The organism is Pseudodesulfovibrio halophilus DSM 5663 (assembly GCF_059568665.1).
Window position 1 is genome coordinate 5,001 of the sequence record NZ_JCANTV010000011.1, and the last position, 57,671, is coordinate 62,671.

Here is a 57,671-nt window from a genome sequence, read left to right on the forward strand (position 1 = left end):
CGAACCTCTGGTGTTCCTGTTGTCACGCCAGTGGCACTGCAGGGTAGCTATGTTCGGCACGGATAACCGCTGAAGGCATCTAAGCGGGAAGCCATCCTCAAGATTAGTTCTCCCTGGACTTCGGTCCCTGAAGATCCCTTGTAGACTACGAGGTTGATAGGCCGGATGTGTAAGCGCAGCGATGTGTTCAGCAGACCGGTACTAATAGATCGTGCGGCTTATCTAACTTACTTAATATCCTCTCTCCCCCTATTGAACTATATATTTTCCTGGTGGCCAGGGAGGAGGGGTTATACCCGATCCCATTCCGAACTCGGAAGTCAAGCCCTCCATCGCCGATGATACTGCGGTCTTAGTCGTGGGAAAGTAGGTCGCTGCCAGGATATTCTTCCTGAAAGGCCCGGTCAAAATGACCGGGCCTTTTTGCGTGGAATACACGCTGAACAAATGCAAAACTCCAGCTAGCAAATAACACGGCAAAAAACGGGACTCGGGCGGTTGCGCCAAGGTGTCAAAAGCAGCTATGAAATTATCCGATGTGAAAAGAGCATATCTTGCTCCGGTCCATTACCTGGACATGCTTCTGAGTGAACTCGGGACAGTCCATGATGTCGTTTGCCGGGATCGCCTTGTTCTGGATAGCGTGTCCACGCGTACTCCTGTATGGGCTGTGAACACCTGGCTGTCCCCGCAGGTGATCAGTATTGATTCGATCAAGGACGGCGCACGGAAGCTAAAGAATATTCAGCGGAATTGGGCACTGTATTCGGTGGGAAACCATCGGCGGGCAAAATTGATTCAGGAGCAGTTGCCGTATGTCTCTGCCAAGCCATTGAATTTCGGCGATCTACTTCCCCAAAGTCCTCTTGGGTCGTGGACTTTGTGGGACAAGAACACCATTTTGGCCTCTGCGCAGTGTAGTAGCGCTGTTCCCAACGGGGTTTTTCGCTTTGTGGAGAATAAGGTCGACCCGCCCAATCGAGCTTATTTGAAGCTGTGGGAGGCTTTCACCAGACTCGGCAAGTACCCTCAAGACGGGGAATTGTGTCTTGACCTTGGCAGTTCTCCAGGTGGATGGAGCTGGGTCGCCGCTGAGTCCGGCGCCAATGTTTTCAGCATCGACAAGGCTTCGCTGGAGCCGCATGTCAGCAAGCATCCCAATGTCGAGCACTGTATCGGAAGCGGGTTCGCACTGGATCCGAGGCACTGCGGGCATGTCGACTGGTTTTTTTCTGATATGGCATGCTATCCGGAACGCCTTTTCAAACTTGTCACGCGTTGGCTTGAACAAGGTGAATGCAAGAACTTCATTTGTACCATAAAATTGCAGGGTGAGGATGATTGGAAGACGCTGCAGGATTTTCAGCGAATTCCTGGCTCACGCATCGTTCATTTGACGCATAACAAGCATGAGTTGACTTGGATGCTCACGGAAGAAGGGTAGGCCACTGTGCAGTCCATGCTTGCGGTCCGTTGGGAATACCGCTATCCAACAGCTGACAGCTTGGAATAATGGAATTCGGGGTGCGACGTGCTGAACAGTGATTTCAATGGATACATTTCTGCCTACCTTCCTGCCGAGGTGGCCGCAGGCGATGAACTGCAGGATCAGATTCGATCCATCCGTGACTCCGGAGCCTTTGAAGTCGCGCAGTTGGTCCCATTCGGGCTGATGGTCCTCAATTCGCACAGGCAGGCCGTATTCGTGAACAACAGCGTTCTCGAAATGGCCTCCTCTGACGCGGATTCCGCACTGGGACGCCGGCCCGGCGAAATCTTTCAGTGTATTCACCTCAAGGACGGAAAGAGTCTTTGTGGCACAACGGAATTCTGCCGGGAGTGCGGCGCCGCCAAGGCGGTTGTCGACGGGCTGAGCGGTCTTGAGGCCGACGCTGTGTGCCGGATGCTTTGTGATCTTGGCAACGGTCCGGAAGCGATGGATCTCCGTGTTACAGCTGCTCCTTATTCCGACGCAGCAGGCAGAAAATACACTGTTTTCACTCTGCTCGACGTTTCCAGCGAAAAGCGACGCAGAAGCCTTGAGCGAATCTTTTTCCACGATATCCTCAACCTTGCCGGCGGGCTTCGCGGTTTCATGCAGCATGTTTGCTCGAACCCGAACAGCCTCGATACCGACTCCGCACGTGTGCTCTCCCTGTCCTTCGAACGTCTTCTGGAAGAGATATGCGCTCAACGTGATCTCGCTGCCGCAGAGAGCGGTGAGCTCAGGGTCAAGCCGCAACGGTTGGACTCCATGAAGCAACTCGAGAACGTTGTCAAAGTATACCGCAAGCACGGGGCCGCCGAAGAGAAGCAAGTAATGATTCTTGACGATGCCGAAGCCGTCCCGTTCCATGCTGATCCCGTTGTCCTCGGTCGGGTTCTCGGCAACATGGTCAAGAACGCTTTGGAAGCCAGCAGAGCCCACGAAAGCGTGGCGGTGGGCTGCTCGGCAACGCCCGGAGGTGTCCGCTTTACGGTATACAACGATGGCTACATGCCTCGTAGTGTGAAGAACCAGATATTCAAGCGCTCCTTCTCGACCAAGGGGGAGGGGCGCGGTCTTGGTACCTACAGCATTCTGCTGCTGACGGAACGATACCTCGACGGCAAGGCCGGTTTTCATTCTACCAAAGAAGACGGCACTCAATTCTGGATCGATCTTCCAGCCTAACCCTCATAATCCCTCTTCGATCCCTTCTCCCCCCATCCTTCTGGTCCCCTGCTTCGATAAGTCATTAGGCCACCTGTGGCGTAAGTTGGTCACCTTTGCATGAAAATCATGAGCATGTGACTGCGTTTTTTGTATTGGACAGCTGTTGTTTTTTTGCTGTTCGTTGCTGCAAGGGGTGCCTCACTCTAGTTCCCCCTGATTTTCTTAGAAGGCTCTCTTTTTGGGGTTTGTGCTTCTTGACATTTGCATTTCTTTGTGAGTAATGATCAACAAATGACTAGTGAGCTTGATCGATGAACGATGTCGAAGAATATATCAGCCTCAGAGAGGTAGGGCGTCGGCTGGGGATACCTCCGTCGACGGTCGTGTATTATAAAGATAAGTTTGAGAGGTTTATTCCGGCGGATGACGGTGGTGGTCGGCGCCGGAAGTATCCGGTTGAAGTGGTGGAAATATTCGGGAGGATCAGGGAAATGTTTAGCAAGAACTACTCGGTTGAACAGATCGAGCGTGAGTTGGCGCTGAAATTTGGGTCAATGATCAACGTTGAACAGCAGGGCGAGAGTGTGTCTGCCGATTTCGGCCGGGTGCTCGACAAAATGTCCGATGCTTTGCAGGACCAGTCTCTTTTTCGCAGTGAGATTCGGTCGCTGAGAGATGAAGTTGCGGAGCTTCGGCGGGAGCATCGTGACCTTGTGCGCGGATATCAGGAGCGCATGGAGGTCCTTGAGGAGGGATTCAAGGTCCTCAAGGATAAGAACATCGAGCTGGAGCGTAAGGTTGCTGCCGGTCCGGGAGGCGGGATCGACTTTCCTCCGGAAATTTACCTTGGGAGACCTCTGGTGATCCGATCCGAAGGAGAATTTCTCGGCGTTCAGGGGCGGGACAAGAAGCACTTTTCGCTCAAGGACTTTGTGGTGCTGATCGAGCGGCGGATGTCCGAGTCCATGAAGGTCGAGACCTCCTGGAGCAGGAAGGACGGGGCATGGGTTCTGCTTGTTCGTACCGAGTCCAATGGCGGAATGTCCGACCAGAACATTGTTCTGGTGACTCGCGAGACCGTCACTCCGAGCGGCAATACCGTCGTGGAGATAATTCGTCTGAACATCAACGGCGAGGATGCTCCGGACGCGTTGCTTCTGAGTCTGTTCAGGCAGGTGCGGTCTGTTTTCGGAGGGTAGCTTTTTTTTAATGAAATCAAGTCTAGAAAATGTCTTGATCTGTGGACGGTTTTTGACTATAGAGATGGAGTCGTGATTTGATGGACATCTATCGGAGCCGCAGGAGGGAGTCTCATGCCCCAGGTCGCAGCCAGGATTACCCATGATCAGGAGAAATGGCTCAAGGAGTTTTTCAAAACGAAAAGCGCCGGGGCAGAATTCATTCTCCCGTGGGCGGTCGACGTTTTTTTCAAGTCCATCCGCAATGTGTCGTGCGAGTTTTCCGTGGCAGAGCTCAAGACCATTCTCGAAGCGCACAAGGATGTAAAGCTTCTTCCCAACCAGTCCAAGCAGGCCTATCTCATGCTTCGTGTTCAGGAGGCGTGCGATGAGAAGAACGTTCACATTCAACACGGTACGAGCAAGAGCAATCTTGAAGTCAAGCTCCGTCGCCTCACAGACCTTCAGGCCACATCCCTCATGATCTGGGCCTGCGCGTTCTGGGTCAGCAAGACTTGGAACGGGGTCGCAATCGACGACTACGTCAAGCTTTCCTGCGGCTAGACGTCCTTGCCAGTTCTGAATATTTCCAGTATTGATCCCTGAGTCCGATGAAGTGAATGCGGAGGGTGCCCCAGCATCCTCCGTTCTCGTATATTCCTGCAAAGGAGCAAACCATGCAACCTATCCCCTGCATTCTCACCATTGCCGGCTCAGACTCCGGCGGCGGCGCAGGGATTCAGGCTGACCTGAAAACCATCTCCATGCTCGGAGGGTACGGCGCCAGCGTCATCACCGCGCTGACCGCCCAGAATACCACTGCCGTGACCGGCATTCATGCCCCGGACCCCGCGTTCGTGGCCCAGCAGCTCACGGCGGTGACCTCGGATATTCCGGTTAAGGCCGCCAAAACCGGGATGCTCTTTTCCGCGCCCATCATCAAAGCCCTTGGACCGCACTTCGCTGCCAAGGATTACCCGCTTGTCGTCGACCCTGTCTGCGTGGCGCAGAGCGGGGGGAAGCTGCTTGAGGATGACGCGGTGGAGGCCATGGTGGAGCATGTTTTTCCGCATGCGGATCTGCTCACCCCGAACATTCCTGAGGCGGAACTGTTCACGGGAATAGCGATTCATACTTCCGACGATATGGTTGCGGCAGCCGAAAAGCTGCTGACCATGGGACCCAGGGCTGTGCTCATCAAAGGCGGCCACATGGACTCCGTCACCGCCACCGACTGGCTCGCCCAGCCCGGAGTGAAACCGATGCCGCTGATCATGCGTCGCGTGGATACCGCGAACAACCATGGCACCGGGTGCACCCTTTCAGCGGCGATCGCCACCGGGCTCGGTTTCGGGCTCGACCTGTGTACTGCCGTTCGCAACGCTCAGCAGTATCTCAACCTGGCGCTTCGGGCCTCCTTCTCCCTCGGAGCAGGAAGCGGCCCGCCCAATCATCTTGCTCCGTGGCTTCGCGAACTTGCGCGCCCCGAGCTTCTCTCGGAGCTCGATGGAATCGGCAGGCGCGTGACAACCATGTCCGGGTTCGGGGATCTCATCCCGGAATGTCGCATGAACGTGACCTGCGCGGTGCCCCATGCTGACTGCGCTCAGGACGTGGCCGGATTCACCGGCGGTGTGGTCGCCTCGAGGCAGGGAGCGGTGATGGTTGCCGGATACCCTTCCTTCGGTGCGTCTGTTCGTGTCTCGTCCGCGCTTTGCGAAGCCAGGCGACGGGATGGAACCCTGCACTGGGCCATGAATCTGCGCGGCGGCCCGGATGTTCTCGCTGCCTTGCAGAAAGCGGGCGTTCGCTGCCTCTGCGCTCGCGCGGACGCTGCATGGTTCGACGGCCGTCCCGGCGATCTTGAGGCCCGCGTGGTCGAGGCGGCATGGCCGGAAGAGGGCGTAGCCGAAGGTGGTGGAGTGGGTGCCGTGGCCTGCGAGAGCGGTGCGGGACACCCGCCGATGGTTTGGCTGTTCGCCCCGGATTCCTCGACGTTTTTGAGTCGTGTTTGCGGGGTCATTGACTGTTTGAAAAGTGCCGAGAGCCTTTGATAGAGGGGCGGTTGCGGTCCGGAAAGGTTGACAGCACTTCAAATGCTTGCTTAATAAGCACGTCTTTTGCGGGCGTGGCGGAATTGGTAAACGCGCCAGATTTAGGTTCTGGTGCCTCGCGGCTTGGGGGTTCGAGTCCCTCCGCCCGCACCAGCTTTTGCAAATTATTGCGCATTATTGCGCTTCCAGGAGGATACGATGGAGTACAAGGTAGAAGAAATTTCCCCGGTGGAACGGAAGGTCAGCGTCACCGTTCCCGCCGAAGAGGCTAACGCGGCCATCTCCGCTGCCACCGCCCTCTACAAGATGCGCACCGACATCCCGGGCTTCCGTAAGGGCAAGGCTCCGGCCACCGTGATCGAAGGCCGCTTCGGCAAGCAGATCTACGGCGAAGCCACCACCGACCTGATCAACTACCATATCAACCAGATCATGGGCGAGCTCGGCCTGCAGCCGCTCTCCCGCATCGACGTTGACCACGAGCTGATCAAGCGCGATCAGGATTACGAATACACCCTGACTTTCGAAGTCGCTCCCAAGGTCGAACTGCCCGAGTACAAGGGCCTCGCGGTCGAAGAGGAAAAGGCCGAGGTCAAGGCCGAGGAACTGGAACAGGTCGAGAAGCGAATCCTCGACAACGCCGCCGAAGTCAAGGTCCTCGAGGATGTCCGCAATCCCAAGGACGGCGAGATCGCCAGCGTGAGTTTTGGCGCCTACCGCGACGGCAAGCCCGTCGACGGCATCAAGGCCGAGAACTTCGACCTTCCGTTGGGCGAAGCTCAGGCCCTCCCCGAATTCGAGGAGCTGGTCAAGACCCTGACCGTGGGCGAAGACGGCGAGAAGGATGTTACCTTCCCCGAAGATTTCATCAACGAAGAACTTGCCGGCCAGACCGTCACCATGAAAGTCAAGCTGCACGCCCTCAAGGAGCGCGTCCAGCCGGAAATGAGCGACGAGGTTGCCAAGAAGGCCGGTTTCGAGTCCGTGGAAAAGATGCGCGAAGTCATCGAGAAGTCCTACCTCGACAGCCGCAAGCAGCTTTCCCGCTCCAACGCTCAGCAGGATCTGTTGGCTCAGATCATGGAAAAGGTGGACTTCCCGCTGCCGCCTTCCATGGTTGAAGACCGCATCGACCGTCTGGTCAAGGACACCGAGTACAAGCTGGACCGTCAGGGACGCAGCCTGTCTTCCCTCGGCAAGACCATGGAGCAGATCCGCGCGGACCTGCGCCCCGAGGCCGAGAAGACCGTTCGCAGCGAGATCCTGCTGCTGGCCGTGGCAGCCGAGGAAGGCCTCGAGGCCACCCGCGAGGAAGTGGAATCCACTCTCGGCCAGCTTGCCATGCAGAACCAGATGCCGCTGCACGAGCTCAAGAAGTACTATGAGGACAACAACCTCATTCATCCGCTCAAGGACCGCATCCTTTGCGACAAGGCCATGGAAGTGATCTACGACAACGCCGAGGTCACCGAAGTCGAGCCCAAGGCCGAAGGCGAGGAAGAAAAGCCCGCCAAAAAGGCACCGGCGAAGAAGACCGCAGCCAAGAAGCCCGCCGCCAAGAAGTCCGAAGAGGGCGAGGAAGGCGAAAAGAAGAAGGCCCCGGCCAAGAAGCCCGCGGCCAAGAAGACTGCCGCCAAGAAGTCTGAAGAAGGCGAGGAAGGCGAAGCGAAGAAGGCGCCTGCCAAGAAGCCCGCAGCCAAGAAGACGGCCACCAAGAAGGCCGCCACCAAGAAGGCTGACGAGAAGAAGGAAGGCGAAGAGTAGTCTTCTCCCAGACCATTCAAGCGGCGGTCCGTGTATCGGATCGCCGCTTTTTCTTTATCCGCTGTTGACTTGCTGCGGATCGTGAATAGTTTGTGAAATCAAGCCTCTCCTCCCGGCTCTTGTTTTGCGGGAGGAAATGCTCCATAATGAACGGAAAGCGAAGGTCGACGGAGGCCTCTGCACGTACACCGGCCCGGCGGGCCGGACAACCGGGACAATAAGGAGAGTGGAATGACCGCCATACCGATGGTCATCGAAACCACGGGCCGCACCGAACGGGCCTATGACATTTATTCCCGCCTGCTCAAGGATCGCATTGTTCTTCTGAGCAGCACCATCGACGACCACGTGGCCAGCCTGATCTGCGCCCAGCTGCTTTTCCTGGAGTCCGAGGACCCGGAAAAGGATATCTACATGTATATCAATTCTCCCGGCGGTATGGTCACCGCGGGACTGGCCATCTATGATACCATGCAGTTCATCTCGGCCCCCGTGGCCACGCTCTGCATGGGACAGGCGGCCAGCATGGGCGCGGTCCTTCTGGCCGCGGGAGCCGAAGGCAAGCGTTACGCCCTGCCGCACAGCCGCATCATGATGCATCAGCCGCTGGGGGGAGCACAGGGACAGGCCACCGACATCAACATTCACGCCCGCGAGATTCTGCGTCTGCGCGAGGGCCTCAACAATATACTGGTCCGGCACACGGGACAGAATGTAGAGACTATAGAAAAGGACACCGAACGGGACTTCTTCATGTCCGCGGGCGAAGCCGCCGAATACGGCGTCATCGACAAGGTCATGTCCTCCCGCGAAGACATCGTGGAGTCCGAGGAAGGATAGCGAATCAATATGTCCGATACCATGAATGAAACCGAACTCACGTGTTCGTTCTGCGGCAAGCGCCAGAGCGAAGTGCAGCGTCTCATCGCGGGGCCCGACGTATATATCTGCGACGAGTGCGTGCAGCTGTGCAACGACATCATGGCGCAGGAAACCGTGCACGAGGAGTTCGAGCAGGGGAGACTGCTTCCCCCGCAGGAAATCAAGGAACTGCTCGACGAGTATGTCATCGGCCAGGAGCATCCCAAGAAAATCCTGTCCGTGGCGGTGCACAACCACTACAAGCGCGTGCACTACTCGCAGGGCCGGGGCAACGAGGACATCGAGCTGGACAAGAGCAACATCCTGCTGATCGGCCCCACCGGGTCCGGCAAGACGCTGCTCGCCCAGACGCTGGCCCGTATCCTGCGCGTGCCGTTCGCCATTGCCGACGCCACCACGCTGACCGAAGCCGGTTACGTGGGCGAGGACGTGGAGAACATTCTCGTGCAGCTGCTGCAGAACGCCGACTACGACATCGACGCTGCCAGCCGCGGCATCATCTATATCGACGAGATCGACAAGGTGGCGCGCAAGGGCGACAGCCCGTCCATCACCCGCGACGTGTCGGGCGAGGGCGTGCAGCAGGCGCTTCTCAAGATCATCGAGGGCACTGAGGCAAACATCCCGCCCAAGGGCGGCCGCAAGCATCCGCAGCAGGAATACATTCGCATGGATACGTCCAATGTGCTGTTCATCCTCGGCGGAGCCTTCATCGGCCTTGAGGCCATCGTCCAGCAGCGCATGCAGGGTTCCGGCATGGGCTTCGGCGCCAAGGTGGAGGCCAAGCGGGAGCGTCCCATCGGGGAAGTGTTCTCCGAAGCCGAGCCCAACGACCTGATCAAGTTCGGCCTGATTCCGGAATTCATTGGCCGTATCCCGGTCATGACCGCGCTTCAGGAACTCTCCGAAGACGATCTCGTCAAGATTCTCACCGAGCCCAAGAACGCCCTGGTCAAGCAGTATCACACTCTGTTCGACCTCGACGGCGTCACGCTCACCTTTACCCCCAACGCGCTCAAGGCCATCGCCAAGAAGGCTGTCGAGCGCAAAACCGGCGCGCGCGGACTCCGTAACGTGCTGGAATCCGTGATGCTCGACATCATGTACAAACTCCCCGGCCTGACCGGCGTCAAAGAATGCGTGGTCAACAAGGCCGTGGTGGAAAAGGGCATAGAGCCGCTTCTTTTCTACAGACAGGAAAAGAAGAGCGCATAAGCCTTCACCGGCCCGTTCCGAACGGTGGAGCGGGCCCTTTTTCCATCCAGTGGGTTTGACATTCCCCTCAGCGGTATTAGGTTGAGAGCATCCCCGCGTTTCGCGACCGCGAAGCGTAACATTGTCAACTGGAGGAGCACATGCCGACTTTTTCCTTTGACGGCAGGAAATCCCCTGAAGATACCCGTCTTCCCATGATGTCCCTTAGGGAAGTGGTGATGTTTCCGAGATCCATCGCGCCCCTGTTCGTGGGACGCGAGGCTTCCATAAAGGCCATCGAGACGGCCATCGCCGACTATGAAAAGAAGATTTTCCTCGTCACCCAGAAAAACCCCGAGAAGGAGCGCCCCGAGCAGGACGATCTCTACGAGATCGGCACGGTCAGCAAGATCCTGCAGATGCTCAGGCTGCCCGACGGCACCATCAAGGTGCTGTTCGAGGGACTCTACCGTGCGCGCTGGAATCGCGAGACCGGCAACTTCAGCCACGATCTCGGAGAAGACGAGTACCCATGGACCACGGTGGACCGCGTCGAAGAGATGACGGTGGAAGACCCCGAGGCCACCGCGCTCGTGCGCTCCGTTCAGGAAACGCTGGACGAGTACGCCAAGGTCAACAAGAAGCTCGCTCCCGAGGCCGTGTCCGCCATGACCTCCCTGCGCGAGCCGGGACAGCTCGCGGACTCCGTCATGCCCCATCTGAAGCTGGACTTCGCCCGCAAGCAGGAAGTGCTTGAGGAGTTCGATCCGCTCAAGCGACTGGAAACCGTTTACGAGATGCTGCTCGGCGAAGTCGAGATCGCCAGCATCGAGAAGCGCGTCAAGGGTCGCGTCAAGGACCAGATGGAGAAGAACCAGCGCGAGTACTATCTCAACGAGCAGATCAAGGCCATCAACAAGGAGATGGGCCGCGAAGACGATCCCGCCTCCGAGGCCGCCGAGCTGGAAAAACAGCTCGAAGCCAAGGAGATGCCCGAAGAGAACAAGGAGCGCGTCCGCAAGGAACTCAAGAAGATGCGCCAGACTCCGCCCAGCAGTGCGGAGTATACGGTCGTGCGCAACTACATCGACTGGATTCTGGACCTGCCCTGGGGCGCCCAGAAGGAGACGGACACCAGCATCGACAAGGCACGCACCATCCTTGATGAGGACCACTACGGGCTGGAAAAGCCCAAGGAGCGCATCCTCGAATACATGGCCGTCCAGAACCTCGTGGACAAGCTGCGCGGCCCGATTCTCTGCCTCGTGGGCCCTCCGGGAGTGGGTAAGACCTCCATCGCCAAATCCATCGCCAGAGCCATGGACCGCGAATTCGTCCGCCTGAGCCTCGGCGGCGTGCGCGACGAAGCGGAAATCCGCGGCCACCGTCGCACCTACGTCGGCGCCATGCCGGGCAAGATCATCCAGTCGCTCAAGCGCTGCGATTACAACAACCCGGTCATGTGTCTGGACGAAGTGGACAAGATGAGCGCCGACTTCCGCGGCGACCCGTCTTCCGCGCTGCTCGAAGTGTTGGACCCGGAGCAGAACTACGCGTTCGCCGACCACTATCTGGATCTGGATTACGACCTGTCCAAGATATTCTTCATCACCACGGCCAACACGCTGGACTCCATTCCTCTGCCGCTGCAGGACCGCATGGAAATCATCCGGCTGCCCGGCTACCTCGAAAACGAGAAGGTGGAGATCGCCGGCAAGTTCCTGCTGCCCAAGCAGCTCGACATGCACGGCCTCGACGAGAAAAACCTCAACCTCTCGGACAACGCCACCCTTGAAGTGGTGCGGCGTTACACCCGTGAGGCCGGTGTGCGAAATCTCGAAAGGGAGCTCGCCAATATCTGCCGCAAGGCCGCCATGCAGATCGTGGAGGCCGGAGATCGCGAGAAGGCCGTGAACGTCACGGTGCAGAACATCTCCAAATTCCTTGGCGTGCCCAAGCACCGCTACGGCGAGCGCGAGGACGAAGCGAGAGTCGGCCTCAGCACCGGTCTGGCCTACACCCAGATGGGCGGCGAGCTGCTCATGGTGGAGGTGGCGCTCATGCCGGGTAAGGGCAAGGTGGAGATCACCGGCAAGCTCGGTGACGTGATGCAGGAGTCCGCCAGAGCCGCGGTTTCCTACCTGCGCTCGCGTTCCGACCTGTTCGGACTCAAGTCCGACTTCTACAAGGAAGTGGACATGCACGTTCACGTCCCTGACGGGGCAACTCCCAAGGACGGCCCGAGCGCGGGCATCACGCTGGCGACCGCCATCATCTCCGCGCTGATCAACGTCCCCGTGCGTCATGATCTGGCCATGACCGGCGAGATCACCCTGCGCGGACGGGTGCTGCCCATCGGCGGCCTGCGCGAGAAGCTCCTCGCCGCCCACCGCGGACTGGTCAAGACCGTGCTCATCCCCGAGGACAACGAAAAGGACCTCAAGGAAGTCCCGGCCGCCATCCTCAAGGAGCTGGAGATCATCCCGGTCAAGAATATGGATCAGGTGCTGGAGCAGGCGCTGATCTGCCCTGATGAAGCTCCGCTGTTTCGCAAGGCCGACGAAGTCGTGCCGCTGACCAGCAGGCTCATGAAGGATGAATCCCGCGAGCCCGCTCACTAGACCGACCTAATGAAAGTCAAAAGGCCCGGAACTTCGGTTCCGGGCCTTTTTATTTGGAATGTGCCTTCGCTGAATGCTCAGTCTTCGGGCAGTTCCTCGTAATCCTTGGTCTCCGGATTATAGCAGTAATAGCAGCGGTTTTTGCGCTGGAAGAATCGGATGAGCACCATCCCGGCGAAGAATCCGCCGATGTGCGCCCACCACGCAACGCTCTGGGTCTTGCCTGTCGCCTCCACAACACCGGAGACGAGCTGCACCAACAGCCACGCGGCCAGAAAGAGAATGGCCGGAAAGCGGAAGAAGAGGGGGATGATGAAGACCGGAATAAGCGTCAATACCTGACCATGAGGATAGAGGACCATGTAGGCTCCCATGACTCCCGCCACCGCGCCCGATGCGCCGATGATGGGCGTGGTGGAGCCCGGTTCCGTGAGAATCTGGACCGAAACGGCGGTGAGTCCGCAGACGACGTAGAAGGCCAGCAGGCCTACATGTCCGGTCACGTCCTCGATGTTGTCCCCGAAAATCCAGAGCATCCACATATTCATGATGACGTGCAGCCAGCCACTGTGCAGGAACATGTACGAAAGCATGGGCAGCGTGCTGTCCGGATAGCCCGCCCACGTGGCCCACTCCGGAGAAAGAAAGCGCGCCGGGACCACCCCGAAGAGGTGCATGAAGTTGAAAAAATCGCTTCCCTGCAGGCTGCGCGTGTAAAGAAAGGCGATGGCGTTCAGCGCGATGATCAGCAGTACGCTGATTGGCGGATGCACCCTCGGCACGTTGTCCCTGATGGGGATCATCGGTCCTCCTCGTCAAACCGGCGGGCCAGCTCGGGCCAAAGGGAAGCCAGTCGTTCGACAACGGCATCGCGCGCGGTCTGGCGGCGTCGGGTCAGGTCGTTCAGAAACGATTCCACGCTCCGTCGCATACCGTCCGGGGTCCCGGGGTTGTCCACTACCATGTCGCAGGCCTCGAGCTTTTCCTTTTCCGGCCACTGCCACGAATCGAAGGTGGCGAGCATCTCGGGTGAAAGCCCTCGCTCCTTGCGAAATCGTCCCGTGCGGATGGCTTCATCGCAATGAACGCACACGCTCAGGTCCACAAGGCCGTTGCGGTGCCAGCCGGATTCCAGCAGAAGCGGTATTTCCGCAAAGACAAAGGGCGCTTCCGAGTGCTTTCGGAAAAACTCGCGGCAGTCGTGGCGGACCATGGGGTGTACCATTTCCATTATTTCCCGGCGCAGGGCATCGGACTCGAGCATGGCGTGAAACAGCCTCTGCTTGTCCACGGAACCATCCGGAGCGGTGTAGCGTCCCCCGAAGCGACCGCGGATCATTTCCGCGCCGTCGCCGCCGGATTCATACAGCTTCGCCACGCTCTCGTCGGCGGAGAATACCGGATGTCCGGCCTCGCGCAGCAGACGTGAGAAATACGACTTGCCGCTGCCGGGCATCCCGGTGATGCCCACCTTGGTGGCGCGGTCGTTCAAAGCGGTGAGCAGGGTGATGCAATCCTCGTGCGGCGGAATGGAAAAGCGCATTCGCTCGCCGGTGCCGGGGTGGTCGAGGCAGAGGTGGAAGGCGTGGAGCATCTGGCGTCCTGCTTCGGGGAGGCCCCGCGCGTCCCAGTCGGCCTGATGGCGGGAGCCGTAAGTGCGGTCCCCCACCAGCGGATGCCCGATGTGGGCCATGTGAACGCGAATCTGATGCGTGCGTCCGGTGTGGATGCGCACCAACACCAGCGAAGCAGCCCCGTCCGGGCCTGTTTCCAGAATCTCATAGTCGCTTCTGGCGTCGCGGCCGCCCTTGTCCACCACGGCCATCTTCGTCTTTTGCGACGGGTGGCGGCCCATGGGCGCGTCGATTTCGCCGGAAGCAGGGGACGGGACTCCGTGCACTATCGCCAGATAATGCTTCGCGGTGCGGCGTTCGGCAAAGTCCTCGGCCAGCTTCAGGCGTGCGGCTTCATTGCGGGCCACCGCCATGACGCCCGAGGTGTCTTTGTCCAGCCGGTGCACGATGCCCGGACGCAGGCCGTCCATGCCCGAGGTGGCCGGGGCCATGTCCGGAAAACGGGCGAGCAGTCGGTTGACCAGCGTGCCGTCCGGTTCTCCGGGGGCGGGGTGCACGGTCAGCCCGGCGGGCTTGTCCACCACCACAAGGTGGGCGTCTTCATGAATTATCTGGAGCGGTCCCTCCTGCGGTTCGGCGCGCTCGGCGTTCTCGGAGGCTTCCGGCGGAGTGAGGGCGAGGTGCTCGTTTCCTTCGAGCTTGAGTTTGCCCTTGGTGGCGCTGCGCCCATCCACCGTTGCACATCCCGATTCGATCCAGTCGCGAACACGACCGCGGGAAACGCCCTGATCTGCAAGTTCCCGGGCCCAGAACCGGTCCAGCCGGGTGCCTTTGTCGGCAGCAGTGGCGCGTCGTTGGTGACTGTTTTCGTTCTTTTCCATTATTCCGGATATATACGTTTGCGTCCGTGAAGTAAACGGACTTTGTTCTTGACATGTCCGGGGGGAATCACTAACCCCTTGACCCGGCCGTTTTCTTCCGCTTACAACAAGACAATTTGGTCGATGACGAGCCCTTCTTTTTTATCAACCCAAAGCCTCAAGGAGGAGGACCTTGGCGGTACATGTCGTCGAGCATCCGCTCATCAAGCACAAGATCGGCCTGCTTCGCAAGGATGATATCAGCACCAGCCGCTTCCGCGCGCTGGCCACCGAGATTTCCCGTCTGCTGACCTACGAAGCCACCAAGGACCTTGAGACGGAGAAGATCACCGTTCAGGGCTGGGCCGGAGACGTCGAGGTTGATTCCATCAAGGGCAAGAAGGTCACCGTCGTTCCCATCCTGCGCGCAGGGCTGGGCATGATGGACGGCGTTCTGGACATGGTCCCCGGAGCCAAGGTTTCCGTCGTCGGTTTCTACCGGAACGAGGAGACCCTGCAGCCGGTGGAGTACTACGTCAAGCTCGCCAACAAGATGGAAGAGCGCATCGCGCTGATCCTTGATCCGATGCTCGCCACCGGCGGCACGCTCGAGGCCACCATTCAGACCCTCAAGGACAAGGGATGCACCCGCATCCGCGGACTGTTCCTTGTCTGCGCGCCCGAGGGCATCAAGCGCATCGAGGAGAAACACCCGGACGTGGACATTTACACGGCGGCGATCGATGACCGGCTCAACGACGTCGGTTACATCCTTCCCGGACTCGGCGATGCCGGGGACAAGATATTCGGCACAAAATAGCCAATTCAAGGGTTCGCAACCGCGGGCCCTTTTTTTTGGGGGAGTGTTTAACCGTTTTTCCATTCTGAGGAGGAAATCCAACAATGAGTGTTCATTCCACGCAGTACAAATTCAGGCTCAAAGACGCGCTCCTGGGGGCGCAGATGCTCTTTGTTGCCTTCGGCGCGCTGGTTCTCGTGCCGCTGCTCACCGGCCTGAATCCCAACGTGGCCCTGTTCACGGCCGGGCTGGGAACTCTGGCCTTCCAGATTATTACCAGAGGCCGCATCCCGGTGTTTCTGGCCTCGTCCTTCGCGTTCATCGCGCCCATCATCTACGGCGTGGAGACCTGGGGCATCCCCGCGACCCTGTCCGGCCTCGCCGCGGCGGGCGTGTTCTACATCATCCTGAGTTTTCTCATCCGCATCTTCGGCGTTGAAGCGCTGCGCCGCGTGCTGCCGCCCGTGGTCACCGGCCCGGTGATCATGGTCATCGGCCTCGTGCTGGCCCCGGTGGCCGTGTCCATGGCGCTTGGCAAGACCGGTGACGGCTCCGCCGTGCTCGTGGTCGAGTGGAAGGCCCTCATCATCTCCCTCAGTGCGCTGTGCACCACCATCCTCGTCTCCCTTCTCGGGCGAGGCTGGTTCAAGCTCGTACCCATCCTCTGCGGCATCACCGTCGGTTATCTGGCCTCCCTCTTCCTCGGCGTCGTCGATTTCTCCCCCATCTCCGAAGCCGCGTGGTTGGCGGTTCCCGACTTCGTGATGCCCGAGTTCAGCTGGAAGGCCATCATGTTCATCGTGCCCGTTGCCATCGCGCCCGCCATCGAGCACTTCGGCGACGTGCTCGCCATCGGGTGCGTCACCGGACGCGACTACGTGAAGGACCCCGGAGTGCACCGCACCATGCTCGGCGACGGTGTGGCCACCTCCATTGCTTCCGTACTGGGCGGCCCCCCGAACACCACATACTCCGAGGTCTCCGGCGCGGTGGCCCTGACCAAGGTGTTCAACCCCGGCATAATGACCTGGGCCTCCATCGCAGCCATCCTGCTGGCATTCGTGTCCAAACTCGGCGCGTTCCTGTCCACCATCCCGGTGCCCGTCATGGGCGGCATCATGGTGCTGCTGTTCGGCGCCATCATGGTCGTGGGCATGAACACGCTGGTCAAGGCCGGACACGACCTGCTCGAGCCGCGCAACCTCGCCATCGTGGCGGTCATCGTCATCTTTGGCGTGGGCGGCATGTCCCTGCCGTTCGGCGGGGAATTCCGTCTGGGCGGCATCGGCCTCGCCGGTGTGGTCGGCGTGATCCTCAACCTTGTACTGCCCTGTAGGGACTGCAGCGAACCGCTTCCGGCCGAAAAGCAGGAGTGCAAGACCGAATAGGTCCAGTCCGCTTCCATCAACTTGCATACCGCCGGAGCGTGCTCTCCGGCGGTATTTTTATTGGTTTGTCCAAAAGCCTCTGATATGGAGGCCATTGGAGAGAGATTCGGGGGCCGTGTCCCCGAAACGGAATATAATCGCTCGTAATGGCGAGTGAAACGAAAAGTATACAAGATACCTTTACGGAGGAGTCATGCCCCAGGGTTCTGCAAACGCAACCGGAGAAAATATGGAGGTGGTCGGCGACTTCACTCGCTGGCTCATAGACGTCTGGCACAACGGATTCGAAGGGCTCTCGGCGCAGGATTCGCTGATGGCGCTGGGCATATTCCTATTCGCGGTGCTGTTTCGCGGCCCGCTCTCAAGGCTGCTGCTCGGCAGGGTTCAGAATATTCTGGCGCGCCTGTTCAAGGCCAACCCGGAAACCGTCAACCGCGGACTCAGCGGTCCCATGTCGCTGCTGCCGGTCATTCTCGGTTTTTTCATCGCGGTGCAGATCGTCGACTTCAGCGACAGGGCCATGTTTTTTCTGGACAAGCTGACGCGGACGCTGCTGGTCGTATTCGTGTTTTCCTCGCTCTCCGGCATGTCCTCGCAGTTTCCGAGGCTGCTGACCCGTCGAAAGGGGACGCAGGTTTCCGAACTGGTTTCCGAGTGGGGAACCAAGGGGCTGCGCGTTTCCATCTGGATCGTGGCCGGGGCGGCCATCATGCAGATGTGGGGCATCGCCGTGGGGCCGGTCATCGCCGGTCTCGGTCTGTTCTCCGTGGCCGTGGGGCTCGGTGCGCAGGATCTGTTCAAGAATCTCATCGCCGGCATGACCGTCGTCACCGAGCGCCGCTACAACATCGGCGACTGGGTCAAGGTGGAAGGCGTGGTCGAGGGGACAGTGGAGCAGATGGGATTTCGTTCCACCATGGTCCGGCGGTTCGACCTCTGTCCGGTGCACGTGCCCAATACGTATTTTTCCGAAAAGCCCATGATCAACTTTTCCAAGATGAAGTACCGCCGCATCTACTGGGTCATCGGCGTCACTTACGACACCACCGTGGACCAGCTTCGGCAGGTGCGAAAGGGCATCGAGGACTACATCCTCGGCAGCGAGGATTTCGCCAGTCCGTCCGATGCGTCCACGTTCGTGCGCATCAACGAATTCTCCGATTCTTCCATAGATATCCTCGTTTACTGCTTCACCCGCACCACCAACTGGGGCGAATGGCTTCGGATCAAGGAAGAGCTGGCCTGTCACGTCAAGAAGATGGTTGAGGAAGCGGGAACCTCGTTCGCTTTCCCGAGCACCTCGGTCTATCTCGAGAGCGTCCCGGACGGGCAGCCGGAGCGGTTCGTGCAGCCTGCCGGTGAAGAGTCGGCCTGATTGCAAGATGTTGCCGGTGCGCCTGTCGACGTGGTTGGAGAAGGGGATGGCGGACGCGCGGGCAAAAACTGAATGCTTTCTGACGGGTAACCGTTGACAAGTTTTCTGCGGTGCTTAGTTGTCCTTCTGATGCCGTCCGAAGCGGCGGGTATTGAAATCACATTGAGGAACTCACTGATATGGCGAAAAAGGATAACGGACACGACATCCCCGTGAACGGTCACGAAGCCGAAGAGGCGGAAGAGGCCGTGAAAAATGTGGAAGCGACCGAGGAACAGGGCGAGGCTCAGGAGCTTTCCCTTTCCGAGGAAGAGCTCAAGCAGCTGTGTCGCGAGCACGTCTGCTCGTGCTGCGACGTGATGAAGGAGGCAGAGGGCGAGCGTCTTCGCGCTCTGGCCGACACCGAAAACGTCAAGAAGCGTCTGCAGCGCGAAGCCGAGGACATGAAGCGCTACGCCGCGGATTCCGTGCTGGGCGACATGCTCCCCGTGCTGGACAATCTCGATCTGGCGCTGGCCCACACCGACGGGCTGGACGACGCCTGCAAGAACTTCGTCATGGGCGTGGACATGACGCGCAAGAGTTTTCTGGACGCCCTGAAGAACCACGGCGTCGAGCGTCTCGAAGCCGCGCCGGGACAGGAGTTCGACCCCGAATTCATGGAAGCCGTCGGCATGGCCGAAAACCCCGAACTGCCCGACGGCGGCGTGGTTCAGGTGGTGCAGGCCGGGTATCGCCTCAAGGGTCGCCTGCTGCGCCCCGTCAAGGTGATGGTCAACAAGCTGTAGGCAAAAAATAAGCACCGGGGACTTTACAAGCTCTTCGGCGTGCTTAGATGTACGTCAACGTCTCGTACAAGACACTTAGCGAAATTAAAAATAGATTTTTGAGGAGGACACGCGATGGGTAAGATCATCGGAATCGACTTGGGTACCACCAACTCCTGCGTCTACGTCATGGAAGGCAAGGACCCGAAATGCATCAGCAACCCCGAAGGCGGACGGACCACCCCGTCCATCGTGGCCTTCACCGACAAGGAACGTCTGGTGGGCGAAATCGCCAAGCGACAGGCCGTTACCAACCCCGAAAAGACCGTCTACGCCATCAAGCGCCTGATGGGCCGCGACATGGAAGCCGGTGAGGTTGCCAAGTGGAAGGACCACTGCCCCTACGCCATTGTACCGGGCAACAACAACGACGCCTGGGTGGAAGTCGGCGGCAAGAAGTACTCTCCGCCGGAAGTCTCCGCCATGATCCTTCAGAAGCTCAAGAAGGACGCCGAGTCCTACCTCGGTGAAGAAGTGACCGAAGCGGTTATTACCGTTCCTGCATATTTCAACGACTCGCAGCGTCAGGCCACCAAGGACGCGGGCAAGATCGCCGGACTCGAAGTCAAGCGCATCATCAACGAGCCCACCGCAGCGTCTCTGGCCTACGGCTTCGACAAGAAGGCCAACGAAAAGATCGCGGTCTTCGACCTCGGCGGCGGTACCTTCGACGTTTCCATCCTCGAAGTCGGCGACAACGTCGTGGAAGTGCGCTCCACCAACGGCGACACCTTCCTCGGCGGCGAGGACTTCGACCAGCGCGTCATCGAGTACCTCGTCGAAGAGTTCAAGAAGGAAAACGGCATCGACCTTTCTCAGGACCGCATGGCCCTGCAGCGTCTCAAGGAAGCCGCCGAGAAGGCCAAGAAGGAACTGAGTTCCTCCATGGAGACCGAGGTCAACCTGCCGTTCATCACCGCCGACCAGAACGGTCCGAAGCACATGATGATCAAGATCGGTCGCGGCAAGCTCGAAGCGCTGGTCTCCGACCTCGTGGATCGCACCGTGGCACCGTGCAAGAAGGCTCTTGAAGACGCCGAACTCAAATCTTCCGAAATCGACGAAGTCATCCTCGTCGGCGGCATGACGCGTATGCCTCTCGTGCAGGAAAAGGTGAAGGAGTTCTTCGGCAAGGAGCCCAACCGCTCCGTGAACCCGGACGAAGTCGTCGCCATGGGCGCAGCCATTCAGGGCGGCATCTTCGCGGGCGACGTCAAGGACGTGCTCCTGCTCGACGTCACCCCGCTGTCTCTCGGCATCGAAACCATGGGTGGCGTGATGACCAAGCTCATCGAGCGCAACACCACCATCCCGGCCAAGAAGTCGCAGGTGTTCACCACCGCGGCCGATAACCAGCCGTCCGTGTCCATCCGCGTCTTCCAGGGCGAGCGCCCCATGACGCAGGACAACATGCTGCTGGGCAACTTCGAGCTGACCGGACTGCCCCCGGCGCCGCGCGGCGTGCCCCAGATCGAGGTCGCCTTCGACATCGACGCCAACGGCATCGTGAACGTGTCCGCCAAGGACATGGGCACCGGCAAGGAACAGTCCATCCAGATCACTGCCTCCTCCGGACTGAGCGAGGACGAGATCGATCGTATGGTCAAGGATGCCGAGTCCCACGCCGAAGACGACAAGAAGAAGCAGGAGCTGATCGAGACCCGCAACCAGGCGGATACGCTGATCTACACCACCGAGAAGTCCCTGCGCGACCTCGGCGACAAGGTTGACGCCGAGCTCAAGGCCGACATCGAAACCAAGGTCGAGGCCCTGAAGAAGGCCGTGGAAGGCGACGATGTGGAAGCCATCAAGTCCGCCACCGAAGACCTGTCCGCCTCTTCCCACAAGCTCGCCGAGCAGCTGTACGCTCACCAGAACGAACAGCAGGCCGGTGACGCTGGAGCGGCCGGAGCTGCCGCCGGTGCGGCCGGTGCCGATGCCGAAGCGTCTTCCTCCAACGATGACGACGACGTGGTTGACGCCGACTACACCGAAGTGAAGTAGGGCACCTCTTGCCTTACGGCTTCAAGCACAGTATGACATTACCCGGCCCGCATCAGCGGGCCGGGTTTTTTCTTTGCAAGAATCAAACGGGAAGTCCGTCATGATACGTCTACGTGCTACATGTTTTTCTAGACTCGCAGTCTCCGGAATCCTCGTCCTGATGCTCACCGCAGTGGGGTGCTCGACCGCAACGTCCCCGAGGCCGGATGTCAGGAGCGTTGGCATGATGTCCACGCCCACGCTGCTGGCCGAGGCCGACAAGGTCTGGAGTCAGGATGATTACCCCGCCGCGGAGCTCTATTACTCCAAGGCGCTTGAGCGTTCCGATCTTTCACAGGCCGTTCGGGCCGAAGCCCTCAGCCGCCTCGGGCAGGCAGCCTATCACAACGGGCACTACCGGCAGGCTCGGGAGGCTCTGGAGAAAGCCGCCAACCTCGACCTCGGCGCGCTCTCGGATAGCGGCTGGGAGCTGGCCTATCTCGGCACCCTCAAGGAAACCGGCAACACCGAACGGCTCAAGAACCACCTGAAGTGGACCCTTGAGCAGAAGGCCCTTCCTTGGCCTGTGCGGCAGGATATCGCCGTCTGGTATTCAGGATATTTCGCGGACAAAGGCGACGACCAGCGCGCAATGGAAGTTCTGGCCGGCTTTTATAAGCAGGCGCAATCCGATGCCGACCGGGCGGCCTTTGAGCTTACCCTGCGCAACGCCACCAAGAATTGGGACGAGGATCGGCTCGACGACCTCGCCAAGGTCGCCACGCCCGCCGATCAGCTGCGCTTTCCCTACGCACTGGTGGCATTCGAGCGTGCCCGTCGCATGGCCGGCGACCAGAACCTCTGGCCCCATGCGTGGCGCACCATGCGCGCCGTGGCGAACTCCCCTGAGCTGGTGGACCGGACCTCCCTCGGCGAACTGCTCGCCTCCTATGAAAAGGATTTCGGCATCCCGCGCGTCGGGCTGGTCATAGCCGTTCCGCTTACCGGTGCTTACGGGCAGGTGGGAGCCGCCATCGTCCGCGGCGTGGGCGTAGCCCAGTGGCAGCTTGCCAACACTGGCGACGATGTTGACGTTCGCGTGCTGAACACCGCCAATCCCGACTGGGTCAAGCGGCTTGAACAGCTGCCGGAAAGTTACTCCGTGGTGGGCGGCCCCCTCAGGGGCTCCGAATTCAAGCGCCTTGAGGAAGGTCTGCCCGGCCGCCGCGTCATCGACGCGCGAGCCGTGTTCGGCTTCATGCCCGGCCTTGGCGAAGCGGAAGAGGGCGACGACGCGTGGCGCTTCTTTGCCAGCCGTGAGGACGAGGTGAAAAGCCTCGTCCAGATGGCGGCGGGCGAACTTGGCATCAAGGATTTTGCCGTATTCTATCCCCGTGAGGAATTCGGTCGGGCCATGGCCAAGATATTCTACGAAGAAGCCACTCCGCTCGGCGTCCATATTCGCGGCATGGAATCCTATGACCCGAAGGATCTGCCGAGCTGGAACAACAGCATTGCCGAATTGCTCGACGTCCCGGACGACTTCAGCGAGAACAAGGAAGCGCCGCTTCCGCTGCCTGACTTCGGGGCCGTGTTCGTGCCCGACGGCTGGCGTCAGGCCCAGAACCTGCTCCCGAACTTCTTCTTCTATGAAGGCGAGCAGCTCATCTACCTCGGCCCCAGCCTCTGGAGCCGGGCACTCGACCGCGCCAAGAACATCGACGAGCACTACTACCGCCTCGCCGTATGTCCCGGCGCGTGGTGGAAGGGCAGCTCCGGAGCCAGAAACCTTCAGGACGCATTGCGCCGCGAAGGTCTCGGTCGCGCCGATTACTGGGTGGCTCTCGGATACGATTTCACCCGCTTCGCCGCCCGCATGGGCGTGCTCCCGGCAGGCTTCGATTCCGACGAGGTGAATGAACGCCTCGCCTCGGCTGCGGCCATGGATTTCAGCATGGCCCCCATCAGCTGGAATCAGGAGGGCGTGGCCTCGCAGGAACTGTATCTCTTCAGTCCGCGCTCCCACGGCAAGAACCTTGCCGACCCGCAGAAACTCAAGGCGGGCGTGAAGCGCGCCACCGAACGCCGTCTGCACCGCGCGGAAGTCTACAAGGAACGCATGAAAGAAAAGGCAGAGGGCGAACAGTAGCCCCCGTTGCAATCGCAAGGAGACCTCAAGATATGAAGATTAGCCCGGAAGAAGTCGCAAAGGTCGCCTCTCTGGCGCGGCTGGAACTCGGCCCGGAAAAAATAGAGGAATTCACCGGCCAGCTCGGCGACATCCTCGAACACATGGACAAGCTCGGCGAGCTGGATACCGAAGGCGTGGACCCCATGTTCTCCCCGGTGGAGCAGGTGAGCGTCACGCGCGAAGACAAGGTTCGCAAGGAACACACCCGCGAAGAAGTGCTCTCCAACGCCCCCGAGACCGACGGCAAGTTCTTCATCGTCCCCCGCATCGTCTAGCACAGGAATCAGCACAACCATGTCCGAACTTCATTACAAAACGCTGAGCGAAACCGCCGCCATGCTTCAGGCGGGAGAAATCACCGCTGAACAGGCCGTCCAGGCCTGCCTCGACCGCATCGAAGCCACCGAACCCACGGTCAAGGCGCTCATCTCCGTACAGGGCGAAGAGGCCCTCGCCAAGGCTCGCGAACTCGACAGCCAAGGACCGGATCCGGCAAAGCCGCTCTGGGGCGTGCCCATGGTCCTCAAGGACCTGCTCACCACCAAGGGCGTCACCACCACCTGCGCCTCGAAATTCCTCGAAAACTTCGTGCCCTTCTACGACGCAACCGTGGTGGAAAAGCTCGACGCGGCGGGAGCCATCTGCATCGCCAAGGCGAACATGGACGAATTCGCCATGGGCTCTTCCACCGAGAACTCTGCATATTTCAAGACCGCCAACCCCTGGGACCTCGACCGCGTCCCCGGCGGATCTTCCGGCGGTTCCGGCGCCACCGTGGCGGCCGGACAGTGCGCCGCGGCCCTCGGCACCGATACAGGCGGCTCCATCCGTCTGCCCGCCAGCTTCTGCGGCGTGACCGGCCTCAAGCCGACCTACGGTCGCGTCTCCCGCTACGGCATGGTCGCCTTCGGCTCCTCCCTCGACCAGATCGGCCCCATGGCCCGCAGCGTCGAGGACTGCGCCCGCGTCCTGCAGGTCATCGCCGGACACGACCCCAAGGACTCCACCAGCGTGGACTGCGACGTGCCCGATTACCTTGCCGGACTCGACCGCAAGGATCTCTCCGGCCTGACCATCGGCCTGCCCGAACAGTACTGGCCCGATCCGGACAAGGAAGGCGGCCTCTCGCCCGAAGTCGAACAGGCCTGCCGCAACGCCGTGGCCAAGATGGAAGAGCTCGGAGCCAAGACCGTCCCCGTACAGCTCGGCCTGACCGACTACGCCATCGCGACCTATTACATCATCGCCATGGCCGAAGCCTCCTCCAACCTCTCGCGCTTCGACGGCATCCGCTACGGAAAACGCGCAGAAAACGCCGAAGAGCTCATCGACCTCTATACCAAGAGCCGCACCCAGGGCTTCGGGGATGAAGTGCAGCGCCGCATCATCATCGGCTCCTACGTACTCTCCGCAGGCTACTACGACGCCTACTACGGAAAAGCCGCCAAGGTGCGCCGACTCATCCGTCGCAATTTCGACAGGGCCTTCGAGTCCTGCGACCTCATCGCCGGTCCCGTATGCCCCACCACGGCCTTCAAATCCGGCGAAAAAGCAGACCCGCTGCAGATGTACCTCATCGACATCTTCACCATCTCCTGCAACCTCGCAGGACTGCCCGGCATGAGCATGCCCGTCGGACTCGGCGCCGACACCAATATGCCCATCGGCCTCCAGCTGCTCGGCCCGTCCTTCAGCGAAGACCGCATGCTCTCCGCAGCCAGTGCTCTGGAAAAAGCACTTCCGCCGATGCCCAAACCGGCACTTTAGGCAGGGAAGACGATACATGTTCAAAGGGCGTTCCTGATGGGACGCCCTTTTCTTGCGGAAGGGCCTCCGGCGGCTCTCCGAGGGCGCCTTCGGCGGGACCAAAGGGGCGGGCCCCCTTTGGAAACCCTGGCTTGTTTTTGCGCTTGTCGGGAGTACGGCCGCGCTTCGCGACGCCCGCACTCCCGACAAGCGCAAAAACGGGGTGGGAGTGTGGGAGTTGTTCATTCGGCATGTCTCCGTCCTCCATATTCAGGCCCCCGGCCGGATGTCGCGTCAGCGCATCCGGCCGGGGGCCTGAATATGGAGGACCGCCAAGGGTCCAGGGGGATTATCCCCCTGGCGGGTGCAGGGCAGCGCCCTGCCCGCCGGAGGCAATGCGCATCAGCGCATCTAATTACAGTTCGAGATTCCAGTCCGCCCAGACCTGTTTGCGCCAGTTCCGGAAGGCTTCGGCGAAGTTTTCGAGGGGCAGTTCGCCTTTCTCGCCGGTTTTGCGGTTCTTGCATTCGACCACGCCGTTCTTGAGTCCTTTTCCGCCGAGCGTCAACTGGATGGGGTAGCCGATGAGGTCTGCGTCGGCGAACTTGACGCCGGGGCGGTCCTTGCGGTCGTCGAGGGCGGCGTCCACGCCGAGGGACTTGAGCTCGGCATAGAGTTCTTCTGCTTTGGCGTTGACGGCTTCGTCCTTGCCGCCGAGGGAGATGATCGCGGCTTCGAAGGGCGCGATGGTCGGGGGGAAGACGCAGCCGCTTTCGTCGTGGTTCTGCTCGATGGCGGAGGCGACGATCCTGGAAACGCCGATGCCGTAGCAGCCCATGACGAGGTGCTTTTCCTTGCCGTTCTCGTCGAGGAACTTGGCGTCCATCTTTTCGGAATATTTGAGGCCGAGCTTGAAGACATGTCCGACTTCGATGCCTTTGGTGAACTCGATGGCCTGTCCGCATTCGGGGCAGGGATCGGTTTCTTCGATCATGCGCAGGTCGACGAATTCGGTGACGTTGCAGTCGCGGCCGAGGGACAGGTGCTTGACGTGGGTGTCGGCGTCGTTGCCGCCGGCGATCCAGTCGGTGTCCTGACAGAGTTCAAGGTCTGCGTAGACGGGAACCTCTTCGGGCAGCGAGTGCGGGCCTGCGAAGCCGACGGGGGCGCCGGTGAGTTCGCGCACGAGCTTTTCGTCGGCGAAGTCCACGTCGTTGCCGCCGGTTGCGTTGCGCAGTTTGACGTCGTTGAGTTCGCGGTCGCCGCGTACGAGGGCGGCCACAGGCTTTTCGTCCACCACGAGCAGCAGCGTCTTGACCACTTTGGAAGCGTCGGTGCCGAGGAATTCACAGACTTCGGCCACGGTGTGCTTGCCGGGAGTGGCGACCTTTTCGAGGGCGGGGATATCCTCGTCGCAACGGCAGGTGCCTTCGGGGGCCTTGACCTTGGCCTTTTCGAGGTTGGCGGCGAAGTCGCAGGACTTGCAGGACGCGATGGTGTCTTCGCCGGTCTCGGCCAGCACCATGAATTCGTGGGAGAAGTCGCCGCCGATGGCGCCGGAGTCTGCCTGTACCGGCTTGAAGCGCAGGCCGATGCGCGCAAATGCCTTCTTGTAGGCCTCGAACATGTTCCAGTAGGAGGCCTCGGCGCCTTCCTCGTCCTTGTCGAAGGAGTAGGCGTCCTTCATCATGAATTCGCGTCCGCGCATGAGGCCGAAGCGCGGACGGATTTCGTCGCGGAATTTGGTCTGCACCTGATACAGGTTGATCGGCAGCTGTTTGTAGGAGCGGATTTCGCCGCGCACAAGGTCGGTGATGACTTCCTCGTGGGTGGGGCCGAGGCAGTAGTCCCGGCCGTGACGGTCGTTGAAGCGCAGCAGTTCCTTGCCGTAATAGTCCCAGCGGCCGGTCTCCTGCCAGAGATCGGCGGGCTGGACCATGGGCAGGAGCACTTCCATGGCTCCGGCGTTGTCCATTTCCTCGCGGACGATGGCGGCGACCTTGTTCAGGGCGCGAAGGCCCAACGGCAGGTAGTTGTAGATGCCGCTGGTGAGCTTGCGGATCATTCCGGCGCGGATGAGCAGCTTGTGGGAGACCACCTCGGCTTCCGAGGGGGCTTCCTTGAGGGTCGGGATATAATAGTTGGAAAGCTTCATTTAGCCTTTTCTCCTTTCTTCCAGGAATGATTCGATTTCTTTCATGAATTCGGGCAGCAGATTCTCGTCGCCCCTGACCTTGCGCACCACCTCGCCCTTGCGGAAGATGATGCCGAGGCCGCGTCCGCCTGCGATGCCGATGTCGGCTTCGCGCGCTTCGCCCGGCCCGTTGACCACGCAACCCATGACGGCGACGGTGAAATCTTCCTCGACGGTTTTCAGGGCGTCCTCCACCTTTTCGGCCAGCCCGATGAGGTCGATGTTCGTCCGGCCGCACGTCGGGCAGGAGATGATCTCGGGGCCGCGTCTGCGGAGTTCGAGGGAGCGCAGGATCTCCCATGCCACGCCCACCTCGGCCACGGGATCGTGGGTCAGGCTGACGCGCAGGGTGTCGCCGAGTCCCTGCCAGAGCAGTATGCCCAGTCCCACCGAGGATTTGACTGCGCCTCGTACGAGGGTTCCTGCCTCGGTGATGCCGATGTGCAGGGGATAGTCGGTCTTTTCGGCCAGCAGGGAGTAGGCGGCGATGGTGTTGAGCACGGACGAGGACTTCAGGGAAATCTTTGTGTCGTGAAAGCCGCGTTTTTCAAGCAGGGCCACGTGTTCCAACGCACTCTCGACCATGGCTCCGGGCGTGGGGCCGCCGTGCTTGGCGAGCAGTTTCTTGTCCACGGAGCCGCTGTTGACGCCGATGCGAATCGGCGCGCCGCGATCCTTGGCGGCGTCCACCACGGCGTCCACCTTGTCGGCGCTGCCGATGTTTCCGGGATTGATGCGAAGCGCGTCTATCCCTGCATCCAGCGCAGCAAGGGCGAGGCGGTGGTCGAAGTGGATGTCCGCGACCAGCGGTACGGGGGACTGCGACTTGATCTGCGCAAGCACCGCCGCGGCCTTGTCGTCAGGCACGGCTAGCCGGACGATCTCGCATCCGGCGTCGGCCAGCGCGATGATCTGGCTCACGGTGGCGATCGCGTCCCGCGTGTCGGTGTTGGTCATGCTCTGGACGCGAACGGGGTTGTCCCCGCCGATGCCCACGCCGCCGATATCTATGGCTCTCGTCCTGTTGCGTTTCATAAGGACGGGGACAATACCCCAAAACGTCCCGCAAGCCAAGAGCGGGAAGCGCTTCCGGGATTTTCGGAGTGGCGCGGGAAGGGGCGTTGCGGTGATCCGACAGAGAGGGTGTCGATAATCACCAAAAGCGGACTTCCTTTCGCTTGCCTCACCGTGGCGCGAACCTGTATTCAGGGGATTGAATCAATCGGGAGAAACACGCTTTGTCAGCCATATTATCCGTTTCCGAACTCACCCGCGCGGTCAAGGACCTCCTTGAGGCCGAATTTCCCTTCGTCTGGGTGCGCGGCCAGATCACCAACCTCGGGCGCCCCGCCAGCGGGCATCTCTACTTTTCCCTCACCGACGGCGACTCATTGGTGAACGTGGTCTGGTTCAAAGGCGCTCAGCGCAGCGCCGAGCCGGTCAGCAGAGGCGGCGAGGCCGTGAACCCCCTCACCGGCGAAGTGGAGGAGGAGAAGCCGCAAGGCCTGGCCGATGCGCTGGAAGACGGCATGGAGGTGCTCTGCGCCGGACGGCTCAACGTGTATGAACCGCGCGGCCAGTATCAGCTGGTGGCGGAACTGGTGCAGGAGCAGGGCGTCGGCGATTTGCGCATGGCCTTTGAAGCCATGAAGCGCAAGCTGGCGGCCAAGGGATATTTCGAGGAAGACCGCAAAATGCAGATCCCGCGCGAGCCTGCGCGGGTTGCCGTGGTTACCTCGCCCACCGGTGCGGCAATTCGCGATTTTCTGCGGATCGCATCCACGCGCGGTGTGGGCAGCGAAATCCGCATTCAGCCCACTGCGGTGCAGGGCGAGGCCGCTCCGGAACAGATTGCCGCCGCGCTGGATGCCGTGGGCGACGAGGGTTGGGCGGACGTGGTGGTGCTCATCCGTGGCGGCGGTTCGCTGGAGGACTTGTGGGCTTTCAACACCGAGGCGGTGGCCGAAGCTATCTACCGTTCGCGCATTCCGGTCGTCTGTGGCGTGGGGCACGAGCCTGATGTGAGCATCGCGGATTACGTGGCCGACCTGCGGGTGGCGACGCCGTCCCATGCCGCACAGGTCATCTGGAAAGACCGGGACACAATGCTTCAGGAAGTGGACCGGCTGGAGATGGACCTGACGCGCGCCTATCTCAAGACGCTGGACGGCCATGAGCACGAGCTGAAACAGCTCCGGCGCGCTTTGGCGTGGCTCTCTCCCATGAGACGGCTGGATCGCAGCGTCGAGCAGGTCCGTTCGCTGGCCCTGCGGCTGGAGCGGTTGGGGCGGGCGCACTACGAATCCCGCCGGGAGCAGGCCGTGCGCTGGACCGGGCGGCTGACGAGGGCCTTTGGCACCGCCGACGTGGAGCGGGCTGCCGGGACGCTACAGGATTATGCCGAGCGCATGCGCGACGCATCCTTGAGGCGGGTTGAGGACCGGGGGCGTGAGCTTGAGCTCGCCAAGGCCAATCTGGCGGGGCTGAATCCGGAAGCGCCATTGCAGCGCGGCTACAGTCTGATCCGCATCGGCGACGACGGGCCGTTCCTGCGCAGTCCGGACGAAGTGGGCGACGGCGACCGCCTGAGTATTCGCGTGCGTGACGGAAACCTTGCCGCAAGGGTTGAGAAGGAAGGCCCGGAAGGGTAAGGTCTGCGCATGCAAGGATATAAACGATTTTTCATAATTGCGGCTATGTTGCTCCTGCCCGTGCTGGCGCATGCGCAGAGCGTGGGGCTTCAGGACGGCGATGAGGCCGGTTTCGAAAACGCCACGGCTGGCGAGCCTGAAGCGGAGCTCGTGCTGGCCCACCCCGAAACCGTTGCGCTGGGCGACCCGTTCGCGGTGCGCCTGACCTCCACCGTTCCGCTGAAGGATGTGTCCATTCGTTGGGACGGGCGCACCATCACCCCGTCCGTGTCCGTATGGAACGACAAGCATGTTGCGCTGGCCATGCTCGGTACTGACGTGCTCAATGCCGAGCCGGGCAAAAAGAGCCTCGTGGTTACTGCTGTCGCCGAAGACGCGTCTCGCGAATTCGAGGAAACCGTGACCATCGAGGACCGTGAATTTCCTCGTCAGGATCTGAAGCTGCCGCCCAAGATGGTTACGCCGCCCAAGGAGGTGCTGGACCGCATCGCCCGCGAGCGCAAGGTCATCGCCAAGGCCCGCGACCACTACAGCGCCGATCGGCACTGGACGCTGCCGTTCTACCGTCCCGTGGGCGGGGAGGTCTCCAGCGACTATGGCCTCAAGCGGTTTCTCAACGGCAAGCCCCGCAATCCGCACCGCGGAATGGATTTCCGCTCTCCCATGAAGAATCCCATCAAGAGCGTGGCCGACGGTGTTGTCACCCTTGTGGACGATCATTACTACGCGGGCAAGTCCGTGTACGTGGACCACGGCAACGGTGTGGTGAGCATGTATTTCCATCTGTCCGAACCGACCGTAAAGGAAGGGGAGCGTGTCGAGCGGGGGCAGACCGTGGGACTCACCGGCGCCACCGGCCGCGTCACGGGACCGCATCTGCACATGTCCATCGCGGTGCAGGGGCGGCTGGTGAACCCGGCGCCGCTGTTCAAGGCGAACGCGGATGATCTGCTGAAACAATAGGTTTTGCCATGGGCCGTTTCCTCGAAAGTGGGAGCGGCCCGCATACTATCAAATCATACCGGCCCGGACCGGCGACTGGCGACACGTTTCGCCGGAGGCGCACAGCATGTCTGAACCGACTTTTGAAAAGAAACTGGAACGGCTCCGCGAAATAGTGGAGCGGCTGGAGCGCGGCGAGCTGCCTCTGGAAGAAGGCGTCGCCCTTTACAAGGAAGGACTTGAGCTCGCCAAGGGATGCGGCGGGCATCTGGAAAAGGCGCGCCACGAGGTCAAGATCGTCAGCGAAGGGCTGGTCAAGGAATTCGAGGCGCTGGAAGCGCCGCTGGAGGAGGAAGACTAGTGTCCGTCAAAGACGAACTCATGCGACGCGCCGCCGAAGTGGAAAGGTTTCTCGAAGGCAGCCTGAAGGACCGGGACATCCCGGAACCGCTGCGCGAGGCCATGGAATACAGCCTGCTCGCGGGCGGCAAGCGGCTTCGCCCTGTACTTGTCCTCTCATGGTGCGGCATGCTTGACGGCGAGCCGGACAAGGCCATGCCGTTCGCCGCGAGCCTCGAATGCATTCACACTTACTCGCTGGTGCATGACGATCTGCCCGCCATGGATGACGACGATCTCAGGCGCGGCAAGCCGTCCAACCACAAGAAGTTCGGCGAAGCCGAGGCTATCCTTGCGGGCGACGGTCTGCTCACCGAGGCCTTCACGCTCATGACCGAAAGCGCACTGGAAAGAGGGCTTCCCGCCCGAAACGTACTGCGTGCCGTGAACGTGCTGGCGCGCTCTGCCGGGGCGGGCGGCATGGTCGGCGGCCAGTCCGTGGACATGGCCCAGACCGGACGCGCGGGGCAGGTTCCGCTGGAGGAACTTCAGGCCATGCACGCCATGAAGACCGGCGCGCTCATCACCGCGGCGTGCGAATGCGGCGCGATCCTCTCAGGCAGGGGGGAAACGCATGAACTGGCTGCAAGAGCTTTCGGCAAGGCCGTTGGCGTGGCTTTCCAGATCGTGGACGACGTGCTGGACGTGGTGGGCGATGAGAAGACCCTCGGCAAACCCGTGGGCAGTGACGAGGGGGCCGGAAAGAGCACCTATCCGTCGCTTGTCGGGCTGGAGCGCAGCATGGAGCTGGCCCGGGCCCATGTGGATGGCGCGTTGAAGCATCTTGAGCCATACGAAGGGGCCGATGCGGAGTTCCTCGGGGAACTGGCGCGCTACATTGTGGACAGAGTTCAATGATTGGACTATGGTCGCTGCGCTCATGACGAAGGAAGAAAAGACCAAACCCGCACTATTGCCCAGCATCGAAGGGCCGCGCGACGTCCAGAATCTGGAGCCGGACGAGCTCAAGATTCTGGCCGAGGAGCTTCGGCAGACCATCATCGGACAGGTGTCCGGCGGCGGCGGCCATCTGGCTCCGTCGCTCGGCGTGGTCGAGCTGACGCTGGCGCTGTTCCGCGCCTTCGACTTTGAACGCGACCGCATCGTCTGGGACGTGGGGCATCAGGCCTACGCCCACAAGTTGCTCACCGGCCGCTACTCCCGCTTCGACACCCTGCGCCGCAAGGACGGACTCAGCGGGTTCCCCCGCATGGAGGAGAGTCCTTACGACCACTTCGGTGTGGGACACTCGTCCACGTCCATCTCTGCCGCGCTCGGCATGGCCATGGCCCGCGACCTGAAGGGCGAGAACCACGAAGTGGTCTCGGTTATAGGCGACGGCTCCATGACTGCCGGGCTGGCGTACGAGGGGCTCAATCAGGCGGGCGGCATGGGCCGCAAGATGGTGGTGGTGCTCAACGACAACGAGATGTCCATCTCCAGAAATGTTGGCGCGCTGTCTTCCTTCCTGAGCCGGAAGCTGAGTACGCCGCTGTTGCAGCGCTTCAAGGATGAGGTGGAGCAGTGGGTGAGCGGCGTACCCAAGTTCGGCGACGAGCTGGCCATGTACGTCAAGCGTTCCGGCGACTCCCTCAAGACATTCTTCACCCCGGGCATGCTCTTCGAGGCGTTCCGTTTCACCTACGTCGGCCCCATCAACGGGCACGACATGGGCGAGATGGTCAAGGTCTTCGAGCAGGTCAAGCGCATCGACAAGCCGGTGCTGGTCCACGTCCTCACCAAAAAGGGCAAAGGGTACGAGCCCGCCGAGAACAATCCGACCTATTTTCACGGTGTTGGCCGTTTCGAGCCGGAAACCGGGCTGGCCCGCAAATTCTCCGGCCCCGGCCTTCCCTCCTACACCGAAATTTTCGGCGATATGCTGTGCCGTCTTGCAGACCGGGACGAGCGTATCATGGCCATTACCGCCGCCATGCCCGAGGGCACCGGCACGGACTGCTTCCGCCAGAAGCACCCCGAGCGGTTCGTGGATGTCGGCATCTGCGAACAGCACGCGGTGACCTTTGCCGCGGGCCTCGCCACGCAGGGGTATCGCCCGGCGGTGGCCGTCTATTCGACGTTCCTGCAGCGCTCCTACGATCAGATCGTTCACGATGTCTGTCTGCAGAATCTGGATGTGAAGTTCTTCCTCGACCGCGGCGGACTCGTGGGTGAAGACGGCGCCACGCATCACGGCACCTTCGACATGAGCTACCTGCGGCATATCCCTAATCTCACGCTCATGGCTCCCAAGGACGAAGCCGAGCTGGCGCGCATGATGGTCACGGCATTCTCCACGCGGGGACCCGTGGCGGTGCGCTATCCGCGCGGCACCGGCGTTGGGGCCGAGGTCGAGGACGATCCCAAGCCGTTCGAGATCGGCGAAGGCGAAGTGGTTCACGAGGGCGGGGACGCGCTCGTGGTGGCTGTCGGGTCGCGGGTGTATCCCGCCATGGAGGCCGCCATGGAACTGGAGACCGAAGGGCGAGGCGTTGCGGTCTTCAACGCGCGCTTCATAAAGCCACTGCCGGAAGAGCAGCTTCTGGAGCTGGTCAGCCGCTTTGACCGTGTGCTCGTTGTCGAGGAAAACGCCAAGGCCGGGGGCTTCGGTTCCGCAGTGCTGGAACTGATTGCCGACAACGGTCTGCTTGCAGGCAAGAACGTGCAGCGGCTGGGCATCCCCGACGAATTCGTGGAGCACGGCACTCAAAAAGAGCTGCGCGCCATGCTCGGCATCGACAAGGTGGGCATCCGCAACGCCGTCAGCGCGCTGTTCGACTAGCTCCCCGAGTCTCTTTCGAAGACTTCCCGTATCTTCTCGACCCGCTTGCGGTTCGCGCCGAGGTCCCAGTATCCCACACGGGACGCCGAACGCACGTGTATCGCCCTGTCCTCTTCACGCAGCAGAAACGACACGTCGTCCACGAAACCGAAGAGCTTCGTGGAGAACTCGGCCTGAAAGCCGTCCGAGGTCGAGGAGATGATTTTTGCTCCATCCATTTTCTTCACGAGATCTTTGAGCCGGTTCATCGCTTTTTCACCGTCGTTCTTGTAGTTCAACGGGGCTATGCGATGGTCCGGGTCGGTATCCAGACTGTTCACGCAGTTGGGCGTACTCGGACACGGGTCAAGCGGCGTCTGCTTCACGGGTGATTCTCCCGGGGCGGCCTCGCAGCCTGCGAGGGTCAGGACCAGAATGAGGGGGATGGCATTTCGCATGTTCATTTACCCCCTGTACCATGCCTTGACGGCGAGTTCCATGTTGACACCGCCGATGATTCGTCTACCTTCCGGTTCCACAGGAGGATGTAAAAATGAATCAGTGCCCTTGCGGTTCCGAAAGGAAATACGACGATTGTTGCGGACCCATCATTGCCGGCGAAACGGCGGCTCCCACCGCCGAAGCCCTGATGCGTTCGCGTTACAGCGCCTATGTTGTCGGCGCCATTGAATATCTCAAGGACAGCCTGGCACCGGAAAGTCACGGCGACCATGACGAGGAAGCGGTCCGCGAGTGGTCCGAATCCGCCGAGTGGCTCGGCCTGAGCATCGACGCCACCAGCCTCGGGCTGGAGAGCGACGAAACCGGCGTGGTGGATTTCACCGCCCGTTACCGCCAGAATGGACAGACCGTGGAATATCGCGAGCGCAGTACTTTCGAAAAGCGTGACGGAAAGTGGCTCTATGTAGACGGCCACGCCCTGCCACCCGAGACCTATGTGCGCGAGACCCCCAAAGTGGGTCGGAACGAGCCGTGTCCCTGCGGGTCCGGCAAAAAATTCAAGAAGTGCTGCGCCTGATAGACTTCTGAGAGGACGAAAGGCCCGGTACGCATACGCGTTCCGGGCCTTTTCATTTCTGCTTCGGGCGGGATCAGATGATGCTGCCGAAAGGGTTCTCCCCTTTGATGCGGACCTCGGCGGCCTTGGGAGCAGGGCCGGAATCGTTCAGGGTGAACTCCACCTCTTCTCCGGGATGCAGGGTCTGGAATCCGTTGCGCAGTATCTCCGTGTAATGGACGAAGACATCCTCACCGTCCTGTGCGGTGATGAAACCGAACCCTTCCCGCTCGTTGAACCAGCTGACTTTTCCCGTGCTGCGCATCGTGCGACTCCCGTGTGACTTCCCTTTATCCGTTCATAGCACCATGACCCGCTTCCGGCAATGTGCGCCTCAGGAGCGACGGTCCGTCGAGACGATGCGTCCGTGCGCCAGCCGCAGCCGGTGGGTCGCGCTTTGCGGAAAATCTCCCTCGTGATGTGAAATCATGATCACCGGCATCCCGCAGCGGATCAGTCGGTCGAGGGTGTTTCCCATGGACTGCCGCGATTCGGCGTCCAGACCGGAGAGCGGCTCGTCCAGAAGCAGCAGCCACGGCTCGCCCGCGATGGCCCTTGTCAGCAGCACGCGTCTGCGCTGGCCGTGGGAAAGCGTTTCCATGCGACGCCCGGCTAGCTCCGTCAGGCCGGAAAAGGCCAGCAATTCCCGCGCGCGGTCCTGTTGGTCAGCGCTTGGCGTTTCGTACAGGCCAACGGTGCCGAACATGCCGGAAAGCACGGTCTCCAGCACTGTGTCGCGGCAGTGGGGCAACCGGGCAAAAAGGCCGTGCATCTCCGGGGAGACCACGGCCATGCGTCTGCGGTGCGCCTCCCCGGTGCCGCAGCCGCCGAATCGCTCGACAGTGCCTTCGTCCGCAAACGGGGCCACGTCCCCGAGTATCAGCTTGAGAAAGGTGCTTTTGCCCGCGCCGTTGTCACCCGATACGGCCCACGCCTCGCCGGGGCGCATCGTGAAGTCGATGTCGTGGAGGATATTTCGGCCGTGCATGACCACGTCTGCTTTCCGGATGCGTACGATGAATTTCATGGGGCCGGGCTGCGGCAGCGCCGGACAGCGCGAGTGCTCGCCGGATTTCTCGTGTCCAGCGGCATCCCGGAGGTGGACGGTCTGGCGGATGCAGCTGGGGACGTCTTCGCCGCGATGTGCCGTGACCACGAGGGTGGCCCGTTTCGCCAGCGTCTCCAGAAGTTCCATGGCTGTTGCGCGCGCGGCCTTGTCCAGCCCGTCCATGCATTCATCCAGCAGGATGACATCGGGCTCGGGCGCGCAGGCGCGGGCCAGGAGGACGCGTCGCAGCTGACCGGTGGACATGGCTCGGGCGGGAACCTCGGCAAGTTCGGCTGCCCGCATGCGCCTCAGGGCCGTGTCGGCCTTAACCAGCATTTTCGCGTCGGGCTGTTCGTACAGCAGGGGCGAGTCGAAAAAACCGGCCAGCACGATTTCTCGGCCCGTGGCCTTGCTGCCGGAGTGTTCGTAAAAGTCCTGCATGTCGCCGGAGACCATGCCGATTCGGTGGCGCAGCCCGAGCGGATCGTTCTGCACGCCGTTTTCCGTCTCGTAGGTGCGGCCGGATTCGTTGTCGGGCGGCACCTCTCCGCGAATGACGCGGAGCAGGGTGGTCTTTCCGGCCCCGTTGGGGCCGAGTACGGCGGTGTGGCTGCCCGGTGCGATGGCGATCGAAGCCCCGTCAAGCAGCTTCCTGCCTTCGCGTGTGACGCTGGCGTTGGATATCGTGATTCGCAACATGCCCGGATGGTTGCGCGAAACGTTCCGGGATGCAAGCAGAATGCGCTTTGCAAAATACAGTCGCGGCCTGTATCTTCGGCACATGATCCAAACCGTGGCCCTTGCCCGCATCATGGAATACGAGTCGCCACTGCTGGACGCGGCGGTGGAACTGCTCATGGACGAAGCCGGATTCCGGCCCTCGCGCGGCGACCGTGTGCTGGTCAAGCCGAATCTGGTCAACTCCACCAACGCGGCCGTGTCCTGCACGCACCCGCTGGTGGTGCGCGCCGCCTGCCGGTTCCTGCTGGATCGGGGCGTGCGCGTCACCGTCGCCGACTCTCCGGCTTTCGGGTCCGCGGCACAGGTTGCGAAGGCTTCCGGGCTGGCCGATGCGCTGAAGGAGCTGGGACTTGCAGTACGCGGGCTTGCCGCCGCACGAAAGACGCTGCTGCCGTGCGGCGTGGAGATAGGCGTTTCCGAGCAGGCTCTGGAGGCCGGGGCCATCCTGAACGTGCCAAGGCTCAAGGCGCACTGCCAGATGCGGGTGACAGGGGCGGTCAAGAACCTGTTCGGCTGCGTGAGCGGCGCTCGCAAGGCGCTGGCGCACAACCGGCTCGGCAATCGACCGGACCTTTTCGCCGCCATGGTGGTGGATATCTGCGAGCTGGTGCCGCACAGCGTCTCCCTCATGGATGCGGTGCGGCCAATGCATCAAGGCGGCCCGATAAAAGGGGAGGCCTACGAACTGGGCATGCTCGCTGCGTCCGCCTCGCCGCATGCAGTGGACGCCATGGTCTGCGAAATGCTGAATCTTTCTCCCTCGCAGGTACCGCTCTGGGCCGAGGCCCTGCGGCGCAATCTTTCCGGCGCGCAACCCGGTGAACTGCGCTATCCTCTTGAACAGCCGCAGAGCTTCGATGTCTCGGGCATGATCATCCCCGGCGAACTTGAGCCGGTCCGCTTTGACCCGTTCAGGGTTTTCAAGGGGCGCGTCAAGAGCCTGAAAAAACGCCTGTGCGGAGACTGAGTCCTCTTGCTTCGGATGCCTGTCGGCGGTAGTGTCGGCTCATGGATTCGGGCAAAACGGACATGATACGGCGCAGGTACGCCGTGAGCGGGCAGGTTCAGGGCGTCGGCTTCAGGCCTTTCGTCTATCGGATTGCTTCGGAGAACGGGGTGACGGGCACCGTGCTCAACGGTTCGCAGGGCGTGCTTGCCGAAGTGCAGGGCAACCGTGCGCAGGTGGACGGTTTCGGCAGTGATCTGGCGCAGAAGACGCCGCCGCTGGCCCGCATCGTTTCGCTTGAGTCCGAAGATCTGCCTCCGGTGCCGGGCGAGGACTCCTTCGAGATAATCGCCAGCGAAGGCGGGGAAGGACACGACGTGCTCATCAGCCCGGACACCGCGACCTGTCCCGACTGCATCGAGGACATGCGCGATCCGGATAATCCACGCTACCGCTATCCCTTCACCAACTGCACCAATTGCGGCCCGCGCTACACCATCACACGCTCTATTCCATACGACAGGCCGTTCACTTCCATGAGCTGCTTTCCGCTCTGTGAGCGTTGCGAGTCGGAATACACCGACCCGCTGGACCGGCGTTTTCACGCGCAGCCCAATGCCTGCCCGGACTGCGGCCCGCAGGTCTGGCTTGCGGACGCCGAGGGCGGCGAAACCGCCAGAGGCGACGAGGCCATGCGCCTTCTGGCCGCGAATCTGAAAGAAGGAAAAATCGCTGCAGTGAAAGGGCTTGGCGGCTACCATCTGGCCTGCGATGCCACCAACGCCGAAGCCATTGACCGGTTGCGCGAGCGCAAGAACCGGCCAGACAAACCACTGGCAGTGATGGTCCCGGACATGGATGCCGTGCGGCGGCTGGCCGAGGTCATGCCCGAAGACGAAGCATGGTTGACGGGCATTGCGCGGCCCATCGTGCTCATGGCCAAGCATCCAGAGTATCCACTGCCGGAAACCGTTGCGCCCGATACGAATTTCATCGGCCTCATGCTGCCATACACGCCGCTGCATCACGTGCTCTTCGACCATTTGTCGAAAGAGGATGGGCCTTCCGCCCTGATCATGACCTCCGGCAACATGAGCAGCGAGCCCATCAGCCTCGGTAACCGCGAGGCTCTCTCGAGGCTCTCGGGTATCGCGGATATCTTTCTGTTTCATGACCGGGATATCCTCATACGCTGCGACGATTCGGTCCTGCGCATGAATCCGTATTCCGGGAAACCGATCATCCTGCGCCGGGCGCGCGGCTTCACCCCTTCTCCGGTCACGCTGGGGGGCGACGGCCCCTGCGTGCTGGGCACCGGCCCGGAACTCAAGTGCGCGCTGACCCTGACCAAGGGGGGCATGGCCTTCCCGAGCCAGCATATCGGGAACATGGAGAATCTCGAGACCTACGGGTTCTACAAGGAAATTCTGGCGCATATGCAGGATATCCTTCAGGTGCGGCCCGAGCTTGTGGTTCGCGACCTGCATCCGGACTACATGACCAGCGCCCTCTCGGAAGAAGTGGGGGCGCAAATGCATGTCCCGGTGCTGGCGTTGCAGCATCACTACGCCCACATTCATGCGGTCATGGCCGAAAACGCGCTGGAAGGTCCGGTGCTCGGGCTGGCGCTCGACGGGACCGGATACGGCGAGGACGGTACCATCTGGGGCGGGGAATGTCTGTTCGTCAACGGGGAGACGCTGGAGCACGAGCGGCTGGCCCGTTTTGCGCATCTGCGGTTGCCCGGTGGCGAGGCTGCGGTTCGCGAGCCGTGGCGCATCGCACGGGGGGTCCTGTGGGAGCTGGGATATCGCGAACCTGAGTTCTGGTGGCCGTGGCTGGCGGAACATGAGGCCGCGGACAGGTTCCTCATGCAGGTTCTGGAGAAGGACATCAATTCTCCCCGCACCAGCAGCTGCGGGCGGCTGTTCGATGCGGTTTCGGCCATGATCGGGTTGTGTAACTCCATCAGTTACGAGGGGCAGGCGGCCATCCTGTTGGAAAAGGCGCAGGTCATGGAGGAGCGTTCCGCCTACCCGTGCCCGCTGCTTACCGACTATCAGCCCGCCGTGCTCGACACGCTGACCCTGCTGGACGCCGTGCGCGAAGACGCGGCCAACGGCGTGGCCCCCGGCATCATTGCGCGGCGCTTCCATCTCGGGCTGATCAATGGCCTTGCCGAACTGGCGGCGACCGTTGCGGAAAGCCTCGGTGTGAACAGGATCGCGCTTTCGGGGGGAGTGATGCAGAACCTCACCATTGCCGTGGAACTGCCCATGGCGCTTGAAATGATCGGGCTCGAGGTCTTCATGCACACGCAGGTGCCTCCCAACGATGGCTGCATTTCTTTGGGGCAGGCCGTGTGGGGGCGCAGAAAGCTGCTTATGGACGAGTGAAGTTTGATCAAGACAAGACCATGAAAAAGGCCCGCCGATTCCGGCGGGCCTTTTGGTGTTCTGGGTAGTGTCTACTTGAAGGCTGCTGCGGCAACCTCGGCTGCTTCGCGGCCGTCTGGCGTCTTCACGCCTTCGAGCCATTTGGCAACAGTGTCCTGATTGTCGGTGATCCAGCGACGTGCGACGTCGGCCGGGTCCTCTTCCTTGTAGCCGTAATCGTGAATCCACATGCTCTGTGTCTCTGCGGTGACGTAGAGCTGGGAAAGGAACTTGGCCAGCTGCGGATAGCGGGTGTCGAAGTCGGCGTTGGCGATGGTGTGCACCTTGCTCTGGCTGACGAGCTTGGTGGTGTTTTCGGTGCCTTCAAGGAACTTGATGTCCATGAGCACGTCCATCCAGTGGGGTTTCCAGCAGCCGAAGACCACGGCTTCGTTCTGACGCATCTTGTCGCGCGCCTGACCGAGCATGATGGGGGTGGTGCTGGCGATCTGTTCCCAGTCGCCAAGACCGTCCGCGTCAGCCTTGATCATTTCGGACACGGCGGTGTGCATGCCGGAGCCGGCCTCAATGTTGTATATGGTGTGGTCGAACTGTTCGGCGTTCTTGTCGAGGTCCGCGACGCTGCGCACGCCCTCTTCCCACGTCTTGGTCGGCACACAGAGGCTGATGATGGCTTCATCGAGGTTGGTGCCGAGAATCTCAACGCTGCCTTCTTCGAGCACCGGGTTGAGCATATCGTTCTGGGCCGGGACCCATGCGGCGAGGTACACGTCCACGTCGCCCTGGGGCATGCCCTTGTAGATGATGGGCGGTCCCACCTGAAGCTGCTCGGTTTCATAGCCGAGGCTTTCCGCGATCTGGCAGACAACTTCCGTCTTGACGGTGACTCCGGGCCACGGCGGGGTGGCGAAGCGGATCGTATTCTTGGCGAATGCTGTGGAGCCGATGGCGAGTACGAGACAAAGGGTCAGAAAGAAAACAATGTTTTTTTTCTGCAAGAGATCCTCCTGATCTGAATGTAGAAGTAAAAGAAAAATAAAAATGAACTGTGTCCAAGCTTGTCCAGTGAGTGTTGCGGACACGTTCTTCAAAGTATGACCATGTTGTTTAGCACGGAAATCCAACATTGACAAATCGATGCTATTTCGTATTGCAAAATCATGAGCTTTTTTCTGTTTTCTTTCCGATTGGCTTACGGATTCCCTGTCGCGGAATTGCTGTTTGCGTCCCGCATGAATGGTGCAAAAAAGCCCCGCTGTCTCTGGGGACAGCGGGGCTTTGTGAAGTCCTGATCGAGTGGGTCAGGCCATGTCATGGGCCAGTCTGCCGAGGGTGCGGATGCCGCCGGCGATCTCGTCGGTCCAGACACCGCCGCAGCTCAGGCGGATGTTGCTGGTAAAGCGGTCGCGCGTGGTGAATATGCCGCCGGGGGCGAGGCCAATGCCGCGTTCGCGGGCCTCGAAGAAGAATTCAACGCCGTCCACGCCGCCGGGAAGCGTCACCCAAAGCACGCTGCCGCCCTGCGGGTGGGTGACGCGGGTTCCTTCCGGGAAGTGGCGTTTGAGCTCAAGTTGCATGGTGTCCATGCTGCGCCGGATGGCGTGGCGTATTCCGCTGAGCTGCTTTTCCATGCGCCCCTCCCGCAGAAATTCGGCCATGGCCGCCTGTGTCGGTGTGGCGGAGCAAACATTGGTGGTCGCCTTGATCTCTCGCGCCTTGTCCAGAAAACGGCCCGCAAGCATCCAGCCGATGCGCCAGCCTGGGGCCACGGTCTTGGACAGGGAAGAGCACATCACAACCAGCCCCTTCTCGTCGAACTGCTTGTAGGTGCCGGGGCGTTTTGGACCGAAATGGATGTCGGAGGAGACGTCGTCCTCGATCAACGGAATGTCCATGTACTCAAGCAGCCGTACAATTTCGCGCTTGGTGTCGTCCGGCGTGAGGGAGCCGTCCGGGTTGGCGAAGTTTGGGGCGAGGATGCAGGCCTTCACGTCGTATGTTGCCGCTGCGTCGGCCACCAGCGCGGGGTCGAGGCCGCCGTCCGGACTGGTCTCCACCTCGATGGCGCGCAGCCCCAGCGTTTCCAGCAGTTGCAGGAAGCAGAAATAGGCGGGTGACTGCACAACGACATTGTCGCCGGGCCGGGTGATGCAGCGCAGCGCGATGTACAGCGCCTCCATTGCGCCGTTTGTCACCAGAACCTGATCATGCCGTACCGGGATGTCCGCCTCAAGCGAGCGGTGCGCGATCTGCCGACGAAGCTCGGGATTGCCGGGGACGAGTTCGTAGGACAGGCCGTGGTCGGCGTGTTCGCGGCTGTGGCGGGAGAGCAGTCTTCCAAGCTCACGGGTGGGCAGCAGGCTCGGATGCGGCGCGATGATGCCCAACGGTACGGCCCCCTTGGTCCCGACGTAGTCCAACACCGTTCGTATCAATCCGGCGCGGGTGACGGGGCGCGGCGGCTGCGCGGGCAGCGGATCCGCGTCCGGCGCTGGGAGCCGCTGGCCGGTCTGCTTGACGAAATATCCCGAGCGCGGTCGCGCCTCCACCACGCCCTTGCGCTCAAGCTCGCCGTAAGCCTGCGTGGCTGTGGAGATGCTCACGCCCATGTCCCTGCCGAGTTTGCGAAGCGAGGGCAGTCTGTCGCCGAGGCCCAGCGTTCCGTTGCCGATCATGTCCATGATGCGCTGTTCCACGCTTTGATATCTGTAGTCCGCCATGGGGCCTCCCTGTCAAAACTGTCATGGTCTCCGATTTGTTTTCAGCAACTGTACCGGTAGCAGCGCAGAATCGATTTCGCAACAGGTTCGAGATGCCGGGCACTCTTTGGTTGCAAACTGTATTGCATCAATTTCTTTGATCTGTATCTGTACTGCGAGCAGATGATCGGGTTTACTGTGCGGGAAAACAGGGTATGGTCGGCGTGACATCGCCGCCGTGCCGCGACGGAGGAGTCATGCAGGAACGCGTCATCGACAAAGAAAAGGAAAGGGGAGCCGTGTTTCAGGCCGCGCGAAAAATCGCCCCGCTTGCCATGGGGTACATCCCGGTCGGCATGGCCTTCGGGGTTCTGGCCCAGAAGGCCGGACTGAGCGTGCTCAACGCGGTGCTCATGTCCGTGTTCGTCTATGCGGGCAGCGCGCAGCTCATCGCCGTGGGCATGTTCGCCGCCGGTGCGCCGCCGGTGAGCATCATCCTGACCACCTTCGTGGTCAATCTGCGGCACCTGCTGATGTCTGCCGCACTTGCTCCGCATCTTTCCCGGTGGGGGCTGGGCCGCATGGCCGCCTTCTGCTACCAGCTGACCGACGAGACCTTTGCGCTTCACTCCATGCGGTTTGCACAAGGGGATCGCGACCGGCGACAGACCTTCATGATCAACGCCATGGCCCAGACCGTGTGGATTCTTTCCTCGTGGGCGGGCGCGCTGGCCGGTAGCGGGGTCCCCGACGTGAAGCCGCTGGCGCTGGATTACGCGCTCCCGGCCATGTTCATCGGCCTGCTTGCCATGCAGGCGGAGAACGGCCTCAAGTGGCTCACCGCCGGATTCACCGGCCTCACCGCCGTGGTGCTGGTGCAGGCGGGACTTGACCAGTGGAGCGTGATCGTGGCTACGGTCATCGGCGCAACTTTTGGCGCGGGAGTGGAATCATGGACCAGAAGATAGTGTTGCTGACCATCCTCGGCATGGCGGCTGTGACCTACATCCCGCGCGCCGCGCCCATGCTGGCGTTGGCGGCACGCGGGATCCCCGAGCCGGTCATGCGCTGGCTCTCCTACATCCCGGTAGCGGTGCTCTCGGCCATGCTGGCTCCATCGCTCCTGCTGCGGGACGGCTCGCTGGATTTCGGCATGGACAACCTCTTTCTCTGGGCGGCGCTGCCCGCGTTCGCCCTCGCCATCAAGACGCGCAGCTTCTTCGGCACCGTGGCTCTGGGCATGGGGCTGGTGGCTGCGGGACGTTTCTTCCTCGGAGGATAGTGATGAAAACCATCGGACTCATCGGCGGCATGAGCTGGGAATCCACCCGGCATTATTACGAGTTCATCAACGAGGCCGTGCGCGATCGCCTCGGCGGGCTGCATTCCGCAAAGATAGCCATGTACAGTGTGGATTTCGGCGAGATCGAACCCATGCTCGCCGCCGGGGACTGGGAGGGGCTGGCCTCGAAGCTCTGCGCGACGGGCCGCAGCGTGCAGGCCTGCGGAGCCGACATGCTCCTGATCTGTACCAACACCATGCACCGCCTCGCGCCGCAGGTCGCCGAAGCCGTGGACATCCCGTTGCTGCACATCGCGGACGCGACGGCGGAAGCGGTCAAGGCGGCCGGGTTCTCAAAGATCGGGCTGCTCGGCACCCGCCCCACCATGGTGGAGGAGTTTTACCGCGGAAGGCTGGAGGAGCGGGGACTGGAAGTCGTTCTGCCCGAAGACGCGGACATGGACCTCGTGCACGGCGTCATCTTCGACGAACTGTGCCTTGGCCGCGTTGAGGAAGCCTCCCGCAAGGAGTATTGCCGCATCATCGAATCCATGCGGGAGCGCGGCGCGCAGGGCGTGATTCTGGGCTGCACCGAAATCGCCATGCTTCTGGAAAGACAGGACTGCCCGCTGCCGCTGTTCGACACTACGCATATTCACGCCATGGCCGCCGTGGAGGCTGCTCTGGGCTGAGTCGCGGACTCGTTCAGCCTTTACTTGACCAGTTTTCAAGGCGCGATTAAGGTTCCGGCGCGGTTTCTGCCGCACTACATCCTAGGAGGCAGCCTTGAAAAGTCTTGAAGTCCCCACCCTGAAGAACGCGCTGGAACGCAGCGTGGAGCAGTATGCCGACCGCCCCGCCCTGACATTCGTGGAAGGGGAGCCGCTTACCTACGCCAAATTTCACCAGATGGTGCGTGACGTTTCGCTGCTTCTGCAGAGCAGGGGCGTGGTGCCCGGCGACAAGGTCGCCCTCATCGGCGAAAACATGCCGCACTGGGGCGTTGCGTACTTCGCCGTTACCTGCATGGGCTGTGTGATCGTGCCGATCCTGCAGGAATTTCACGTGAGCGCGGTGCATCACATTCTGCGCCACTCCGAGGCCAAGGCGGTCTTCGCCTCCAAGCGCTACTTCGACAAGGTCGAGGAGTGCGAATCCGAGGACATGCACACCCGCATCATCCTCGACGACCTCTCCCTCGTCTCCGAAGAGGACAACTTCAAGACCAACTTCCGCGAAGCCATGGCGCAGGCCCGGGCCTGGTACGACCGCATGCGCGAGAAGGTCATGAACTATTTCGACAAGGGCACTTCGGACATCACGCCGGAGAGCCTTGCGGCCATCCTGTATACTTCCGGCACCACGGGGCACTCCAAGGGCGTGATGCTCACGCACGAGAACATCGTGTTCAACGCAGAGTCCACGGCGAACATCGTGAACGTGAACCACGAGGACAAACTCTTGTCCGTGCTGCCGCTTTCGCACACCTACGAATGTACGCTGGGACTCATCCTGCCCCTGACTCGCGGCGCCTCCGTGCACTACCTCCAGAAGCCGCCGACCCCGCGCACCCTGCTGCCCGCCATGCAGAAGGTCAAGCCCACCTACCTGCTGCTGGTGCCGCTGGTCATCGAAAAGATCTACCGCAACCGCATCCTGCCCAAGCTCAGCGGCAATGCGTTCGGCCGCAACCTCATGAAGCTCGGCGCGGGCAAGAAGAAGCTGCAGCAGGTGGCGGGCAAGAAGCTGATGGAGTCTTTCGGCGGCAACATCAAGTGCATCCCCATCGGCGGGGCGTTCCTTGCCCCCGAGGTGGAGCTTTTCATGCGAAACGCGGACATCCCGTACGCCATAGGCTACGGCATGACCGAGACCTCGCCGCTCATCTCCGGCAGCACCCCCGCGGACACCCGTTTTCGCGGCGCAGGCAAGACCATTCCGCGAGTGGAAGTCATGATCGACAACGCCGACCCGCAGACCGGCGAGGGCGAGATTCTCGTGAAAGGCCCCAACGTCATGCAAGGGTACTACAAGGCCCCGGCCGTGACCGAGGAGGTCTTCACCGGGGACGGCTGGCTGCGCACCGGCGATCTGGGATACATTGACGACGAGGGATATCTTTTCATCAAGGGCCGCCTCAAGAACGTGATCATCGGTCCCAGCGGCGAGAACATCTATCCCGAAGAGATCGAAGCGGCGATCAACGACTGCGAGTACGTGCTCGAATCGCTCGTCTTCCGTCAGGACAACCGCCTGTGCGCGAGGGTGCACCTCGACTACGACGCCCTCGACGCGAAGTACGGGACCCGCGACATGACCGAGTCCAAGGCCCACGCAAAGGTGCAGGAGGTCCTTGACGGCATCCTGAAGAAGGTCAACGCTTCCGTTTCCAGCTTCAGCCGTCTCGCGCGGATCATCGAGCAGGTGGAACCCTTCGACAAGACTCCCACGCACAAGATCAAACGTTACCTCTATGTTGACCCGGAGGAAAGTCGGAAGTAGCTGTAGAGGATGCACCATCTTCGACATCTACTGGTCGCCGCTCTGATTCTGGCGGCCGTCCCGGCTTACGGCTCGGGCGAATCCGGCATGGCGCATTTCGCCCAGGGGAACGAACTCGTCCGTACCGGACGGCTCGACGCAGCGGTCAAGGAGTTCTCCAAGGCCGTGGGCGCCGACCCGTCCAAGGCAGAGTATCGCTTCAACCGGGGACTGGCCCTGCAGCGTCTGGGCAGAACCCATGAGGCGCTGCGCGATTTTCAGGCCGCGGCCGATCTTGATCCGTCCCGCTTCCCCTTCTCGCTGACGCTCGCTGCGTCGCTGCATGCCGACGGTCAAAACGAGAAGGCGCTGGAGGCGTTCGAGCACGCCCTGACGCTTCGCCCCGACTCGGCCCGCGCCCATGCTGGAAGGGCTGCGGCACTCGCCGCGCTCGGCAGGGGGGGCGAGGCTCTCGAGGCCTATGATGCCGCCGTACGGCTGTCGCCCTCCAGTGCCGCCGTGTACAGGGAGCGGGGCAACCTCCGATTCAAGAGCGGCGACCCTGAAGCCGCGCTCGAAGACTTTCGGCGCGCCGCCAACATTTCTCCGCAAAACATGAAAATACAGGCACGCATCGGCGCTGCGCTCATGTCTCTTGGTCGTCATGCCGAAGCCGAGCGCGTGTTCGATGCCGTGCTTGAAGCTGACCCGGGCGACGCGACCACGCTCGCCAACCGCGGCTACGTTCGGGCCATGCAGGGCCGCATGGACGAGGCTGCCGGCGACTTTCAGGCGGCGGTGGAGAAGGCCCCGGACTGGGCTCAGGGCAGACTGCTGCATGCCGACTTTCTCCGCATGAACGGCCAGCACGAGGCGGCTCTCGAAGAGTATCGACGGGGGCTGGAGGCAGGCGGTGAGCCGCTGGCCGTGGCCATGGGGCGCGGCATTACCCTGCAGGGCATGGGGCGCTACGAGGATGCTCTGAAAGTGTTTGCCGACGCCGTCGAAGCGAATCCCGTGGCGATGGCTCCTCGGCAGGCCCGAGCCGGTCTGCTGCTTTCGCTCGGACTCGGGAGGGAGGCCCTCGAGGAGGCCGAGGCCATGATCGCGCTGCACCGCAATAATCCCGCGGGATATGTGGTCAAGGGCCGGGCCTTCATGAAGATGCGTCAACCCGCCAATGCGCTCGCAGCCTACTCCGAAGCGGTGAAGATCACGCCGGAGAATGCCGGGCTGTATATGGAAAAAGCGGGCGTGCTGAAAAGGCTGGGCCGTCGCGAAGAGGCGCTGGCAAGCCTTGATCGCGCTTTGGAACTGAACCCCGACCTTTCGCGTGCCAGATTGCTCAGGGGGCGCATGCGTGCCGAATCCGGGAACGTGCAGGCCGCTCTGAAGGACTTTGACGCCTACCTCGAAAACGACCCTTCCGACGCGTCGGCTCTCGCCATGCGGGGAACGGTTCTGGCCTCTCTCGGCCGTCGGGACGAGGCGATCAGGGATATCGGCAAGGCGCTTCGTCTCGGGGGACGCAACGACTCCCTGCATGCCCGCCTTGGCAAGCTGCTGGCCGAGAAGGGCCGATATCGCGAGGCTGAACCGCATCTGGCTTTTGCAGCTTCGAACAACGCCTCCGCCGCGCATGAGTTGGCGCGTACCTATATGCAGCTGGGCCGTAACAATCGCGCTCTGGAGGTCTTCGATCTCGCCCTCGAATTGGGGCCGCCGGGTAATGTCTCGCTGCTGTTGGACCGCGCGGAGGTCCTGCGACAGCTCAGGCGTTACGGGCAATGGGTTTCGGCACTTGACGAGGCCCTTATCAAAGATGCGGGTAACTGGCGGGTGCTTAATCAGGCGGCGTGGGCCCGGGCCACATGCCCCGAGGAGCGGTTTCGAGATGCCGAAAAGGCCCTGCTGTACGCCCGAAGTGCGCGCAGTCTCTCACCTGACAATGCCTTTGTGCTTGATACGCTGGCCGCGGCCTATGCTCGCGCCGGAGATTTCGGGAAAGCCGTCGAGACTCAGCGCGAGGCTGTTGAGGCTTTTCGGGAAAAAGTGGGCGAAGAGCAGGCAGAAGCCGCCGAGGAGCGCCTTGCGAGGTACCGTTCCGGCAAGGCGTATGTCATGCGCCCGGATTCCGCTTATCCCGAATAGAAGTAGCGGCCAAGGCCGGTGGTGAAGATGATGATGCCGTACCCGGCGTGTTCGACCCATGCTGCGGCCAGAGATTTTCGGCGTTCGTAGGTGTGGGCGAGCATCATGCCCCCCGCGAAGGACAGCGCCACCGAAGGCAGGTTGCTGTATACAATGTGCAGGTAGGCGAACGACGCTGCGCTCACCAGCATGAGGTTGCGTTCTCCGCCGAGGTGCGGCCCGAAACGTTTGTGCAGGTATGTCCGGTAGATGAGTTCTTGCGGAAGCGCCGAGAGGAACGGGTAGAGCAGCACGACGAGGCCCCACGTCAGGGGGCGTTCGGCCGGAAATGCGAAGAGCTGGTCCGGCATGAGCAGCAGGGTCAGGAGGATGGAGGCGAGGCCGACCACGAGCAGGCGGCGGAAAATCTCGTATCGCGCTCTCCCTAGGGCGGAGAAATGGAACTCGGTTTTCCAGAAGGATTTCCGCCCGGGAAGCATCGCCACGCAGAACGCCGTTACTCCAAGCAGGGTCGGGAGTTTGGGCAGCGGGATGAGTCCTGCGGCGAAAATCGTGGGCAGGGCGGCGTACAACAGGAGAAATTCCGCGAACGCGCGCCCGCCTGAAGCGTCAGGTCTGCGCACCCGGGCCTCCGGCCTGGAGGCAGCGGCGGATGTATTCCTGGATTTCGTTTCGTTCAAGCGGCTTGGCAAGGAAAAGAGTCGCTCCGAGTTTGAGAAGGTTGGAGATTTCGCTCACCCCCACGACGGCTGACATGATGATGATCGGAAACTCGGCGAACTGTTGGTCGCCACGCAGCGTCTGGATGAGCTGCCGGCCGTCCATCTCCGGCATCATTATGTCGGTCAGCAGCATGTCGAACTTGTTGCTGGCCATCAACGCCTCGTAGGCGTGCTTGCCGTGCGGGCTTACGAAGGCGACATGCCCCATCTCCTCGACGATCTTGGCTGCGAGCTTCTGCGAGATTCTGTCGTCTTCGGCTATGAGTACCTTGGCCATTGATCCCCCCTGTTTAACGATTCTCCCGTGATTCTTCCGAATGTGAACGCTACACTATCACGACGATACGGTAAAAGGGGTGATAATTTTTTGTGCGGGAAGGCGAATTACGGAGCCGGGCAAGACACCGGCTCCGTGTCCGTGGGCCGGTCCGGAGGCGGCCTAGAGCTTTTCCACGTGCATGCAGTCCTCGAAAGTGCACGTCAGCCTGTACTCCCCGTCCGCAGCCCGCACGACGTATTCGTTTCCCGGAAAGAGCGTCACCGCGGGCGCGAAGGAATCGTTGATCATGACGTCCTTCGCCTCGCCGTTGGACTCGAAGCGAATGGTCGTCTGATCGGCCAGCGACAGGACCTCGCCGTGGTGCAGGTCCATCGGCAGGTCGGTTTGCGTGTACTGACTCATTGCTGTCCTCCTTGGAGTAGCGGGTTGCCTCAACGCAACATCTACTCTCGTGGATTCTCGCGGGGTATGAGAATCCGATATACTTGATGACGGATACGGAACGTGTCAAAGATGGTAGCCATGCCGCATACATCCTTCGAAGCCGACGTACGCATCAAGGTACTGGTGGTGGTTTCCGATCTTCGGGAACGCGAACGGATTTGCAGTATGCTCGGTGAGCAGAACTGCCTCGCGGCTGAGGCGGACGGGTTCGCCCTTGCCGGGGAACTCTGCGGCGACTACGAGCCGGACCTCGTCGTCGCGGATATCGGTTCGGTCCCGGACTCCGGCGCGGCTTTTCTGCGACAGCTTCAGTCGCTCGGCGACAGCGCCCCGCCCGTCGTCGCTCTCGGAGAATACCGGGAGCACCCGGAGCTCTATCCGCGCTTCGCGGATCACGTCCCCGCCGTGCTGGAGCGCCCGGTGGACTCCCGTACGCTCTCGAACGTGCTGGGCTTTGCCACCTTCAGCCGCAAGCACCGGGCCTCGATCGAGCGGCTGCAGTCGAGAAGCACCGAAAAGGGCGAGCTCCTGTATTCGCTCGTTTCGAACATGCCTGACTCGGCGATGCTGCTGGATGCAGACGGCAGCATCGTGGCCATGAACGGGCCGGCCCAGAGAGAAATGACGGTGCCGGCAATGCAGCTTTTCGGCGCGGACTATCTCTCTGTTTTGCCCGAAGCCGTCGGCGGCAGTTATTCCGAAGCATTGCAACGGGTCCAGAAGGGGACGCCGTCCATTACCTTCAGGGTGCGACGCGGCGGCGCCACGCTGGAGGTCTTTATGCGGCGGGTGGAGCGGGGCGACAGCATGGAGGGCGTCCTTGTGGTGAGCCGGGACGTCACGGCGCTCATGCAGTCCGAGCGCGAGCTGGCGGAAAACGAACTCCGCTACAGAAGCGTCTTCGAGGCCGGGCCGGATGCCATCCTGCTGGTCAACCGCGTCTCCGGTGACGTGCTTGATTCCAACCGCGCCGCGCGCCGGCTCTACGGGTACTCCACCGATGAGCTGGAGCAGCTGAATTTCATCAAGGACCTGAGCGCTGAAGAGGACCGGGGCCTTGAAGTCCTCGGCATGGAGGCCGGAAGGATGCCTATCCGCAAGCACCGCTGCCGTGACGGCAGGGTGTTCCCCGCCGAAACCACCATGAGCCCGTTTTCCGTGGGCGGGCAGCAGGTTGCGACCGTCTTCGTGCGCGACATCACCAGCAGGAAGGTTGTCGAAGAGGCTCTCCGGGAAGGGGCGCGGCTGTATCGGGCGGTGGTGGAGGACCAGACGGAGTTTATCTGCCGTTACAAGCCCAGCGGCTCGCTCACCTTCGTGAACCGGGCGTACGCGAAGTTTTTCGGTCGCGATGAGGACACGCTGATCGGTTCGGTGTTCGGGCCGGACATCCCGGACAGGGAGTCCAGAAGGCGGCTCGACCGCTGGATGGAGCGCGTCAGCCCTTCTGATCCGGTGTACGAGCTTGAGCAGCAGAACGTGCGGCACGACGGCGAGGTCCGATGGGTGCGCTGGGTCAACAGGGCCATCTTCGACCACCGGGGCAATCTTAGCGAATTTCAGGCCGTGGGGCGGGACATCACGCACAGTCGCCGCGCCGAGGAGGCCCTCAAGTACGCCAACGAGGAGAAGGAGCGCTTCCGCCTGAATCTGGAAGCCACCTTCCGAAGCATCCCGGACGCTATAATCACTGTCGACGCCCGGATGCGCATCATCGCGAACAACAATGCCGCGTACGGAATCTGCGGCCTGTCGGACGCGGCATCGCTCGGCTGCGCCATGTGCGACGTGGTCCAGAGCGAACCCAATCCGTGTACCGAAGTGCTGGAGCAGGTGCTTCGCACCCGTCGCCCGGTGAGGGGCTTTCAGGCCGAGATGCCGCTGGAGGCCGGCGAGCGCATGGTGGAGCTGAACTGCTCGCCGCTTCTGGATGAAGCCGCGACCTTTATCGGAGCAGTGCTCGTGGTCAGGGATATCTCCCGCATCGCCGACCTGGAAAAGCGACTGCAGGAGCGGCACGGATTCCGGGGCATCGTCGGCAAGAGCGAGAAGATGCAGGACATCTACCGTCTGCTCGAGCAGCTCGCCTCGCTTGAAGCCACCGTCATGATCTGCGGAGAGTCCGGCACCGGGAAGGAGCTGGCGGCGGACGCTCTTCATTACGGCGGCTCGCGCGCCACGGGCAACATGGTCAAGGTCAATTGCTCCGCGCTCTCCGAAAGTCTGCTGGAGAGCGAGCTCTTTGGCCACGTGAAGGGCGCCTTCACCGGCGCGGTGCGCGACAAGGTGGGCCGCATCGAGGCCGCCGAGGGCGGCACGCTGTTTCTGGACGAGATAGCCGACATTTCTCCGCTGATTCAGCTCAAGCTGCTGCGCTTTCTGGAACAGAAGGAGTACGAGCGGGTCGGGGAATCCTCCACGCGTCAGGCGGATGTGAGGATCATTGCCGCCACCAACGTCGACCTGCGCCAGCGGGTGCAGGAGGGCACCTTCCGCGAGGACCTTTTCTATCGCCTCAACGTCATGCCCGTGACCCTGCCACCGCTTCGGGAGAGGCAGGGGGACGTGCCGCTGCTGGTCACGCACTTCATCAAGATTTTCTCCAAGAGTTTCGACAAGAAGCTGCTGGGTGTCTCCGAAGATGTCATGGACCTGTTCCTGCGGTATTCGTGGCCGGGGAACATTCGGGAACTCAAGCACCTGCTGGAGCATGCCTGTATTCTCTGCCCCGGCGGGACCATCGGCAGGAACCACCTGAGGCCGGACGTGCTGGAGGCCATGGAATCGCGCCCGGCATCCGGAGTGCGCTTCATACCGACCCGACCGGCCGCGGGGGCAAGAGAGATCGAGGAAGCCATCATCAGCGCGAACGGCAACAAATCTCGCGCAGCCGAAATTCTGGGTATTCATCGGGCCACTCTCTACCGAAAAATGAAGCAGTTCGGCCTGGAAGCATAGAAAATAACGCCTTGAGGGCGTATCGATTTTCCCTGACAACCTTCTGAAATCGTTGCTCCGGTTCCCTGCATGACGCGGTTCTAACCGTGCTAACGCGGTACACGCCCGCTCGCATTCCAATTAGAAAATGTCCATGGGTGCGTGAAATGTCTCCCAGGGGATGGCAATGCTCAGGACCGTGGACCTTGACGACGTTTTGGCAGTTTCGGAACGAAAGCCTGTTCTCGTGGCTTTCATCCGGCGCGGCCGCAGCGCTTCCGGTCAGATCGAGGCGCTTGAAGTGACCTCCCGCAGGTTTGGGCGGGAGATTTTCTGCTGCCTGTTTTCTTTCAGTGACATCGAGAAGGGCATGCGCCATTTCGGCGTGCGCGGAATACCGAGCTTTCTCGCAGTGGTCGATGGCAAGGAAGTGGAACGGTTCATCGGCATTGCAGAGATACAGGACATGGAGCGTCTGGCCCTGCGTGCGCTGGACGTGGACAACGAGTCTTCAGCCCATGGCGCCCAGCAGCTTGTCGATTTCGACTGACTGTGCCTTGCTGAAAATCTCCCCGTTCAGAAAAACAACCGGCAGCACGGCGTGGCCTTCGCTTCTGAGCAGTGCGCTCATTTCGGGGTTGTCCCGGAAGGCGCTGAGGTTGTTCAGGCCGTTGACCCTGTAGATCATGCGGTCTCCGAGCGTTTCCTTGGCCTGCTGAAGGTCGCTCATGAGCCTGTCCATTTCCGGGTCGGGAGTCTCCCCGCAACAGGCGCAGGGTACCTTGCTGACAAATACTTCCACTTCATGACGCTTCAATGTTCTCAGCCTCCAGAGTAAAGGGAGTGTCGAACGGGGCTCCGAGCCGCTCAAGCGTGCGCCGGACTCCGGGACGGAAGGTGGTGGCGAGGCCGTGCCGCGACGGCGGGCCGCAGATCACGGCATCCGGGTACAGGCCGCGGTAGAGACGGCGGGCGGCCTGTGCGGGGTCTGCGTTGTCGATCAGGAGCAGGCCCCAGTCCGCGGTTGCCTCGCGCAGGGCGCGGAGACCATGGCACAGACGCTTGAAGAGCGCGATCTTGAATCCTTCCATCTCGCCGGTGGCAAGATCGAGTGGTACCAGAGAGACGATCAGTACGGCATGCCCTTGGCTCCCCAGCTCTCTCGCCCGGGCCAGAACCGAGGAGGTGTGGTCATCTTCGGTCACGAAGGCCATGACCCGCAGGGCATCGGCGTTGCGGCGCGAGGTGAACCGCGGAAGTGTTTGCGGAGCGCTGTCGAGCTCTTCGGCGATCTCCCGCATGTCGGGCCGGTTCTCCGGAGCGGATTCCAGACATGCGTCGGCAATTTCTCTGATGCTCGGCGGCATGGTTCCGAATCCAAGCAGGCGTTGCAGACGTCGAAAAACTTTGCGGCCCATGAGCCCGGCTCGGAGCAGCCTGCGGGCATACGGCGGTGCGCCGAACAGGTGATGCAGGATCATGCCGAACGCGTAAACGTCGGAAAAGCTGCCTCCCCGCTGCCCTTGCAATTGTTCGGGGGCGGCGAAGTCGAGCATCCGGCATCCGGCGAATCGTGTCCAGAAGTCGTGAATGCCGCTGATGGAGGAGCGGCCGAGGTGGCGTAGAAGAACCGCTTCGCGGCCATGCAGGACGGCTCCGGGATGCAGGTCGTGATGGACCATTCCCGCCTCATGCATCCCGGCCAGCAGGGAAGCGGTGCCCGCCGCCAGTCGGACCCTGCCCTCCGTGTCGTCGGGAGCGCTTTGCTGCAACGATGCAAGCCGTGGGTCAGGGATGACGATGCCTCCGCTCCATTCCTCTTCCGCGTGGACGAGCCCTTCCACATGAGGCAAGGTTGCCAGCCGGGCCTGATGCTGCCACCGCAGGAACGCGTCCGTGTTCACGTCGTAAAACTGTCGCAACTCACCCAGACGCCAATCCTTAACGGCGAGATAGCGCCTGTTTCCCGTTATGGGGGGCAGAGCCCGGCGAACGCGCCACCCGTTTACGACATCGCCCTCGTGGAGCCGCCTCGGGGTCTGCATTCGTATGGCCATTTCCTGCATGCGTGCCCACATGGGATACCTCCGGCTTCATGATATCTTTTTCCGAACCGAAATGCATGCCCTGAATGAAAAAACTGCTGTTTTGCAGAACGAGTCATTCCCACAGAGTTCATTGGGCAATGCGCAACGGGGAGGCCTCTGCTTCTGCAAAGCGTTGCCGTGCTTTACACTCAAAGGCCATGGCCCGAGTTGATTTCGACTGTTGTCGTCACCTCGCGGTTCGCCTTGACAAAGGAGGCAGCCGTCACGGTGTGGCAATGGTGGCGGTTTTCATCACGGAAAGAATGTCGAAATCACGTCAGAAAGCGTTGCCGGGCAGGCTTTTTGGAGCCCGGTGTTGAAAACACCCGTGTCAAGTTCCGGCGTGGCCGCAATGGGAGGTATTTGTCAGGTCGTAAAACAGGCACGTTTCATGGTGGTTTTGTGGAGCAATTACATTTATGAAAACGATGGTGGGGGCGCCTCTGTATGAGGCCCCGCACCTTGACTTTTTTGCTATTTTATTGCAGACGAGATGAGCTATCATGGAGACATCCAGACCCGGAGCGGGTCACAAGCGGCGGTCAGACGCAATTTCTTTGCGGAGCCTCGTCGAAATTTTTTTTCGGAGTAGAAACTTATGGCAATGATCGAAGTCAACAATCTGCAGAAATGGTTCGGCGATTTTCATGTTCTGCAGGGCATCACCGAGAACGTGAACCGGGGCGAGGTGCTTGTCATCTGCGGTCCCAGCGGCTCGGGAAAAAGTACCTTCATTCGCTGCATCAACCGTCTTGAAGAATACCAGAAGGGGACCATTCTTTTCGACGACAAGGATATTCAGGACAAGGATGTGGATATAAACGAGCTGCGCGCCGAGATCGGCATCGTCTTCCAGCAGTTCAACCTGTATCCGCACCTGACCGTTCTCAAGAACGTGACGCTCGCGCCGCTCAAGGTCCGCAAGATGAACAAGGACGACGCCGAGCAGAACGCGCTTGCCCTGCTTGAAAGGGTGGGGATTCACGATCAGGCCCATAAGTACCCCGCCGAGCTTTCCGGCGGCCAGCAGCAGCGCGTGGCCATTGCCCGCGCCCTGGCCATGAAGCCCAAGGTCATGCTCTTCGACGAACCCACCTCCGCGCTCGACCCGGAAATGATCAACGAGGTGCTCAACGTCATGAAGGACCTCGCCCGCGAGGGAATGACCATGCTCTGCGTGACGCACGAAATGGGCTTTGCACGCGAAGTCGCGGATCGCGTGATCTTCATGGACGGAGGCGTCGTGGTGGAACAGGCTCCGCCGGACGAATTCTTCCGCAACCCCCGCCACGAGCGTACCAAGGCTTTCCTGAAGGAAATCCTTTAACAGTTACGGTTTATGGAGAGTAACCCCAACCCTTTTCGAGGAGGCACAATGAAACGGCTGACTACCATTCTGGCCATGATCCTGACCTTCGTGTTCTGCGCCGGCGTAGCCCAAGCGGACAAGCTGGAAGAGATCAAGGAACGCGGCAAGCTGATCTGTGGCGTCAAGGACTCGGTGAACCTGTTCGGATTCATCGACCCCGAGACCAAGGAACTGACCGGCTTCGACGTGGACATCTGCAAGGAAATCGGCAAGAAGCTCGGCGTGCCCGTCGAATTCAAGGTTGTGTCCTCCGCCACCCGCATTCCCATGCTGGTGCAGGGCTCCGTGGACATGCTCGCCGCGACCATGACTCACAAGCACTCCCGCGACGAAAAGATCGACTTTTCCATCACCTACTTCATGGACGGCCAGAAGCTGCTCGTGAAGAAGGGCTCCGGCATCGAATCCCCGGCCGACCTGACCAACAAGAAGGTCGGAACCGTCAAGGGCTCCACCTCCGAAAAGAACATGGTCAAGGCCAACCCCAAGGCCCGCGTCGTTGCCTATGACGAATACCCGCAGGCCTTCATGGCTCTCAAGCAGGGCAAGGTCAAGGCCGTGACCACCGACTCCGGTATCCTCGCCGGTCTCAAGGCCGGTGACGACAACCCCGAAAACTGGGCCATCGTCGGCGACTTCTTCTCCAGCGAGCCCTACGGACTCGGCGTGCCGGAGAACGAATCCCCGTTCCGCGACTTCGTGAACAAGTCCCTGCAGGAAATGTGGCTCGACGGCACCTACGAAACCCTCTTCGAAAAGTGGATGGGCTACGAGCTGCCCGACACCTGGGAAATGGTCGTCTGGCCCATGTAGGTTTTGAATCCGACTGTTCGGGAGCGCCGCGCCTGCGGCGCTCCCTTTCTATGCAACCCCCAAACAGACGGACAGCGCCTTGAATTACACTTTCGAATGGGATGTCGTCCTCAGCGGCGAATACGCACAGTGGCTGTACGAGGGATTTGTCACCACCC

The 57,671-nt window shown here is 61.2% G+C and carries 49 protein-coding genes, 1 tRNA gene and 2 rRNA genes (2 of these 52 cut by a window edge); 38 read left to right on the plus strand and 14 right to left on the minus strand.

Annotated elements, in window-relative coordinates:
• The 12 genes from BR24_RS08920 to lon all read left to right on the plus strand — a co-directional run.
• Positions 1–226 (plus strand): 23S ribosomal RNA (locus BR24_RS08920) (it extends 2,713 nt beyond the left edge of the window).
• A 42-nt stretch (positions 227–268) separates the two neighbouring features.
• Positions 269–383: ribosomal RNA gene (gene rrf / locus BR24_RS08925) — 5S ribosomal RNA — on the plus strand.
• 140 nt (positions 384–523) lie between these two features.
• Positions 524–1,444, plus strand: coding sequence for an SAM-dependent methyltransferase (locus BR24_RS08930; RefSeq protein WP_496541149.1), 921 nt, complete (start codon positions 524–526; stop codon positions 1,442–1,444).
• An 87-nt stretch (positions 1,445–1,531) separates the two neighbouring features.
• Positions 1,532–2,674 (plus strand): sensor histidine kinase, encoded by a 1,143-nt coding sequence (locus BR24_RS08935; protein ID WP_496541150.1) that lies wholly within the window; start codon positions 1,532–1,534, stop codon positions 2,672–2,674.
• Between the two features lie 293 nt (positions 2,675–2,967).
• Positions 2,968–3,855, plus strand: a complete 888-nt coding sequence (locus tag BR24_RS08940) for a MerR family transcriptional regulator (protein WP_496541151.1) — start codon at positions 2,968–2,970, stop codon at positions 3,853–3,855.
• Between the two features lie 114 nt (positions 3,856–3,969).
• Positions 3,970–4,398 carry a hypothetical protein gene (locus BR24_RS08945; RefSeq protein ID WP_496541152.1) on the plus strand — a complete coding sequence of 143 codons (429 nt, stop codon included), beginning with the start codon at positions 3,970–3,972 and terminating at the stop codon, positions 4,396–4,398.
• A 113-nt stretch (positions 4,399–4,511) separates the two neighbouring features.
• Positions 4,512–5,888 (plus strand): bifunctional hydroxymethylpyrimidine kinase/phosphomethylpyrimidine kinase, encoded by a 1,377-nt coding sequence (thiD, locus tag BR24_RS08950; protein ID WP_496541153.1) that lies wholly within the window; start codon positions 4,512–4,514, stop codon positions 5,886–5,888.
• A gap of 68 nt (positions 5,889–5,956) precedes the next feature.
• Positions 5,957–6,041: transfer RNA gene (locus BR24_RS08955), tRNA-Leu, on the plus strand.
• A gap of 45 nt (positions 6,042–6,086) precedes the next feature.
• Positions 6,087–7,652: a trigger factor gene (gene tig / locus BR24_RS08960; protein WP_496541154.1), complete on the plus strand. Its 1,566-nt coding sequence runs from the start codon at positions 6,087–6,089 to the stop codon at positions 7,650–7,652.
• Between the two features lie 177 nt (positions 7,653–7,829).
• A complete protein-coding gene (gene clpP / locus BR24_RS08965; RefSeq protein WP_496541485.1) occupies positions 7,830–8,492 on the plus strand; it encodes an ATP-dependent Clp endopeptidase proteolytic subunit ClpP in 663 nt (220 codons plus the stop codon).
• Between the two features lie 9 nt (positions 8,493–8,501).
• Positions 8,502–9,749 (plus strand): ATP-dependent Clp protease ATP-binding subunit ClpX, encoded by a 1,248-nt coding sequence (clpX, locus tag BR24_RS08970; protein ID WP_496541155.1) that lies wholly within the window; start codon positions 8,502–8,504, stop codon positions 9,747–9,749.
• Positions 9,750–9,889: 140 nt separating this feature from the next.
• On the plus strand, positions 9,890–12,349 hold the full coding sequence (gene lon, locus BR24_RS08975) for an endopeptidase La (RefSeq protein WP_496541156.1): 2,460 nt from the start codon (positions 9,890–9,892) through the stop codon (positions 12,347–12,349).
• Positions 12,350–12,426: 77 nt separating this feature from the next.
• Here lon and BR24_RS08980 read toward each other — a convergent pair whose 3' ends face one another.
• Positions 12,427–13,152, minus strand: coding sequence for a rhomboid family intramembrane serine protease (locus tag BR24_RS08980; RefSeq protein WP_496541157.1), 726 nt, complete (start codon positions 13,150–13,152; stop codon positions 12,427–12,429).
• Positions 13,149–14,804, minus strand: a complete 1,656-nt coding sequence (coaE, locus tag BR24_RS08985) for a dephospho-CoA kinase (protein WP_496541158.1) — start codon at positions 14,802–14,804, stop codon at positions 13,149–13,151. The genes BR24_RS08980 and coaE overlap by 4 nt, the downstream gene beginning before the upstream one ends.
• A 172-nt stretch (positions 14,805–14,976) precedes the next feature.
• Here coaE and upp point away from each other — a divergent pair, with 172 nt between their 5' ends.
• From upp to gatA, 8 genes are all read left to right on the plus strand, one after another.
• Positions 14,977–15,603 carry a uracil phosphoribosyltransferase gene (gene upp / locus BR24_RS08990; protein WP_496541159.1) on the plus strand — a complete coding sequence of 209 codons (627 nt, stop codon included), beginning with the start codon at positions 14,977–14,979 and terminating at the stop codon, positions 15,601–15,603.
• An 83-nt stretch (positions 15,604–15,686) separates the two neighbouring features.
• A complete protein-coding gene (locus BR24_RS08995) occupies positions 15,687–16,970 on the plus strand; it encodes a uracil-xanthine permease family protein (RefSeq protein WP_496541160.1) in 1,284 nt (427 codons plus the stop codon).
• A gap of 193 nt (positions 16,971–17,163) precedes the next feature.
• Positions 17,164–18,345: a mechanosensitive ion channel family protein gene (locus tag BR24_RS09000; protein WP_496541161.1), complete on the plus strand. Its 1,182-nt coding sequence runs from the start codon at positions 17,164–17,166 to the stop codon at positions 18,343–18,345.
• Positions 18,346–18,524: 179 nt separating this feature from the next.
• Positions 18,525–19,133: a nucleotide exchange factor GrpE gene (grpE, locus tag BR24_RS09005; RefSeq protein WP_496541162.1), complete on the plus strand. Its 609-nt coding sequence runs from the start codon at positions 18,525–18,527 to the stop codon at positions 19,131–19,133.
• A gap of 114 nt (positions 19,134–19,247) precedes the next feature.
• Positions 19,248–21,176: a molecular chaperone DnaK gene (dnaK, locus tag BR24_RS09010; protein WP_496541163.1), complete on the plus strand. Its 1,929-nt coding sequence runs from the start codon at positions 19,248–19,250 to the stop codon at positions 21,174–21,176.
• A gap of 223 nt (positions 21,177–21,399) precedes the next feature.
• On the plus strand, positions 21,400–23,304 hold the full coding sequence (locus BR24_RS09015; RefSeq protein WP_496541164.1) for a tetratricopeptide repeat protein: 1,905 nt from the start codon (positions 21,400–21,402) through the stop codon (positions 23,302–23,304).
• A 32-nt stretch (positions 23,305–23,336) separates the two neighbouring features.
• On the plus strand, positions 23,337–23,621 hold the full coding sequence (gene gatC / locus BR24_RS09020) for an Asp-tRNA(Asn)/Glu-tRNA(Gln) amidotransferase subunit GatC (RefSeq protein WP_496541165.1): 285 nt from the start codon (positions 23,337–23,339) through the stop codon (positions 23,619–23,621).
• Between the two features lie 19 nt (positions 23,622–23,640).
• Positions 23,641–25,113, plus strand: a complete 1,473-nt coding sequence (gene gatA, locus BR24_RS09025) for an Asp-tRNA(Asn)/Glu-tRNA(Gln) amidotransferase subunit GatA (protein ID WP_496541166.1) — start codon at positions 23,641–23,643, stop codon at positions 25,111–25,113.
• Between the two features lie 394 nt (positions 25,114–25,507).
• On the opposite strand, the gene BR24_RS09030 is transcribed toward gatA, so the two are convergent.
• Together BR24_RS09030 and ispG are read right to left on the minus strand one after the other, a co-directional pair.
• A complete protein-coding gene (locus BR24_RS09030; protein ID WP_496541167.1) occupies positions 25,508–27,247 on the minus strand; it encodes a proline--tRNA ligase in 1,740 nt (579 codons plus the stop codon).
• Positions 27,248–28,321, minus strand: a complete 1,074-nt coding sequence (ispG, locus tag BR24_RS09035; RefSeq protein ID WP_496541168.1) for a flavodoxin-dependent (E)-4-hydroxy-3-methylbut-2-enyl-diphosphate synthase — start codon at positions 28,319–28,321, stop codon at positions 27,248–27,250. It abuts the gene before it with no gap.
• A 203-nt stretch (positions 28,322–28,524) separates the two neighbouring features.
• Between ispG and xseA the strand changes: the two genes are divergently transcribed.
• The 5 genes from xseA to dxs all read left to right on the plus strand — a co-directional run bounded on the left by xseA (position 28,525) and on the right by dxs (position 34,060).
• Positions 28,525–29,937: an exodeoxyribonuclease VII large subunit gene (gene xseA / locus BR24_RS09040; RefSeq protein ID WP_496541169.1), complete on the plus strand. Its 1,413-nt coding sequence runs from the start codon at positions 28,525–28,527 to the stop codon at positions 29,935–29,937.
• Positions 29,938–29,982: 45 nt separating this feature from the next.
• On the plus strand, positions 29,983–30,900 hold the full coding sequence (locus BR24_RS09045) for a M23 family metallopeptidase (RefSeq protein ID WP_496541170.1): 918 nt from the start codon (positions 29,983–29,985) through the stop codon (positions 30,898–30,900).
• A gap of 106 nt (positions 30,901–31,006) precedes the next feature.
• Entirely contained in the window at positions 31,007–31,240 is a 234-nt protein-coding gene (xseB, locus tag BR24_RS09050) for an exodeoxyribonuclease VII small subunit (protein WP_496541171.1), read from the plus strand.
• Positions 31,240–32,136, plus strand: a complete 897-nt coding sequence (locus BR24_RS09055; RefSeq protein ID WP_496541172.1) for a polyprenyl synthetase family protein — start codon at positions 31,240–31,242, stop codon at positions 32,134–32,136. The genes xseB and BR24_RS09055 overlap by 1 nt, the downstream gene beginning before the upstream one ends.
• Before the next feature lie 22 nt (positions 32,137–32,158).
• Positions 32,159–34,060, plus strand: a complete 1,902-nt coding sequence (dxs, locus tag BR24_RS09060) for a 1-deoxy-D-xylulose-5-phosphate synthase (protein WP_496541173.1) — start codon at positions 32,159–32,161, stop codon at positions 34,058–34,060.
• Here the strand turns inward: dxs and BR24_RS09065 are convergent.
• The gene (locus tag BR24_RS09065) at positions 34,057–34,497 is read right to left on the minus strand and encodes a DUF1499 domain-containing protein (RefSeq protein WP_496541174.1); all 441 of its coding nucleotides are present in this window, start codon (positions 34,495–34,497) and stop codon (positions 34,057–34,059) included. The two genes, dxs and BR24_RS09065, sit on opposite strands and share 4 nt — an antisense overlap.
• Positions 34,498–34,592: 95 nt before the next feature.
• On the opposite strand from BR24_RS09065, the gene BR24_RS09070 reads away from it, so the two are divergent.
• Positions 34,593–35,078 carry a YchJ family protein gene (locus BR24_RS09070; RefSeq protein WP_496541175.1) on the plus strand — a complete coding sequence of 162 codons (486 nt, stop codon included), beginning with the start codon at positions 34,593–34,595 and terminating at the stop codon, positions 35,076–35,078.
• Positions 35,079–35,151: 73 nt separating this feature from the next.
• On the opposite strand, the gene BR24_RS09075 is transcribed toward BR24_RS09070, so the two are convergent.
• The gene (locus tag BR24_RS09075) at positions 35,152–35,382 is read right to left on the minus strand and encodes a cold shock domain-containing protein (RefSeq protein WP_496541176.1); all 231 of its coding nucleotides are present in this window, start codon (positions 35,380–35,382) and stop codon (positions 35,152–35,154) included.
• Positions 35,383–35,451: 69 nt separating this feature from the next.
• A complete protein-coding gene (locus tag BR24_RS09080; protein WP_496541177.1) occupies positions 35,452–36,864 on the minus strand; it encodes an ATP-binding cassette domain-containing protein in 1,413 nt (470 codons plus the stop codon).
• An 82-nt stretch (positions 36,865–36,946) separates the two neighbouring features.
• Between BR24_RS09080 and BR24_RS09085 the strand changes: the two genes are divergently transcribed.
• Both BR24_RS09085 and hypF read left to right on the plus strand, forming a co-directional pair.
• A complete protein-coding gene (locus tag BR24_RS09085; protein WP_496541178.1) occupies positions 36,947–37,873 on the plus strand; it encodes a DUF362 domain-containing protein in 927 nt (308 codons plus the stop codon).
• Between the two features lie 41 nt (positions 37,874–37,914).
• A complete protein-coding gene (gene hypF, locus BR24_RS09090; RefSeq protein WP_496541179.1) occupies positions 37,915–40,248 on the plus strand; it encodes a carbamoyltransferase HypF in 2,334 nt (777 codons plus the stop codon).
• A gap of 71 nt (positions 40,249–40,319) precedes the next feature.
• Here the strand turns inward: hypF and BR24_RS09095 are convergent, their stop codons facing one another.
• Both BR24_RS09095 and BR24_RS09100 read right to left on the minus strand, forming a co-directional pair.
• Entirely contained in the window at positions 40,320–41,246 is a 927-nt protein-coding gene (locus tag BR24_RS09095) for an ABC transporter substrate-binding protein (RefSeq protein ID WP_496541180.1), read from the minus strand.
• A gap of 303 nt (positions 41,247–41,549) precedes the next feature.
• A complete protein-coding gene (locus tag BR24_RS09100) occupies positions 41,550–42,968 on the minus strand; it encodes an aminotransferase-like domain-containing protein (protein ID WP_496541181.1) in 1,419 nt (472 codons plus the stop codon).
• 236 nt (positions 42,969–43,204) lie between these two features.
• Between BR24_RS09100 and BR24_RS09105 the strand changes: the two genes are divergently transcribed.
• The 5 genes from BR24_RS09105 (at position 43,205) to BR24_RS09125 (ending at position 48,861) form a co-directional block, all read left to right on the plus strand.
• Positions 43,205–43,915 (plus strand): AzlC family ABC transporter permease, encoded by a 711-nt coding sequence (locus tag BR24_RS09105; RefSeq protein WP_496541182.1) that lies wholly within the window; start codon positions 43,205–43,207, stop codon positions 43,913–43,915.
• Positions 43,900–44,229, plus strand: a complete 330-nt coding sequence (locus BR24_RS09110) for an AzlD domain-containing protein (RefSeq protein ID WP_496541183.1) — start codon at positions 43,900–43,902, stop codon at positions 44,227–44,229. Before BR24_RS09105 ends, BR24_RS09110 begins: the two co-directional genes overlap by 16 nt.
• A gap of 2 nt (positions 44,230–44,231) precedes the next feature.
• Positions 44,232–44,921, plus strand: a complete 690-nt coding sequence (locus BR24_RS09115; protein WP_496541184.1) for an aspartate/glutamate racemase family protein — start codon at positions 44,232–44,234, stop codon at positions 44,919–44,921.
• A gap of 94 nt (positions 44,922–45,015) precedes the next feature.
• Entirely contained in the window at positions 45,016–46,731 is a 1,716-nt protein-coding gene (locus BR24_RS09120) for an AMP-binding protein (RefSeq protein WP_496541185.1), read from the plus strand.
• A gap of 9 nt (positions 46,732–46,740) precedes the next feature.
• Positions 46,741–48,861 (plus strand): tetratricopeptide repeat protein, encoded by a 2,121-nt coding sequence (locus tag BR24_RS09125; RefSeq protein WP_496541186.1) that lies wholly within the window; start codon positions 46,741–46,743, stop codon positions 48,859–48,861.
• Here the strand turns inward: BR24_RS09125 and BR24_RS09130 are convergent.
• From BR24_RS09130 to BR24_RS09140, 3 genes are all read right to left on the minus strand, one after another.
• A complete protein-coding gene (locus tag BR24_RS09130) occupies positions 48,849–49,484 on the minus strand; it encodes a CPBP family intramembrane glutamic endopeptidase (RefSeq protein ID WP_496541187.1) in 636 nt (211 codons plus the stop codon). The two genes, BR24_RS09125 and BR24_RS09130, sit on opposite strands and share 13 nt — an antisense overlap.
• Positions 49,471–49,860 (minus strand): response regulator, encoded by a 390-nt coding sequence (locus BR24_RS09135; RefSeq protein ID WP_496541188.1) that lies wholly within the window; start codon positions 49,858–49,860, stop codon positions 49,471–49,473. Before BR24_RS09135 ends, BR24_RS09130 begins: the two co-directional genes overlap by 14 nt.
• Positions 49,861–50,022: 162 nt before the next feature.
• Positions 50,023–50,265, minus strand: coding sequence for a hypothetical protein (locus BR24_RS09140; RefSeq protein ID WP_496541189.1), 243 nt, complete (start codon positions 50,263–50,265; stop codon positions 50,023–50,025).
• A gap of 111 nt (positions 50,266–50,376) precedes the next feature.
• Here BR24_RS09140 and BR24_RS09145 point away from each other — a divergent pair, with 111 nt between their 5' ends.
• Both BR24_RS09145 and BR24_RS09150 read left to right on the plus strand, forming a co-directional pair.
• Positions 50,377–53,265, plus strand: a complete 2,889-nt coding sequence (locus tag BR24_RS09145) for a sigma 54-interacting transcriptional regulator (protein ID WP_496541486.1) — start codon at positions 50,377–50,379, stop codon at positions 53,263–53,265.
• 166 nt (positions 53,266–53,431) lie between these two features.
• Complete coding sequence (locus tag BR24_RS09150) at positions 53,432–53,794, plus strand: hypothetical protein (RefSeq protein ID WP_496541190.1); 363 nt, start codon at positions 53,432–53,434, stop codon at positions 53,792–53,794.
• Here BR24_RS09150 and BR24_RS09155 read toward each other — a convergent pair.
• Positions 53,756–54,061 carry an arsenic metallochaperone ArsD family protein gene (locus BR24_RS09155; RefSeq protein ID WP_496541191.1) on the minus strand — a complete coding sequence of 102 codons (306 nt, stop codon included), beginning with the start codon at positions 54,059–54,061 and terminating at the stop codon, positions 53,756–53,758. The two genes, BR24_RS09150 and BR24_RS09155, sit on opposite strands and share 39 nt — an antisense overlap.
• Entirely contained in the window at positions 54,048–55,322 is a 1,275-nt protein-coding gene (locus BR24_RS09160; protein ID WP_496541192.1) for a protein kinase, read from the minus strand. Before BR24_RS09160 ends, BR24_RS09155 begins: the two co-directional genes overlap by 14 nt.
• A gap of 607 nt (positions 55,323–55,929) precedes the next feature.
• On the opposite strand from BR24_RS09160, the gene BR24_RS09165 reads away from it, so the two are divergent.
• The 3 genes from BR24_RS09165 to BR24_RS09175 form a co-directional block, all read left to right on the plus strand.
• Complete coding sequence (locus tag BR24_RS09165) at positions 55,930–56,658, plus strand: amino acid ABC transporter ATP-binding protein (RefSeq protein ID WP_496541193.1); 729 nt, start codon at positions 55,930–55,932, stop codon at positions 56,656–56,658.
• A gap of 48 nt (positions 56,659–56,706) precedes the next feature.
• On the plus strand, positions 56,707–57,513 hold the full coding sequence (locus BR24_RS09170; protein WP_496541194.1) for an ABC transporter substrate-binding protein: 807 nt from the start codon (positions 56,707–56,709) through the stop codon (positions 57,511–57,513).
• Positions 57,514–57,592: 79 nt separating this feature from the next.
• Positions 57,593–57,671 carry the start of an amino acid ABC transporter permease gene (locus BR24_RS09175; protein ID WP_496541195.1) on the plus strand. It continues 689 nt past the right edge of the window, so only the first 79 of its 768 coding nucleotides appear in the window; the start codon lies at positions 57,593–57,595; its stop codon lies off the right edge, out of view.

Coding starts and splice junctions, on each gene's coding strand:
- BR24_RS08930 (WP_496541149.1), top strand. CDS start 524: ATGAAATTATCCGATGTGAAAAGAGCATATCTTGCTCCGGTCCATTAC.
- BR24_RS08940 (WP_496541151.1), top strand. CDS start 2,968: ATGAACGATGTCGAAGAATATATCAGCCTCAGAGAGGTAGGGCGTCGG.
- BR24_RS08945 (WP_496541152.1), top strand. CDS start 3,970: ATGCCCCAGGTCGCAGCCAGGATTACCCATGATCAGGAGAAATGGCTC.
- thiD (WP_496541153.1), top strand. CDS start 4,512: ATGCAACCTATCCCCTGCATTCTCACCATTGCCGGCTCAGACTCCGGC.
- tig (WP_496541154.1), top strand. CDS start 6,087: ATGGAGTACAAGGTAGAAGAAATTTCCCCGGTGGAACGGAAGGTCAGC.
- clpX (WP_496541155.1), top strand. CDS start 8,502: ATGTCCGATACCATGAATGAAACCGAACTCACGTGTTCGTTCTGCGGC.
- lon (WP_496541156.1), top strand. CDS start 9,890: ATGCCGACTTTTTCCTTTGACGGCAGGAAATCCCCTGAAGATACCCGT.
- BR24_RS08980 (WP_496541157.1), bottom strand. CDS start 13,152: ATGATCCCCATCAGGGACAACGTGCCGAGGGTGCATCCGCCAATCAGC.
- coaE (WP_496541158.1), bottom strand. CDS start 14,804: ATGGAAAAGAACGAAAACAGTCACCAACGACGCGCCACTGCTGCCGAC.
- BR24_RS08995 (WP_496541160.1), top strand. CDS start 15,687: ATGAGTGTTCATTCCACGCAGTACAAATTCAGGCTCAAAGACGCGCTC.
- BR24_RS09000 (WP_496541161.1), top strand. CDS start 17,164: ATGCCCCAGGGTTCTGCAAACGCAACCGGAGAAAATATGGAGGTGGTC.
- grpE (WP_496541162.1), top strand. CDS start 18,525: ATGGCGAAAAAGGATAACGGACACGACATCCCCGTGAACGGTCACGAA.
- dnaK (WP_496541163.1), top strand. CDS start 19,248: ATGGGTAAGATCATCGGAATCGACTTGGGTACCACCAACTCCTGCGTC.
- BR24_RS09015 (WP_496541164.1), top strand. CDS start 21,400: ATGATGTCCACGCCCACGCTGCTGGCCGAGGCCGACAAGGTCTGGAGT.
- gatC (WP_496541165.1), top strand. CDS start 23,337: ATGAAGATTAGCCCGGAAGAAGTCGCAAAGGTCGCCTCTCTGGCGCGG.
- gatA (WP_496541166.1), top strand. CDS start 23,641: ATGTCCGAACTTCATTACAAAACGCTGAGCGAAACCGCCGCCATGCTT.
- BR24_RS09030 (WP_496541167.1), bottom strand. CDS start 27,247: ATGAAGCTTTCCAACTATTATATCCCGACCCTCAAGGAAGCCCCCTCG.
- ispG (WP_496541168.1), bottom strand. CDS start 28,321: ATGAAACGCAACAGGACGAGAGCCATAGATATCGGCGGCGTGGGCATC.
- BR24_RS09045 (WP_496541170.1), top strand. CDS start 29,983: ATGTTGCTCCTGCCCGTGCTGGCGCATGCGCAGAGCGTGGGGCTTCAG.
- xseB (WP_496541171.1), top strand. CDS start 31,007: ATGTCTGAACCGACTTTTGAAAAGAAACTGGAACGGCTCCGCGAAATA.
- dxs (WP_496541173.1), top strand. CDS start 32,159: ATGACGAAGGAAGAAAAGACCAAACCCGCACTATTGCCCAGCATCGAA.
- BR24_RS09065 (WP_496541174.1), bottom strand. CDS start 34,497: ATGCGAAATGCCATCCCCCTCATTCTGGTCCTGACCCTCGCAGGCTGC.
- BR24_RS09070 (WP_496541175.1), top strand. CDS start 34,593: ATGAATCAGTGCCCTTGCGGTTCCGAAAGGAAATACGACGATTGTTGC.
- BR24_RS09075 (WP_496541176.1), bottom strand. CDS start 35,382: ATGCGCAGCACGGGAAAAGTCAGCTGGTTCAACGAGCGGGAAGGGTTC.
- BR24_RS09080 (WP_496541177.1), bottom strand. CDS start 36,864: ATGTTGCGAATCACGATATCCAACGCCAGCGTCACACGCGAAGGCAGG.
- BR24_RS09085 (WP_496541178.1), top strand. CDS start 36,947: ATGATCCAAACCGTGGCCCTTGCCCGCATCATGGAATACGAGTCGCCA.
- hypF (WP_496541179.1), top strand. CDS start 37,915: ATGGATTCGGGCAAAACGGACATGATACGGCGCAGGTACGCCGTGAGC.
- BR24_RS09100 (WP_496541181.1), bottom strand. CDS start 42,968: ATGGCGGACTACAGATATCAAAGCGTGGAACAGCGCATCATGGACATG.
- BR24_RS09105 (WP_496541182.1), top strand. CDS start 43,205: ATGCAGGAACGCGTCATCGACAAAGAAAAGGAAAGGGGAGCCGTGTTT.
- BR24_RS09110 (WP_496541183.1), top strand. CDS start 43,900: ATGGACCAGAAGATAGTGTTGCTGACCATCCTCGGCATGGCGGCTGTG.
- BR24_RS09115 (WP_496541184.1), top strand. CDS start 44,232: ATGAAAACCATCGGACTCATCGGCGGCATGAGCTGGGAATCCACCCGG.
- BR24_RS09125 (WP_496541186.1), top strand. CDS start 46,741: ATGCACCATCTTCGACATCTACTGGTCGCCGCTCTGATTCTGGCGGCC.
- BR24_RS09135 (WP_496541188.1), bottom strand. CDS start 49,860: ATGGCCAAGGTACTCATAGCCGAAGACGACAGAATCTCGCAGAAGCTC.
- BR24_RS09140 (WP_496541189.1), bottom strand. CDS start 50,265: ATGAGTCAGTACACGCAAACCGACCTGCCGATGGACCTGCACCACGGC.
- BR24_RS09145 (WP_496541486.1), top strand. CDS start 50,377: ATGGTAGCCATGCCGCATACATCCTTCGAAGCCGACGTACGCATCAAG.
- BR24_RS09150 (WP_496541190.1), top strand. CDS start 53,432: ATGCTCAGGACCGTGGACCTTGACGACGTTTTGGCAGTTTCGGAACGA.
- BR24_RS09160 (WP_496541192.1), bottom strand. CDS start 55,322: ATGTGGGCACGCATGCAGGAAATGGCCATACGAATGCAGACCCCGAGG.
- BR24_RS09165 (WP_496541193.1), top strand. CDS start 55,930: ATGGCAATGATCGAAGTCAACAATCTGCAGAAATGGTTCGGCGATTTT.
- BR24_RS09170 (WP_496541194.1), top strand. CDS start 56,707: ATGAAACGGCTGACTACCATTCTGGCCATGATCCTGACCTTCGTGTTC.